Genomic DNA, 41,145 nt, shown 5'->3' with positions numbered 1-41,145 from the left:
CCCCCCCCCCCCCCCCCCCCCCCCCCCCCCCCGCCGCCCCGCCCCCGCCCCGCGCCCCCCCCCCCCCCCCCCCCCGAAGCTGATGGATCGTCAGACGGCATGGATGCCAAGAGCTTCAGCATCTTCAGCTTCGCGGCTGACGCCGCTCCCACACCGAATGCTGCTCGCGCAGCACTGGCATCGGTCTGGTTGTCGGGTGGCGAGTGGACAGCATCGGCCTTACAGCGAGACTTCCCCTGCATCGCGCTGGCGTTCATCGAATTCTGACCGCGCCTGATCCATCTGCGGCTGGTGCGCCCAGGCCCATTGCAGCAAGGCATCCACCGGCTGCAGCAGGGATTCCCCCAATCCGGTCAAAGCGTAGTCCACCTGCGGCGGCACGGTCGGGTAGACGCTGCGGCTGACCAGACCATCCCGCTCAAGCCCGCGCAAGGTACGCGCCAGCATGCGTGGCGACACGCCGCTCAGCTCCCGCCGCAGCTGATTGAAGCGGCGCGGTTGGCCGCGCAAGGCGATTACCGCCAACAGACTCCATTTCTCGCCGACACGATCCAGCAGCAACCGCATCTGTTGGCAGTAGGCAGCAGCGTCATCTGCCGCCGGACCAGTATCACCGGTGTCAGTTACTGTCATCGGCGTGCCTCCTTGTGGCCTAGAACCGCGCACCCATCAATAGAGCATGTCGACGCGGGTGGGCGCCAGCCCAGCAACGCGGCCCCAATAACCAAGGAGTTACCGATGTCCAACCTGATCCTCCGCAATGAGCCGCTGGGCCGTCCGTGGCCGGGCACCGACCCCTTCCTGTTCTGCGCCCATCACCTGGACCGGTATCCGCCAGCCACCGCCGAGCAAGGCGTGGACATGCGCCAGCTCGGCGGCCGTGAGCTCGGCCATGACTTCAGCGGCAAGGACGGCTTCAGCATGTACCACGGGGTCAACGTGCCGGGCTTCCCCGCGCACCCGCACCGTGGCTTCGAGACCATCACCATCGTGCCGCAGGGGCTGGTGGACCACGCCGATTCGCTGGGTGCGACCGCGCGCTACGGCGATGGCGACGTGCAATGGCTTACCGCCGGTGCTGGCACCCAGCATTCGGAGATGTTTCCGCTGCGCTCGCTCGAACACGCCAACCCGTTGGATCTGTACCAGATATGGCTGAACCTGCCGCCGCAAAGCAAGATGGCCGATCCTGAGTTCGTGATGCTGTGGGGCGAGAACATTCCCAACTACCGCATCGATGGCGTCGAGGTGAAGGTGATTGCCGGCCGTTATGTCCCGCAGGAAGCCGGCCATGCCGAGCTGGTGCCGCTGGCACCTGGGCGCAGTTCCTGGGCCGCCAATCCGCACGCCGATGTCGCGGTCTGGCAGATCACCCTGCAGCCGGATGCTGCGGTGACCTTGCCACCCGCGAGCGGGCAAGGCACGCGACGCACGCTGTACTTCCACGACGGGAAGCAACTGCACTTGGATGGTGATGAGATCACTGGGCCACGCTTGCTCGAAGTGGCCGCCGGCAGTGCCTTGCCGCTGCACAACAGTGGCGATGACGTGGTGCAGATCCTGTTGTTGCAGGGCGTGCCAATTGGTGCGCCGGTGGCGGCGTATGGCCCGTTCGTGATGAATACCGCCGAGGAGATCGAACAGGCACGGCGGGATTTTGGCCGCACCCAGTTCGGTGGCTGGCCGTGGTCCAGCCATGGCCCGGTGCACGCGGCTGGGCAGGGACGGTTTGCCAGGCATCCGGGCAGTGATGGGATTGAGTTGCCGCCTGCGAAGTGAGGGGTTCGGGCGAACGCGCTGCTTGCAACGCCGTGTAGGACGGACAAGCGCAAGCGATGGCAAAGCCACTGCAACAGCCCCCCCTCCCAACCCTCCCCTTCACCTTCGGAGAAAGGGAGGGCTTTGAATGCAGAACGGGCGCCTTTCGGCGCCCGTTCTGCTTGCAGCTGTTGCGTGGATCAGGCGGCGACGACGCGCACCATTTCCAGGCACTTGTTGGAGTAGCCCCACTCGTTGTCGTACCAGCTGACCAGCTTGACGAAGGTGCCGTCCAGGGCGATGCCGGCTTCGGCATCGAACACGGAGGTGTGGGTCTCGCCACGGAAGTCGGTGGCAACCACCTTGTCTTCGGTGTAACCGAGGATGCCCTTCAGCGCGCCTTCGCTCTGTGCCTTCACTTCGGCGCAGATTTCAGCGTAGGTGGCTTCCTTCTCCAGCTCGACGGTCAGGTCGACCACCGACACGTCCGAGGTCGGCACGCGGAAGCTCATGCCGGTCAGCTTCTTGTTCAATTCCGGGATCACCACGCCCACGGCCTTGGCAGCACCGGTGGAGGACGGAATGATGTTCTCCAGGATGCCGCGGCCGCCGCGCCAATCCTTGTTGGACGGGCCGTCAACGGTCTTCTGGGTAGCGGTGGCAGCGTGCACGGTGGTCATCAGGCCACGCTTGATGCCCCACTTGTCGTTGATGACCTTGGCCAGCGGGGCCAGGCAGTTGGTGGTGCACGAGGCGTTGGAGACGATGCTCTGGCCAGCGTAGGTCTTGTGGTTCACGCCGAACACGAACATCGGCGTGTCGTCCTTGGACGGGGCCGACAGGATCACCTTCTTGGCGCCTGCGTCGAGGTGCTTCTGCGCGGTTTCCTTGGTCAGGAACAGGCCGGTGGACTCGATCACCACGTCCACGCCCACTTCGTCCCACTTCAGGTTGGCCGGGTCGCGCTCCTGGGTGAGGCGGATCTTCTTGCCGTTGACCAGCAGGTCGCTGCCCGACACTTCCACGTCGGCCTTGAAACGGCCATGCACGGAGTCGTACTTGAGCATGTAGGCCAGGTAGTCCGGCTCCAGCAGATCATTGATGGCCACGATCTCGATGTCGTTGCCGAAGTTCAACACTGCCGAACGCAGCACATTGCGCCCGATGCGACCGAAACCGTTGATGCCGACCTTGATTGCCATGTTCACAAGCTCCTGCAGCCGCAAAAACGTTGCGGCGGGGTGGAAAGGGGACGCCATTCTAGCAGGACCCATGCCCGCTCCGTGGCCATCGCCCGTCCCCCCGCAGCTGAGCGCCAGCTGAGCGCAAACCCCTGTTTGATCAGGATCAAAGCGGTACCCGAGCGCTGACCGGACACTGGCGCCACCTCCACCAAGTAACGGAATTACACATGCGCAAGACCTCCGCCCTGCTGCTCTCCGCCATGGCCGCCGCCGTGTCCCTGGCTGCCGCCGCCCCCGCGATGGCCCAGTCCAAGGGTGATTGGACCCTGGGCGTCGGCGTCCACGCGGTCGACCCGAAGTCCGATGCCGGTGATCTGAACGGCGCCGCGCTGGGCCTGGGCAAGCTGTCCACCAAGGTCGACAGCGACGTCAAGCCGACCGTCACCTTTGAATACTTCGTCGCCGACAACATCGGTATCGAAGTGCTGGCAGCGCTGCCGTTCAAGCACGACGTCAGCATCGACGGCGTCGGCAAGGTCGGCGAAACCAAGCAGCTGCCGCCGGTGGTCTCGCTGCAGTACCACTTCACCAACAGCAGCAAGGTCACCCCGTTCGTCGGCCTGGGCGTGAACTACACCAAGTTCTTCAGCACCGACAGCAAGGGCGCGCTGGCTGGCACCAAGCTGAAGCTGGAGGACTCGTGGGGCCTGGCCGCCCATGCGGGCCTGGACTTCGCCGTCAGCGACAAGGGCGCACTGCGCGTTGACATGCGCTGGGCCGACATCGACACCAAGGTGAAGGTCAACGGCAACAAGCTGGGCACCGCCAAGATCGATCCGCTGGTGTACGGCGTGGCATACGTCTTCAAGTTCTGAGACTAGCCGCAGTTTAAGCAACCCCCAGCGAACGCGCCCCCGGTCACAACCGCGGGCGTGTTTCGCCATCTGGCGCACGTAGCCGATGGCAGCGCAGCCGTTAGAATGGCGGCATGAACAAGCTCCACCGTCTCCTGATGCCGGCAATGGGCATCGCCATCGCTGTCTCCGCAACCCTCCCCGGCCAGGCACTGGCATGGGGCGCGCAAGGTCACCGCCTGGTCGCGCGTATTGCTGAAACCCATCTTGACCCGCAGGCCCAGGCCGAAGTCGACCGGCTGCTGGCAAGCGAGCCCGGGGCAACCCTCAGCAGCATCGCGCCCTGGGCCGACCAGCTGCGCGCCAATGATCCCGACCTGGGCCGGAAGTCCGCCGGCTGGCATTACATCAACATGGCCGAGGACGGCTGCATCTACCAGCAGCCAAAGCACTGTGCCGATGGCAATTGTGTGGTGGAGGCGCTGAAGGCGCAGTCGGCAATCCTCGCCGACCGCAGCCGCAGCGACGGCGAACGCCTGCAAGCACTGAAGTTCGTGGTGCATCTGGTCGGTGACCTGCACCAGCCGCTGCACGCCGGCTACGGCCACGATCGCGGCGGCAACACCTACCAGCTGCAGTTCAACGGCCGCGGTACCAACCTGCATTCGGTCTGGGACAGCGGCATGTTCTACACGCTGCAGTTGAACGACGATCAGTTCCTGCAACGTCTGCAGGCGCTGCCAGCACCGGCACGAACACGCGCACCAGACCTGCAGCGCGATCCCGCCTTGTGGGCCGAGCAGACCTGCCACATCGCCACCCGCAAAGGCCTGTACCCGAACGGCCACAAGATCGACGAGCGCTACACCGCCGTATGGGAGCCGGTTGCCGAAGCACAGCTTCGTCTGGGCGGTGAACAGCTGGCTGCCTTGTTGAACCAGCTGCTCGATACTCCCTGAGCAATCAACGCGCCTGCACCACGTGCAGGCGCATGTTCAGTGCAAGGCGTCCTCGCGCCGCACCATTGCCCTGCCCTCGATCACCTCGAAGGTGAAGGCATAGGCCAGGGTTACCGGCACTACCTCGATACGTAAGGCGTTACTGCAGTCTCCATTCGACGGCGCCTGCACACCCGCAGCGTAATGACAGACGGCAGCCGGCTCGAACGACCAACCGGAAGTGGCTGCCAGCGCCGCCTGCAGCAGGCCTGCGTTGGCCGCGTCACTTCCCGCGCCACACACCGAATGCGCCAACAGCGGCGCGCTGCGTTCCACTCGCCCCTGCGCATCAAGGATGACGTTCACGCATACCGTGGTGGCATCCAGCGAACGTCTTGCGTACTCCGACGGCAACACCGGATCATCGGCACTTACGGCAACCGGCATGCGGAAGCTTTCCGTGGCGGCCAACTGATAGGGCTGTATCTCGCCTGCACCGCCGGACGACTCGGGCGTCAGCATCTGCCGGTGCTGGTTGAGGTTGAAACTGCTACTCGCCTGCTCCTTTGCTGGCTGCGTCGCGCAGCCTGCGAGCACCAATACCATCAGCATAACCGCATGCCCGCGCACCTCAGCTCCTGCTCTGGGTTTCGGTGTAGTGCATTTCGTCTTCGTCCATATCAAACGAGATCGGCACCCGGATGAGCCCGGCGACCGGCTTGCCGTCCTTCATCGCCGGCGTGAAACGCCACTGCCTTGCAGCGGCAATCGACACTTCCTCGAACACCCCCTTGGGATGCGCCTCGGTGACGACCACGTCGGTCGCCCGACCTTCGGCATCCACCGCGATACGCAGCACCACCTTGCCACTGGTGCCACTGTCGATCGCAACGCGCGGATAGCTGGGCGGCGGCATCCGCCCGGCATTCGGCAAGGCAACCTGTTCGGTCTTGCCGGATGCTGCCGATACGATGGCCGGATCTCCAGCCGCCAGGGCGATTGATCGCAGCTCCAGTACCCAGGTCGAGCGCCCGTCGGCGGTGGATACTTCGATGCCTGCGGCCACATCGGGCTTGATCAGCAAGGTCGGCGACGAAATCAGGTCCCCGTTCGCCTTCAGCGTGCCTTTCAGCGTGAGCATGCCATCGGCGGCCGGCTGCAGGGTGAACTCCGCTGCCCACTGCACGCCCTTGTCCGAGCTGGCACTGAAAGAGAACGGCGTGCCTGCCGACTGCTGCAGCTCAAAGCGCTGCCTGGTGCCTTCCAGCGTCGCCTCCACGAAGGTGGCATACACCGTGCCCTTCCCGGTCGTCGTCGAGGTCGATGAAGAAGACGATGTGGACGTCGATGAGGACGTGGACACTGCCTTGCCCGGCTGCGCGGCCCAGGCGGTATAGCCGAAAGCGGACGACAAGCCCAGCGACAGCACCAACATGGCACACCACTGCTTCCTGCCTGGTACGGGACGCTTCAACATGGCAATACGCTCCTTCAATGGATGATGGTTCTGCCAGTGACACCCCACCGGCAACGGGGACGCGGCCAGCCCGGTCTTGAGCATGGCCTCGCCATAACTGCGGCGTGCGCCCGACACCTGGGCAATCACACGTTCGTCGCAGGACAACTCCTGGTCTTCGCGGCAGCAACGCAAACCGAACAACAGCAGCGGGTTGAACCAGTACAGGCACTGCAACAACGCCAGCAGTGCGTTGATCGCGATGTCGCCGCGTTGCAGATGCACGCGCTCATGCAGCAGCACCAGTTGCTGCTCGATCGGCAGATAGCGTTGCTCGAAGCCAGCTGGCAGCACGATCCGCGGCCGCAACAAACCCATCGCTGCAGGCAAGCCCGCCACTGCCTGCGCCTGCCACAGGCCGTCATCGCGTTGGCTGAGCCGCCCAAGCCCCTGCTGGAATTTCCGCTGCTGGCGATACAGGCGCAGCGCCATCAGCAACACCCCGGCGAGCCATGCGCAGCAGAGCCACAACGGCCAATGCGCTATCACGGCGGGACCCGCAACCACCGCCTGCCCAACCTGCACAGCCACTTCACTGACCCGCATCGGCACGGGCGCCACCTGTGGAGCAGGCAGCAGCACCGCCAACAGCGCCACCGGCAACAGCAGCCACAGCAGATAAGCAGCACTTGCCCCCAGCCAGTGCCGCAGCGGCCGGCGCAGAACGAGTGCCAGTGCAACCGCCGCACTGCTGGCCAGGGTGGTCTTCAGCAGCAGCGCAAGGATCTCAGTGCTGCTCATCGTCGAGCCCCTCCAGCAGTTTGCGCAGCTCGGCCACGTCCTCGCGGCTGAGCCGCTGGTGCTGGCTGAAATGGGCGACCAGCGGCGCAACCCGACCATCAAACAGGCGCTCGATCAGGCTGCTGCTTTCCTCCAGCAACCAGGCATCGCGCTGCACCAGCGGCGTATACAGAAAACGCCGCCCCTCCTTGGTTGCACTGATCGCCGCCTTGTTGAGCAGGCGGTTGAGCAGGGTCTTGACCGTGGCTTCGGCCCAGTCATTGCCGCCGGGCAGTCGCGCGATGACCTCGTCTGCAGACAGCGGGTGCTGCCCCCAGAGGACTTCCATGACCACGGCCTCGGCCTCGCTGATACGGATCATCGTTTACGCCTGTAATTTTTAGCGATTACACGAGTAAACGAAAGCCATGTCAAGCCCTCACCAAGTGATTCAGGGCAGTCATGCTGTAATGCCAGCACCCCCGCAGATACCGGACACCATGCCCCATCACGTGACCGACCTCGACGCCGCCGTGGACTGGCTGCTGAGCAACATCCAAGGCCCACTGCGCATCGGCGCCCCGCTGGCGTTGGGCAAACCCCATCGTTTGCTCAATGCCTTGTATGCGCGTATCGAACACGACCCGGCGCGGCCGCTGCAGTTGTATACCGCCTTGTCGTTGAACCCGCCGAAGGCGAAGGGCGACGGACTGGAAGCGCGTTTCATGCGCCCATTCGTCGAGCGTCACTTCGGCAGCGATTTCCCTCGTCTTGCTTACTCCGACGCCATCGCCCGCGATGCGTTGCCTGCACATGTGCAGGTGGAAGAGTTCTACATGCAATCCGGCGCGCTGCTGCGGTCGACGCAGGCACAGCGCTACTACACCAGCCTCAACTACACGCATGCCGCCGATGCAGTTGCGCAGCGCGCGCCGAATGCGATCGTGCAGAAGGTGGCCTATCGCGAAGGCAGCCACCAGCTATCGCTGTCGTGCAACAACGACATCACCCAGGACACGCTCGACGCCATCGCCGCGCGTGGCCTGCCCAAGCCCTTGCTGATCGCCGAGATTGATCCGCAACTGCCGTGGCTGGGTGGCACCGCCGCCGTTGATCCGGACTTCTTCGATCTGGTGATCACCCCGCCCGGTCCCTACCCGCGGCTGTTTGGCCTGCCGCGGCAGCCGGTCAGCGATGCCGACTACGCGATCGGCCTGTATGCCAGCACCCTGGTGCGCGATGGCGGCACCTTGCAGATCGGCATCGGCACGCTGGCCGACGCGCTCAGCCACGCGCTGGTGTTGCGGCACACCGACAACGCACGCTACCGGCAGATCCTGCACGCGCTGGATCCGCAGATCGCCGAGCACCCGCTGGTGCATGAAGCAGGTGGGCTGGGGCCGTTCGAAATCGGCCTGTACGGCTGCAGCGAGATGCTCAACGAAGGCTTCCGCAAGCTGGTGCAGACCGGCGTGATCTGGCGCAAGGTGCATGACGATCTTGGCCTGATGCAGCGCCTGGCCGACGGCACTGCCAGCAATGGTGACCGCGGCCGACTTGCACGCGAAGGTGAGTACCTGCACGGTGCCTTCTACCTGGGCTCGGCCGAATTCTACGACTGGCTGCGCAATCTCCCCGATGCCGAACGCGCTGCCATCGGCATGCGCCGCATCAGTGAGATCAACCAGCTCTACGGCGGCAACGAAGCATTGGAACGCCTGCAGCGCCGCGATGCGCGCTTCTTCAACTCCTGCATGATCGCCAGTGCGCTTGGCGCAGCGGCATCGGATGCATTGGAAGATGGCCGCGTGGTCTCCGGTGTCGGCGGCCAGTACAACTTCGTGGCGATGGCGCATGCCCTGCCCGATGCACGCAGCATCCTGATGTTCCGTGCGACCCGCGAAGATGGTGGCAAACCGCAATCCAATGTGCGCTGGAACTACGGCCACACCACCATCCCCCGCCATCTGCGCGATGTCTTCGTCAACGAGTACGGCATCGCCGACCTGCGCAACCTCACCGACGAAGACTGCGTGGTCGCGATGAGCAGCATCACCGATGCGGCATTCCAGCCGGCGCTATTGGATCAAGCCAAGGCCTCGAAGAAACTCGCCGCCAGCTTCAGCGCGCCAGCACAGTGGCAACAGAACCGCGCAGGGGTACTGCGCGCGAAACTCGCCCCGTTCCGTGCCGATGGCAGTCTGCCGGACTACCCGCTTGGCAGTGACTTTGATGCCGTTGAACAGGATCTGGTACGCGCCTTGGGCTGGCTGAAATCAGCGACTGCGACGCCGATGGGCAAGCTGCGCACCGTCGTTGCAGCCTTGCGCCAAGCGCCCGCCGAGAACGATGCGATGTACATGCAGCGGATGGGTCTGGAGCGGCCTGCCAATTTTGGCGAGCGGCTCAATGCGGGCTTGTTGCGGGTTGGTCTGGCGCGGAGTACCGGGAAAGCTTGATGGTGTGCGTCGCAATCTGATCGCACACCGGGAAGCCTGTTTTTTGTGGGAGCGGCGTAAGCCGCGAAGCTGACAATCGGCAAAGGCATCGATAGCCAAGGGTTCTCAGTTTCGCGGCTTACACCGCTCCCATAATGGTTGATGTACCGGGGAAGCCCTCGAGCATGGCTCGGCACTACAGATCTGCCCCCTCCCTTTCGCGCAGCGAAGGGGAGGGTTGGGGAGGGGTTGCCTTCCGCTGGGAAAGCCCCTGCCGAGCATGGCTCGGCACTACAGACCTGCTCCCTCCCTTTCGCACAGCGAAGGGGAGGGCTTGGGAGGGGTTGGCCTTTCGCGGGGAAAGCCCCTGCCGAGCATGGCTCGGCACTACAGACCTGCCCCCTCCCTTTCGCGCAGCGAAGGGGAGGGCTTGGGAGGGGTTGGCCTTTCGCGGGGAAAGCCCCCTGCCGAGCATGGCTCGGCACTACAGTTGGGGCGAAGCCAAAACAAAGGCCGGGTTTCCCCGGCCTCTGTTCAAGACGTACAACGGAAGGCTATCAGCCTGCGATCTGCGCCTTGGCAGCTGCCACAACCGCTTCGGTGGTGATGCCGAAGTGCTTGTACAGCTTGTCGGCCGGGGCCGATGCGCCGAAGGTGTCCAGACCGATGACTGCACCGTCCAGACCCACGTACTGGCGCCAGAAACCGGTGACGCCGGCTTCGACGGCAACACGCTTGCGCACGGCATTCGGCAGCACGGACTCGCGGTAAGCGGCGTCCTGGCGGTCGAACACGTCGGTGCACGGCATCGACACCACGCGGGTCTTGATGCCGGCAGCGTCCAGCTCGGCCTTGGCGGCCACAGCCAGACCTACTTCCGAACCGGTGCCGATCAGGATCACGTCCGGGGTACCGGCGGCGTCAGCCAACACGTAACCACCGCGCTCGATCTGCTGCACCTGCTCGGCCGTACGCGGCTGCGGGGCCAGGTTCTGGCGGCTGAAGATCAGGCAGCTCGGGCCGTCCTTGCGGACGATGGCAGCCTTCCAGCTGACCGCCGATTCGGCCGCATCGCAGGGACGCCACACATCGTTGTTGGGGATGTAGCGCAGCGAGGACACGTGCTCCACCGGCTGGTGGGTCGGGCCGTCTTCGCCCAGACCGATCGAGTCATGGGTGAACACGTGGATGACGTGCGCCGGGATCAGCGCGCTCATGCGCAGCGCGTTGCGGGCGTAGTCACTGAACACCAGGAAGGTGGCGTCGAACGGCAGGAAACCGCCGTGCAGGGCCAGGCCATTGGCAATCGCGCTCATGCCGAACTCACGCACGCCGTAGTGCACGTAATTGGCATGCGGGTCTTCGCCGACCACGGTCTGCGCACCCTTCCACAGGGTCAGGTTGGAACCAGCCAGGTCAGCCGAGCCGCCGATGATTTCCGGCAGCAGCGGTGCAAAAGCCTGGATGGCGTTCTGCGAGGCCTTGCGCGAGGCGATGTTCGGCGCTTCGGCCTGCACCTGGGCGATGTAGGCATCGGCCTGGGCAATGAAGTCAGCCGGCAGTTCGCCGTGCGAACGGCGGGTCAGTTCGTCGGCGTCGGCCGGGAACTGTGCGGCGTACTTGTCGAACAGCTGTTCCCACTCGGCCTGGCGCAGGGTGCCGGTGCCGCCAGCGCGCCAGCCGGCATAGATTTCTTCCGGGATCTCGAACGGGCCGTAGGCCCAGTTCAGCGCCTTGCGGGTAGCTTCCAGTTCGTCCTTGCCCAGCGGTGCGCCGTGGCTGGATTCCTGGCCAGCCTTGTTCGGCGAGCCAAAACCAATGGTGGTCTTGCAGCAGATCAGGGTCGGCTTGTCGAACTGCGACAGCGCCTGCTCGATGCCGGCCTTGATGCTTTCCGGATCGTGGCCGTCGACGCCACGCACCACATTCCAGCCGTAGGACTCGAAGCGTGCCGGGGTGTCGTCGGTGAACCAGCCTTCCACTTCACCGTCGATGGAGATGTTGTTGTCGTCCCAGAAGCAGACCAGCTTGCTCAGGCCCCAGGTGCCAGCCAGCGATGCGGCTTCGTGCGAGATGCCTTCCATCAGGCAGCCGTCGCCCATGAACACCCAGGTGCGGTGGTCGACGACTTCGAATTCCGGGCGGTTGTAGCGCTGCGACAGCAGCTTCTCAGCCAGCGCGAAGCCCACGGCATTGGCCAGGCCCTGACCGAGCGGGCCGGTGGTGGTTTCCACGCCCGGGGTTTCATGACGCTCCGGGTGACCGGCAGTGCGGCTGCCCAACTGGCGGAAGGCCTTCAGTTCCTCGATCGGCAGGTCGTAGCCGCTCAGGTGCAGCAGCGCATAGTGCAGCATCGAGCCGTGGCCGTTGGACAGCACGAAACGGTCGCGGTTGAACCACTTCGGGTTGTTCGGGTTGTGACGGAGATAGTCGTTCCAGAGTACTTCGGCGATATCGGCCATGCCCATCGGCATGCCGGGATGACCGGACTTGGCGGCTTCTACCGCATCAGCGGCAAGGAAACGGATGGCGTTCGCCAACTGGCGGCGGGTGGGCTGCGTCATGGGTCGTCAGAATCAGGAGGCTCCCGCGGAACTGCGGGCGGCCTATTGTCCCACAAGCTACCGCCGGGATCAGTCCGGAAAGGCTGACGATAGTTTGCATTCGTTTCGCCTGAGAGGAATACGTCCCAAGCAAAACGGCCACCCTGAACCGGGTGGCCGTGGTTACCGCAAACCCGCCGGAACTCAATCCTGCGGATGATGCCGGCCGACGCTTTCGTCACTCTCTCCGCGCGCCACCAGGGTGGTCAGGGCCAGGTCACCGGTCACGTTCAGCGCGGTACGGCACATGTCCAGGAAGTGGTTCACACCCAGAATCAGGCCGATACCGGCAGGATTGACGCCGACCATGGCACAGATCAGCGCCACCACCGGCAGCGAGCCGGACGGCACTCCGGCAGTACCGATACCGCCAAGGATGCAGACCACCATCACCATGAACTGCTGGCCGATGCTCAGGTCCACGCCGAAGAACTGCGCCAGGAAGATCACCGTCACGCCCTCGAACAGCGCGGTGCCGTTCTGGTTGGCGGTGGCGCCGACGGTCAGCACGAAGCGCGAGACCTTGTGCGGGAAGCCCATCTGGTCGGCCACGCGCAGCGCGGTCGGCAGGGTCGCATTGGACGACGCGGTGGAGAACGCCATCACCGTGGCTTCCTGGGTCTGCCGGAAGAACTGGATGGGCGAGCGCCCGGCCAGCTTTACCGCGATGCCGTAGCTGACAAACATATGGGTCGCCAACGCCAGCACCACCACGCCCACATAGGCGCCCAGCTTGATCAACAGGTCGAAGCCGAAGATGGCCGCCAGGTTGAACATGAAGCAGGCCACGGCATACGGCGCCAGGCGGATGACCAGGTTGATCAGGGTCATCGAGATCTCGAACAGGCCTTCGATGCCCTTGCGCAGCGTGGCCACCTTTTCGGCCGGCGACAGCACCATGCCGATGCCCAGCATCAACGCGAAGAACATCAGCGACAGGATCTTGCCGTTGTCCGAAGCCGCGTCGAGCACGTTGTTGGGAACGATCGACAGCAGCATGTCCAGGCCCTTGGGCGCGGAGCCTGCACCGGCCACGATCGCCTGGCTGCGCTCGGCGTTCTCGGCCAGCAGCTTGGCGGCTACCCCCGGGTCAACACCGGCGCCGGGCTGGAACAGATTGACCAGCACCAGGCCGATCAGGACCGCCACACCGGACAGCACGATCGTGTAGGCCAGCGACTTCCAGCCAATGCGTCCCAGCGAGCGGATATCGCCCATCTCCGACACGCCCATCACCAGCGCCGAGAAGATCAGCGGCACGATCAGCATGAAGATAAGGCTCAGGAACAGCCCGGAAACCGGCGTGGTCAGATAGGTGGTCACCGCGTGCACCCAAGCCGCGTCAGGGCTGACGAGGTGCACGAACAGGCCCAGCAGCAGACCGAAGCCGAAGCCGATCCCTATCTTCCAGTGGAACGGCATTTTGGCGGTGGTCTTGGCGGCATTGGCCATAAGTGGGTTTCCCTCCAGAGAATGGATCAGCTTAACAGACGATGTACAACCGCCCTTTTCAGCCTTGTCCTGGATAGAGAGGGTCCAACAACGGTTTTTCCACCACCGCGGTTTGCCGCCAGCGCGGCCCAGCCTTGAATACCTCACGCAACTGGGCACGCGCAGCGCTCACATCGCCCTCGCCGCCCCAGCGCGCGCGCTGCATGCGCAGCAGCGCTTCGCGTTGCGCAGGGTCGTCCAGCTTCTCGATCACCGCGTCCAGCCCATCCACACCGCCCATCGCGGCAAGGATGTGTGCCACCTCGTCCAGGCTGCCGGCATCCAGGGCACGGCGCAGGTCCGTCGTGCTGTAACGCGAGACCGAGCCTGCAACCAGAGTCACATGTTCACCACGGACAACCGCCACGTTGCGGCGGCGCGACAGCCCCCAGATCAGCGTGGCCAGCCACAACAAGGCAAAACCGGCCGCCAGCGCTGGCCACAACCAGTTGTTCGCCACGTCCTGCGACGCCGCCAAGGCATTGCCTGCAGCCAGAGCGGCAGAACCGTTCGCTGCCGGTTGCACCAATGGCGGTGCGACCATGCCGGTGTTGCTGCCTTGGGCAATCTGCAACGACAGTGCCGGCAGCGAAGTGGTGCGTGCCTGCCCGGCGGCCACATCCCACCATTGCATCTGGATCCCCGGCACGGCCAGCGCGCCACTCTGCTGCGGCACGATCGAATAACGCCGCGTCAGCTTCAGCTGTGGACTGGAGCCCTCGAAGGTTTCATCGAACTGCGGTGGCTCGGCGAACACCTGCGCGTTGTCGCCCAGCGACGGCACCGGCAACTCCGGGAACTGTGCCTTGGTCGCACCGCTGGCGATTGCCTCCACTTCGATCGCAATCGCCTCACCGGTACGCCCGCTGTTGGGCGCGGCGGTATAGCGCAGTTGCAGGTTCTTCAGCGGCAGCCACGGTTGCGGTGCATCGGCGGGCGTGGCCCGCACCTGCAAGGTCTGGTCGGGACCACGGGCGCTGAGCTGGCCATTGTCGCGGCCGAAGAAATCGTCAAAGAAGCCACCTGCGCCCTGCCCGCTGAAACGGGCGCCGGCCACCTGCAAGGGGCCGCTGCGTTCTGGAATCAACAGGAAACGGCGCTCGACCACGTTGTAACGGCGTCCACCGACTTCGCGCACGGAAGTGCGGTCATCGCCAACGCGCTGCAGCGACGCCGCAGCCGGGGTATCCAGCACCAGTTCGCCAGACGCCAGCTGGGTGGCGAAGTACAGCCGCACCACCACACCCACACTCTGCTGCACGTAGGGCTGCTTGTCATCGACCTCGGTCTCGATGAAAGCCACTGCATTGCCGTCACGACTGGCGACCGGCGCCTCGTCAACCTTCACCAGCAAGGGCGTGGTGCTGCCGCCGCCCACACGCAGCGCCGGGATGTCGAGCATGCCGGTACGGCGCGGTGTCAGCGCCACCGCGTACTGGGCGTAGTTGCGCGAGCCGCCGCCCCCCATCTGCAGCTGGCGGCTGCTGCTCTGCGCACCGATCACGAAGTCTGCTTCCAACGGCGCGTAGTCCGGGCTGCCGGACTGGTCGGTTTCGATGGTCAGCGTGACCGACTCATTCTGCTTGATGCTGTCGCGGTCCAACCAGGCACGTGTCTGCGCCTGCAACAGACCAGTGACAGCCAACAGGCCGAGCAACAGCCACAGCTGCATGGCGCTGCCGGTGTGATTCTTTCTCATCGTTTTTCCCGCATACGCCGCTCGTATTCGAGCTGGAATTTCGCTTTCAACAAATTACCCGGCTCATCCGGCACCCGCTGCATCCAGGCCTCCACGGCCTGCTGCTGCTCACGCTGCGCAGGTGTCATTGCTGCCTGCGCGGCCGCGTTCTGCTGCTCACCTTCGCGCGCCTGTTGCTGACGCATGGCCTCGGCCATGCGCTGGCTCTGCGCTTGATCGGCCTGCTCCTGCCTGCCTGCATCTTCGCTCTGTGGCGGCTGCTGATCCTTGCCGGATGACGATTTGCCGTCCGCCTGCGGATCGCGCCCAGGGGACTGCTGGCCCTGTTGCGGCTGACCCTGCTGCCCTTGCTGTCGACCTTGTTGATTCTGCTGCGAAGGATTCTGCTGCCCGTTCTGTGGCGGACTCTGCTGCCCGGGCTGGTCCTTTCCTTGCTGCGGCTTCGACGGGTTCTGCTGATTGCCTTGCTGGCCCTGCTGCGATTTCCGCTTGCGCGCGGCATCCACCGCGGCACGGTTGGCCACCGCGTCCTGCATCCCGGGATGCGCCTTCAGTGCGCGATCATAAGCAGTGATCGCCTCGTCGTACTTGCCTTGGCGGGCAAGCGCATTGCCAAGGTTGTACCAGCCCTGCTCGTTGTCGATGCCTTCGAATTTCTTCTGCGCGGTGGCGAAATCACCAAGCCGGTACGCTTCCACACCTTCACCCAGACGCTGGTGCTGGCGCTGGTCGGCGCGCTGCCACCAGCCGCCTTGCTCGGCCGCATGTGCAGGCTGCAGCACCGGCAGCATCAGGCATAGCGCAAGTACCGGCAGCACCCGGCGTGGACGACGGAACGCGAACACCGCCAGCAACAACAGCGGCGGCAACAACCAGTAGCCCTCGTCCTGCCACTGCTTGCCAGCACTGGCCTGTTGCTGGCGATCCTGCGCAGCTGCAAGCGGCTCCAGCACCCCCAGCGCCTGCAGGTCGGCCGAGGTGTTGGCAATGCGCTGATAAGCGCCGCCGCCAGCTGCTGCCAAAGCACGCAGCGAAGTTTCGTCCAGATGCGCCTGTTCAATCGCGCCACGCTGATCGCGATAGGAGGCGCCCTGCAGGCTGCCCAGTCCCAGCGCCGAGACCCGATAACCGGCAGCACGCAGCTTGGCCGCCTCGGCCAGTGCTGCCGCATCAACGTGATCGCTCAGCAACAGGATCTCGCCGTTGCGCGCGCCGGACCGCTTCAACAGATCGCCAGCCCAGCGCAATGCCTTCTCCGGACGCTGGCCATCGGCTGGCATCACTTCCGGCGCCAAGGCGTCCAGGAACAGGGCGACATTGGCCGCGTCATCGGTCAGCGGTGCCACCGTGAATGGCTCATAGGCGAAAGCGACCAAGGCCACTTCGCCGCCCTTGCGCTCACGCAGCAGACTGCCCAGCTTCGCCCGTGCCTGCAGCAAGCGCGACGGCGGCAGGTCGGTAGCGCGGATGCTGCTGGACAGGTCAAGCACGATCACCAGCGGTGTCTTCGATTCCCATAGTGGTTGTTCCAGCTGACGCCAGCTCGGGCCGGCAAGCGCGAGCACCGCCAACGTCAAGCCAAGCGCCAACACCGCGCTACCCCACCATCCGCGCTTGCCGCCATCAGCAAGCAAGTGGGCCAGCAGGTGCGGGTCCACGGCCTCGTGCCAGCGCGCACTGCGATGGCGCCGCCACCAGCTACCCAGCAAGGCTGCCGGCACCAGCAACAAAGCCCACAGCCACTCCGGGCGCAGAAAGTGCAGATCCTGCCAATTGATCATGACCGCAGCCCCCGCCAGGCCAATGCCACCACACCCAGCAACAAGGACAACGCCAATGGCCATGGATAGCGCTCGATGCGTGGCCGCACTGCCGGGCCAGCGTCCTTCACCGGTTCCAGTCGGTCCAGTTCGGCATAGATGTTGACCAGCTCATCGGTATCGCGGGCGCGGAAGAAACGACCGCCGGTTTCACCAGCCACCTTGGTCAAAGTGGCTTCGTCCACCTGGTCATCAGCGCCGGGCAACTGCACGCCAAACAAGGACATGCCACCGCTACCGCCGAAGGCGATGGTGTAGACGCGCACCCCTTCGGCCTTGGCCAGCTCCGCCGCCTTCAACGGCTCCAGCACGCCGGCGGTATTCACGCCGTCGGTCAATACGATCAGTACGCGCTGCCCCTGCGGTTGTTCGCGCAGGCGCTTCACCGACAGCGCAATCGCGTCGCCCAACGCCGTCTCACGCCCGGCCAGGCCAACCACGCTGTCGCGCAGTTGATCACGCACTGTAGCGCGATCGGTGGTCAGCGGCGTCAATGCATAGGCGCGCTGACCAAACACCAGCAGGCCAATGCGGTCGCCTTCGCGACGCTCGAGAAAGTCGGCCAGCACTGCCTTGGCAGCAGTCAACCGGTCCACCACCTGCCCGCCAAGCTGCATGTCCGGCTCGCTCATGCTGCCGGACAGGTCCACCGCCAACATCATCTGCCGGGCCTGCCGCGGCGGCTCGATCGGCTCACCCAGCTGCTGCGGGCGCGCCAATGCGGCACACAGGCACAACCAGGCCAACCACAGCAGCAACGTCTGCAGAAACGCACCGGCGCGCGAGGGCGCCCGGCCCTGCAGACGCGCCGGCTCATAAGGCACACGTAACGCCGCCCCGTTCTGTTCACGCAACGGCCACAACAACATCAGCAGCGGCAATGGCAGCACCAGCCATGCCCAAGGCCACGCAAACGCCGGCAACAGGCTCAACCAGTTTGCAATCGTGTCCTGCATCAGCGGCGCCCGGCCATCAATTGCAGAAAACGGCTGCGGGCCAGCTGGCAGACACGATCGACCTGCGCGACCTCAAGCGCTGGGCGGAAGCCGCCGTCCAGCAGCAGACGTCCATCGCCGCTGCTGAAATCAGCGCCCTTGGCCCCATCGAGAAAACGCAGCCACGCCTCGCCCTGCAACTGCACGGCCTGCGGATCAAGCCGTCGCGCCGCACGGCGCAGCAGCTCCGAGGCTGCGGCCAGCTTGGCAGGCCCCTGCTGCGCCGCCTGTACCTGCCGGTCAAACAGCGTCATCCAACGCTGCAATCGGCGCCGGCGAAAGAGATGGATGGAAAGCACGATCAGAGCAATCACCACGATCGCGCCAATCAGCAGCCACCAGCCCGGCGCCAGCGGCCACCAACCCGGTGCTGCCGGCAAGTGCACATCACGCAGCTGCAGTTGGGCGGCCATCAGCCCACGCTCCGGTTTGGTGCGGCGCCCAGCCAGGCATCGCTGGCGTCGTCGGTTACCAAGGTGCTGACGCGGATGCGCCGACCCGGCAGCTGCCGACACAGGTCTTCGACCGGGCCAATCAGCGCGTCATGCCAGGCATCGCGTACAGCGGACGAGGTCAGATCCAGTTGCAGGCGGCCGGATCGCGTTGCCAGCGGCAGTACACAACTCGGCGGTGAGATTTCCAGGGGATCAAGCAACAACACCAACTCCACTTCAACATGCATCGACAGTGCCGACCAGGTTGCTGCAGGCACTGCCTGTGCGCTGGCTGGATCAGCCAGCACCACCGCGCGCGCGCCGGGATGCAATACCCGCGCAGCCTGCTCCAAGGCCAGCTGCAATCCGCCATCATCGGCAGGCCGTTCGCCATACCAGCGCACCAAGGCATCCAGCGCCCGCAAGACGCCGCGCGTACCACCCGCCGGTGGCACCAGGGCCTGCTGCGCGGAGCCGCGCAGCGCCGCAATCCTGTCCCCGTCGCGCAACGCCGACCATGCCGCCACCGCACCAGCACGTGCCGCCTGCACCGACTTGAAACGTACCCGTGTACCGAAGTACAGGGCCGCAGCGGTATCAGCAATCAACAAGGTGACCCGCTCACGCTCGGTCTGGAAGGTCTTGGTATGCGTTGCATCCGTGCGCGCGGTCAGCTTCCAGTCGATATGCCGTGCATCGTCGCCAGGCACGTACTCACGTGACTCGGCATATTCCATACCGCGACCACGCAGCATCGATGCGGCACGTCCACTTACCGCGTAGTGCCCCCGGCGGGCCTTGCGGCCGCCATTGGCAGCGCCACGCAACGCAATCAGCTCAGCCAACTGCGGGCGGATGCCGTCTTCGACAGCCGCAACCGTCTGCGTTTGTCTGGCTACGGGCGCACTCATCGCTGACCCGCCAGCAAACGAGGCCTCATGATCATTCCATCAACGCCGCAAGTCATCACACCCTGCCTCAAGGCAGAGGCACGCAATCAAGCAACGCCGCCACCAGGCGCTCACCATCCCAGCCCTCGGCCGCGGCCTCGTAGCTTGGCAGCACACGATGGCGGAGCACGTCGGCTGCCACGGCGCGGATGTCATCAGGGGTGACGTAGTCACGGCCGGCCAACCATGCGCGGGCACGCGCGCAACGTTCCAGTGCGATCGAACCGCGCGGGCTTGCGCCCCAGGCAATGCGCTTGGCCAGCTGCGCGTCATACGCACTGGCGTCACGCGAGGCCAACACCAGCGCGATCAGATAGCGCTCAAGCTGCGGCGCCATATGCAGCTCCAGCACCTCGCGACGGGCCTGTTCAATCTTCTGCAGCGAGATCTTTTCTATCGTCACCTGCTGCGGCCGCATCGCGCGCAATGCGCGCTCGCGCGCGAGCCGCAGGATCTCGGTTTCGGCGCTGGCATCCGGGTAGCCAATGCGCACATGCATCAGAAAACGGTCCAGCTGCGCCTCCGGCAGCGGGAAGGTCCCCTCCTGCTCGATCGGGTTCTGCGTGGCCATCACCAGAAACACGTCAGGCAACGGATAGGTGTTGCGGCCTACCGTCACCTGGCGCTCGCCCATTGCTTCGAGCAGGGCCGACTGCACCTTGGCCGGGGCACGGTTGATTTCGTCGGCGAGCAGGATCGGGTGGAAGATTGGCCCGGCCTGGAACTCGAAGCGGCCTTCCTGCGAACGCCAGATATCGGTACCGGTGAGGTCGGCGGGCAGCAGGTCCGGGGTGAACTGGATGCGCGCGAAGCTGGCATCGATGCGCGAAGCCAGGGCGCGGATGGCGGTGGTTTTGGCCAGGCCGGGTGCACCTTCGACCAGCAGGTGACCGTCCGCCAACAGCGCGGTCAGCAGCCGGTCGACCAGCAACGACTGGCCAACGATTTCGCTGGACAGGGCGTCGCGCAATGCAGTGAATTCCTGATGCAGGCCGTTGTCACGGACCACGGCATCGTCTTGGTTGGGCAGCTGTGGGGGCAGGTTCATAGGCGCAGTTTGACCGATCTGCGGTGAAATGGTTCCAAACCTCAGCCTGCAAACGGAAAAGGGCCGCTATAGCGGCCCTTTTCCTTAGATGTAACAAGTGCTTACTGGGCAGCCTTGGCTACGCGCAGGATCTTCGGGGTCACGAACACCAGCAGCTCAGCCTTGTCCTTGCTGCGACCGCGCTTCTTGAACAGATTGCCCAGGAACGGGATATCGCCCAGGAACGGCACCTTGCTGATGCTGGTGCGGTCATTGAACTCATACACGCCGCCGATCACAACGGTTTGACCGTCGTCCACCAATACCGCGGTGTTGATTTCGCGGCGGTTGATGATCGGCACAACACCAAAGTTGTCCACTTCCAGATATTCGTCGACTTCGTCCTTCTTCACATTCATGTTGAGGAAGACACGATTGTCCTGGGTGATGGTCGGCGTGACCTTCAGCTCCAGCAGTACTTCCTTGAACTGGACATTCGGCGTTGCCGCAGTACCACCGGTACCACCGGTAATGGTGACGTAGCCGATTTCCTTACCCTGCTTGATGACGCCTTCGCGCTGGTTGGCGGTGACGATACGCGGGTTGGAAATGACTTCACCGCGACCTTCTTCCTGCAACGCGGAAAGCTCCAGGTCCAGGTTGAAATTGGCGCCCAGCAAGGTATAGGCGATGCTCGGAGCTCCACTCGCCTTCGCGCTGGTGAAGGTGCCGGCAGGAAGACTGACATTCAGCCCGCGATTGGCATTGCCGGTACCACTGGTGCCACTGCCTATGGTCCCGACGTTGCTGCCATTGTTGTAGCTGCGGGTACCACCGATGCCGAATTTCGCACCCAGGTCACGAGCGAAAGTGTCAGTGGCGATCACGATACGACCTTCAATCAGTACCTGATCCACCGGTCGATCAATCACTCCGATCAGCTCACGCATCTGCGCGACCTTCTTCGGAATATCACTGATCATCAACGTGTTGGTACGCTCATCAGCCACCAGGCGACCACGCGGCGACAGGAAGCCGTTCTCCTGCGAGCTGTTGTTGCCGCCGCCACCGCTGCCATTATTACTGTTGCCAATTCCCTTGGCCTCGGTCAGCGCTTTGAAGATCGCCTCGGCACTGTGGTAATTGATCTGTACGTAGTCGGTGATCAGGTCAACGCGATTATCGATGGCGATACGCGCGTCTTCCTTGTCCTGTTCGAACTTGGCCAGCTCCGGCTGCGGCGCAACCCAGACCACGCCACCGTCACGGCGTTTGTCCAGGCCCTTGGCGCGCAGCACGATGTCCAGCGCCTGATCCCATGGCACATTGACCAGACGCAGGGTCACATTGCCCTGCACCGTGTCGGATGCGACCACATTGAGATTGGACTCTTCGGCGATCAACTGCAGCACCGTGCGCACCGGCACGTCCTGGAAGTTGAAGGTCACCGGACGGCCGCTGTAGCCACGTGCAGCCACCGTAGCGGCCGCCTGCGCAACCGTCTTGGAGGTAACTGCGCCGGTTGCCACGTCAGCCTGGCGCGGAGTGATCTCCACCACATACTCGTTGCCGGTCTGATAGGCCAGCGAGTCGAACGCGCCGCTGGTGCTGAGCACCAGCTGCGAACCCTGCCCGGACGGCTTGGCGTCAATACGCTGCACCGGCGTGGCGAAATCAACGACGTTGAGCGGGCGTTGCAGCTCGGCCGGCAACACGGCGTTGCCAACATCGATCACGACGTTGTTGCCTTGGTTGCGCAGGTCCGGGCTTGCACCCTGGCCGTCGAACTGCATGATCAACCGCCCGGCACCATCGTCGCCGCGCTTGAAGTCGATCTTGGTTACGGAAACCGCCTTCACCGCCTGCTGCGAGGCTGCGGCTGCGCCGCCAACACCCGTAACCGGCTGTGCTGCGTAAGAAGAGCCGCACACCGCTGCCAACGCCACTCCCAAGGCGCAGACGCGGACCAGTGCATGGCGCCGGATGGGACGCAGGCTCAGGGCTTTGGTAAAAGTCATCGTGCTATCCCCTAATCAATCAACGATCGTCCAGTGCAAGCGAAGCTGGGCGTTCCAGCCAGCCACCTGCACCGTCCGGCACTAGTTCAATCAACTCGATCCCGTCTTCGCGTACGCCAGTCACACGGCCATCGCTCTGACCCATGTACACCCCAGGACGTACACGGTAGGTGACCTTGTCCGGCCCCATCACCAGTGCCACGGCACCCGCGCCGCTGCCGATCGTGCCAACCATGTCCAGGCTGTCCAGCGGGAACCCTTCGAGCGGTTCCTTGCGACGGTTCGGATCCGGCCGCAACTGGCTGTTGCCATCATCGGACACCCAGGCGTCACTGAACGGATCGCGCAGGCCTTGAGCCGAATATTCAAAGGTCTCGAACTGCTGCATCACCGGCAGAGCCTCCAACGGCTCGGCTGGACGTGCACGCACGTCGGCAGTCCATTTTTCAAGATTGGGCGCGTCACCAGGCGTGCTGGTGATGCCGCGGGCGCAACCGCCCAGCAGCACTACGCAGGCCACACCCAACGCCAGGGAGGAAACATTACGCATGATCACTTCCCTCCCTTTTTCTTGGCATCGGCAGCGGCCTTTTGCTGATCAGCCAACTCGGTGTCATCCAGGTACCGATAGGTCTTGACCGTACCGGACAACTCCAGCGCGCCACCGGGCGTGATCACGCCCTGTCCGCCCTTGGGCTGCAGATTGATGTCATGCATGGTCAGGATGACCACGCGAGGCAATGAGGCCACGCCACTGACGAACGCACCGAACTGGTGGTAACTGCCCACCAGGCGCAGTGCGATCGGCTTCTCGGCATAGAACTCTTTCAAGGTCTCGTCACCGGGCTTGAAAAGCTCGTTGTTCAAACCGCTGGACAACGCGGTCTGCGAGACGTCGATGATCAGATCCGGCATCTCCGTCTTGCTGGGCAACTGGCGCAGCATCTGCTGCAAGACCTGCTCCATCTGTGCCAGCTGCTGCTTCAAAGGCTCCAGATTGACCGCACGCTTCTGTTCGGTCTCGAAGTCCTGGCGCAAGGATGCTTCCCTGTTCACCAGTTCCTCCAGCTCCCCTCTCTGCCCACTGATGATCAACAGGTAAGACAGGCCGAAGATCAGCAAGGACAGCAACACGCAGAACACGGCCTTCGCGTTGCGCGGCCAGGCACCGATATTGTTGAAATCCAGCTCTTTGGCGTTGAATTTCTTGCTCACGAACGGGCCTCCTTCTGCGCCGGCGCTGCTGGCGCTGTCTCGCCCTTTGGCTTCTCCACCCCGCTGGCAGGCGCAGCCGGCGCTGCCGGCGACGCAGCAGCGGGAGCACCAGGTGCAGCAGCAGCCGGAGCCGGAGCCACCGCTGCGGCATCTGCTGCGATCGGCGCGGTGCCTGCTTCGGCCTGGCCATCGCTCGGTGCCGGCAGCTGCACCCTCAGCGTGAACACGTACGGAAGGGACTTGATGTCGACAACCGCACCGCCTTTCTGCTGCGTATCCTGCGCACGCGCCTCGATGATGGTCAGTTCCGGATTCCTCATCCAGCCCGAGGTCTCGAGATTGCGCATATAGGCACTGACGCGGGCGTTGGACTGCGTACGGCCTTCCAGCGTCAGGGTCTCGCCCTCCTGCTTCAGTGCGGTGAGCACCACGCCATCGGGAATGGTGCGCACCAACGAATCAAACAGGTGCACCATCTGCGAACGCTTGCCTTGCAGCTCCTCGATCACCGCCTTGCGGTCGAGCAGACGCTTTTTCTGCTCGTCCAGGCGATCGATTTCCTTGTTCTGCTCCTTGACCTTGGCGATCTCGGTCTCAAGGTAGGCATTACGTTCGTTCTGCCCGCTGATCTGCTGGCTGAAGTAAAACCACAGCAAGCCCGACAGCACCACGCCACTGAGCGCGGCAAAGCCCAGCATCCCGTAGAACTCACGTTGACGCTGTTTGCGGCGCTCCTCGCGCCACGGCAATAGATTGATCCGTGCCATCAGTCAAACCCCCTCATGGCCAGACCTGTCGCGATCATCAACGCCGGCGCATCCTGGTTCAGTGCATGCGCCTGGACCTTCGGCCCCAAGGTCATCTGCGCCAAGGGATTGGCCACCGAGGTCGCCACGCCCAGCTGTTCTTCGACCATGGTCGGCAAACCGATCAGGGCGGCACAGCCGCCGGCCAGCACGATGTGGTCAACGCGGTTGAACTCGCTGCCAGCGTAGAAGAACTGCAACAGGCGGCTGATCTGCTGCACCGTCGCTTCTTTGAACGGTTCCAGCACTTCAACCTCGTAGCTCTCCGGCAAGCCGCCCTGGCGCTTGGCCAAGCCCGCTTCCTCGTAGCTGAGCCCGTAGCGGCGCATCACCTCATCGGTGAGCTGTTTGCCGCCGAACACCTGTTCGCGGCTGTACAGACTGCGCCCACCACGCAAGACGTTGAGCGTGGTCATGGTTGCGCCGATGTCGACCAGCGCCACCACGCCGTCACTGGGTACAGCCAGCTCGCTGGCGACCAATGCAAACGCGTTCTCAATCGCGAACGCCTCCACATCCATCACCTTGGCGGTCAGCCCACCCAGCTCCAGCGCGGATTGACGCAGTTCCACGTTCTCCGAGCGCGACGCGGCCAGCAGTACCTGCACCATTTCTGGATTGTTCGGCACTGGACCCAGCACTTCGAAATCAAGGTTCACTTCGTCGATCGGGTACGGGATGTAATTCACCGCCTCCAGTTCGACCTGTGCCTCCATCTCGCTCTCGTCCAGGTCTGCCGGCATCGGGATCACCTTGGTGATCACCGCAGAGCCGGCAACAGCGGCGGCCGCCCCCTTGGCCTTGCTGCCTGAACGCGCGACAGCACGACGAATCGCTTCGCCGACTGCTTCGACTTCGACAATGTTTTTCTCCACCACCGCGTTCGGCGGAAGAGGTTCCACGGCGTAATGTTCCACGCGGAAACGGTTACCGCTGCGGGAAAGCTGAAGCAGCTTTACCGCAGTCGAACTGATGTCGACACCAATGATTGGCGCCTGACTCTTTGGGATAAGCCCCACGGATTCTCCCCTGCCGACGGGCACTTGGACGCAAGTCTTGCGTCGGCGCATTAATAACGTTTTTTCAGCAAATGGCAACCATCCGGAATGCGAGACGCGATCTGCATCACGTCGCCCAGCTGTATCCCCATTTGCTCTCCCCAGGACGCGGCCCCAGCCGCTCCCCTGCGTAATCTATACTCTGCGGCTACAAAAACCGCAATCGGGACTTCTGGATGCCACGTTTTCGTCGCTGGCTGCGTTGGCTGCTGGCCCTCTTTGTCGCCTTTTCCCTGGTCGGCGCAATCGCCATCGGCTCGCTCTATTACGTTGTCTCGTCCAAGCTCCCGGACGTGCAGGCGCTGCGCAATGTTGAATTGCAGGAGCCCATGTATGTCTATGATAACGAAGGGAAATTGATGGCGGTATTCGGCGAGACCCGCCGTTACCCGGTACAGATGAAGGACGTCCCGGAGCGCCTGAAGCAGGCTTTCCTGGCCACCGAGGATGCTCGTTTCTACCAACACGACGGCATCGACTACAAGGGTATTGCCCGCGCCGTATGGCTGATCGCGCGTACCGGCTCCAAGGACGGTGTACCCGGCGGATCGACGATTACCCAGCAGGTTGCGCGGCAATTCTTCCTCAGCAGCGAGGTCAGCTACACCCGCAAGTTCGCCGAAATCCTGCTTGCCCGCAAAATCGAGAGTGAGCTGAGCAAGGACGAGATCTTCGAGCTGTACCTCAACAAGAGCTTCTTCGGTAACCGTGCCTATGGCATCGGCGCCGCCGCCGAGTACTACTACGGCAAGAAGCTGGGCGAGCTCGACCTGGACGAAATGGCCTCGCTGGCCGGCATCCCCAAGTTTCCCTCCAGCGGCAACCCGCTGAGCAACCCCGAACGCGCACGCCAGCGCCGCGACAACTATGTACTGCAGCGCATGGCCGACCTGGGCTACGTCAGCCAGGCCGAGGCTGATGCGGCCAAGGCCGTGCCCATGCACGCCAGCCCGCATGAGCCGCCGGTGCAGGTGTATGCGCCGTACGTGGCCGAGCTGGTGCGCCAGGAAATGATCGCCAAGTACGGCAGCGACGTGCTCAACAAGGGTTACCACGTCACCACCACCATCAATGGCCAGTTGCAGGAAGCCGCCAACACGGCGGTGCGCGATGGCCTGCACACCTACGACCATCGCCATGGCTGGCATGGCGTCGAGCAGCATTTCGACGTCGCTGCCGATGCCGACAACACCGCACTGGCCCGGCATATCAGCAGCATCCCGACGCAGTCGGGCCTGCAAGCCGCAGTGGTTTCGGCCACCCATGCCGACGGCAGCATCACCGTAGTCCTGGCCGACCGCAGCGAACTGGTGCTGCCGGTAGCGTCCAGCCGCTGGACCAACCGCAGCCCGGCCAAGCTGGTCACCCGCGGCGACATGATCCGCGTACGCGCCGGTGCCAAGGAAGGCGAGTGGCTGATCGACCAGATTCCGCGCGGTCAAGCCGCGCTGGTCTCGGTGGATGCCGAAAGCGGGGCATTGCGCGCCCTGGTCGGCGGTTTCAGCTTTGCCGGCAACAAGTTCAACCGCGCCACCCAGGCGCGCCGCCAGCCCGGCTCCAGCTTCAAGCCGTTCGTCTATGCCGCTGCTTTCGACAAGGGTTTCAACCCTGCCTCGATCGTGCTGGATGCGCCGGTGGTATTCCGCGACCGCCGCGGCAAGACCTGGCAGCCGCAGAACGATGGCGGCGGTTTCCGCGGCCCGATGCGCCTGCGCGAGGCGCTGGTGCAGTCACGCAACCTGGTCTCGGTGCGCCTGCTCGACAGCATGGGCGTGGACTACGCGCGCAAATACATCAGCGAATTCGGCTTCCAGGAAGCCGAGCTACCGCCGAACCTGTCGATGTCGCTTGGCACCGCCTCGCTGACCCCCTTGTCGGTGGCGCGCGGTTACGCCGTGTTCGCCAATGGCGGCTCGCGTGTGGACACCTGGATCGTTGACGAGATCAAGGACCGCGACGGCAACGTGATCTTCAAGGAAAACCCGGCCATGGCCTGCCGCGGCTGTGGTGGCACCTCCACTGCGGGCGCAGCACCCGTCAGCCAGGTCGTGGACGGCTTCAACTTCGGCGCCGAGGCAACCCCCGCTCCGGTTGCCGCCAAGCCCACCGAGGCCAAGCCCGAGACCATCGAGCCAGCCAAGCCGGTAAATCCGAATGCCCGCACCGCACCGCGCGCCATCGACGAACGTACCGCTTACCAGCTGGTATCGATGATGCGTGATGTGGTCCAGCGCGGCACCGGCACCGCGGCCAAGGTATTGGGCCGCGAAGATGTGGGCGGCAAGACCGGCTCGACCAATGATCACCGCGACGCCTGGTTCTCCGGCTTCGGCGGCCCACTGGCGACCACCGTGTGGGTCGGCCGTGACGACTTCCGCTCGCTGGGCTACCGCGAGTACGGCGGCAAGGCAGCCCTGCCAATCTGGATCGACTACATGCGCGTTGCGCTGAAAGACGCTCCCATCGCCAAGAACGACCCGCCGTCAGGCATGGTCCAGGCGACGCTGAATGGCGCCGTTGAGTGGGTCAAGACCGAAGATCTGGATCGGGTGCAGGACTTCGACTTCGGCCAGCAGAGTCACACCACCGACGACGCTGCCTTCGATATCTTCTGATCCACCCAACAGGCGGCGGGACGCACGCCCCGCCGCCTGCCTACAATCGGGCCAGCAACCACGAGACTGGAAGCCGATGCCGTCATCGCCACCGCAATCCCCCCTCCGCAACACCCGCGAGCGGCAACTGATCGCGCAGGAGGCGGCTCGCTTGATCGCCGAAAGCGGCATTCATGATCTTGAGCACGCGCGCCGCAAAGCCGCGGCAAAACTTGGCATCGCCGGCGAAGCCTTGTGGCCACGCCTGAGCGAGATCGAGCAGGCATTGCGCGAGCATCAGCTGCTGTTCGCCTCCAGCAGCCAACCCGGCGCGCTGCACGAGCGTCGCGAATCAGCATTGCAGGCCATGCAGTTCCTGCAGTCCTTCCAACCACGCCTGACCGGCGCAGTGCTGAGCGGGCTGGCCACCGGCGACAGCCCGGTCATCCTTCACCTGCATTGCGATGACCCTGATGCCGTGCAGCGCTTTCTGCACGAACAGCGCATTCCTGTCGAAGCGCGCACCTGGTCACTACGCTTGGCAGGACAGTCGTCCAAACAGCACTATCCAGGCTGCGAGTTCGCTGCCGATGGCATCGCCTTCGAGCTGGTGGTGCTGCCTGAAGACGCATTGCGGCAGCCGCCGGTTTCGGCCGACGACGGCAAGCCCCTGCCGCGCGCGACATTAGCGCAACTGAGGCAACTGCTGGCGCAAGAGCAGAGGTAGTGCCGAGCCATGCTCGGCAGAGGTATTCCCGGTGAGGTCCCTGCCGAGCATGGCTCGGCACTACCGGACATCCATCTGCACTTGCTTGAGTGACACACAACAAAAAAACCCCGCCGGAGCGGGGTTTTTTGTCGTGATGGAGGCGGCGCATCGCTGCGCCACTGCCATTACTTGTAGTCGCGCACGTCGTGGCCGGTGTAGACCTGGCGCGGACGGCCGATCTTCATTTCCGGATCAACCTGCTGTTCCAGCCAATGCGACACCCAACCAGCGGTGCGGCCCAGCGCGAACATGACCGTGAACATCTCGGTCGGGATGTTCAGCGCCTTGTAGATGATGCCGCTGTAGAAGTCGACGTTCGGGTACAGCTTGCGGGCAACGAAGTACTCGTCCTGCAGCGCAGCCTGCTCCAGCTTGACGGCAACGTCGAGCAGCGGATCCTGCACGCCGAGCTGACCCAGCACCTGCTTGGTCATCTCACCGATGACCTTGGCGCGCGGATCGAAGTTCTTGTAGACGCGGTGACCGAAGCCCATCAGGCGGAAGCCCGAGGTCTTGTCCTTGGCCTTGAGCACGGCGGACTCGACATTGTCAGCCGAACCGATCTCTTCCAGCATCTTCAGCACAGCTTCGTTGGCACCGCCGTGTGCCGGGCCCCACAGCGCGGTGACGCCAGCGGCGACCGATGCGTACGGGTTGGCGCCGGTGGAACCAACCAGACGCACGGTCGAGGTCGAGGCGTTCTGCTCGTGGTCGGCATGCAGGATGAACAGCAGGTCCAGCGCCTTGACCACGTCCTTGTTCAGATCGTACTTGCCATCAGCCGACTCGAAGGTCTGCTTCAGGAAGCGGCTGACGTAGTCCAGCGAGGTGTCCGGCTTGTTGGCCGGCAGGCCAGCGCCGTGGCGGTAGATCAGGGCCGACAGGGTCGGCACCTTGGCGATCAGACGCACGGCTGCCTGGCGGCGCTGTTCAGCGTCTTCCAGGTCCAGCGACGCGTGGTACTTGGCCGACAGCTGCGCGATCGAGGCAGCCAGGATCGCCATCGGATGCGCGTCCTTGGCGAAGCTACCGATCAAGGTGTTGATGGATTCATCAACGCCGGCTTCAGCGGTCAGTTCGGCTTCGAAAGCCTTCAGCTGGTCGGCGCTCGGACGATCGCCATTGATCAGCAGGTAGGCCACTTCGACGAAGCTGGACTTGGCAGCCAGCTGCTCGATCGGATAGCCGCGATACAACAGCACGCCGTTGTCGCCATCGATGTAGGTGATGGCCGACTTGCAGCTGGCGGTGGCGGTGTAGCCCGAGTCGTAGGTGAAGAGACCGGTTTCCTTGGTCAGCTTCGAGATATCGACACAGTTATTGCCCAGTACGGGTTTGACGACAGGCAGAACGACCGACTTTTCGCCGGCGTTGAGCGTGACCTGATCAAGATCGGACACAGTGTGCGCTCCTCAAGTGGAAGGCGCCTGTCCTGACGAAAGGGGTGCGGGCAGGCGCGTGAAGGAATTCCGCAGTTTTCCACTGCGGTTCCGACGATTATCGCACAGCAGCATTTGCAGTTTGCGAAGACAAAAGTCTTATAGCCGGAGTTTCCGCGCGACACAGCGTCGCACTGGCACAACCGCCCGATTCCGCAAGGGTTCAGCCGTACGACACGCAAGACAAAACAACGGCCGCGCAGGGCGCGGCCGTTGTCTGTGCAGCAACAACAGTTCGATTAGCGCGCGTAGCGCTTCTGGAACTTGTCGATGCGGCCGCTGGTATCGATAACCTTGTGCTTGCCCGTGTAGAACGGGTGCGAAGCCGAGGAAATTTCAACCTTGACGAGCGGATACTCTTCGCCGTCTTCCCACTTGACCGTTTCCTTGGAGGACATGGTCGAACGGGTCAGGAACTTGAAATCAGAGGTCACGTCGTGGAAAACGACGTTGTGGTAATCAGGATGGATATCGGCCTTCATGGGCTCGCACCGTGTGGGCTGGTGGTCAAGACGGCCATTATAAGCACGACTTGCCGCAACAGGCAAGTCGTGCTTACTGAAGCATTCCCCGGGGCCATTACTGGCCCAGCAGCGCCCCACGCACCTGGGCCTCGAAGCGAGCCTGGTCGTAGCCGATCAGTAGCGCCGTATTGTCCGCCACACCGGTCTGGCGGTTCCAGTCGACGATGGTGGCACCACGGGTACGGGTGCCGGTCAGTTCGATCGACAGCGGCCGTTGCTCAACCACCTTGCCGCCCTCCGGCTGCAGCGCCCAGGCCATCGCCAGCGCATCGGCGGCATACCAGCGCTCGCCGCGGCTGTCTTCCGACCACAGCCGGGTCTGGCGTGAGATCAGTTCGTAGAAACGCGCCTTGTCGGTATCTGCAGCGAGCCACTGTTCGACGTCGCGGTGCAGCAGACCGTGGGCGATGGTGGCCTCCCAGTCCGCGACTTCGATGAACGGGAACGAGGTGAAGACGATATGTGCCGATTCCGGATCGAAGGCGATATTGAACTCGGCGGCCGGGGTGATGTTGCCGTGGCCAGTGATCGCGCCGCCCATCACCACGAAGCGCTTCACGCGCTGCGGCAGACTGGGATCAAGCTTCAGCGCGAGCGCGATATTGGTCAGCGGACCCAGTGCGACCAGCAGCAATTCACCTGCATATTGGTGCGACAGGCGCAGGATCGCCAAGGCCGCGTGTTCGGCCTCCACCTTGCGTGCAGCCAACGGCAGATCGACGTCGCCAAAACCGTCGCGGCCATGCACGTGCGCAGCGTCTTCGGCCGGATATACCAGCGGATCGGCGGTACCCGCGAACACCGGCACGTCTTCACGGCCAGCCACTTCGCACAGCTTCAGCGCGTTGCGCACGGTGTATTCGAGGCCGACATTGCCCGCTGCCACTGTCAGCGCGACCACGTCGTGGCGCTCATCGGCAAAGGCCATCAGCAGTGCCAGCGCATCGTCCACGCCCGGATCAGTATCAATCAGCAACGGTATCTTCTTGCTCATCTTCTGCTTCACTTCTGGTTGGCCATGGAGTCTGTCACGGCCTCCATGACAGTGGAAGCACGCAATCAGGCCGATGCGTAGCGCACTGCACCGCCAATCCAGCGGTTGACGATGCGATCAGCCAATTCCGGCGCATCGCTGAGCAGGCGTTCGGCCAGATCGTGCACAGTCGGCAACAGGCCCGCATCACGGGCCAGATCAGCAACGCGGAATGCGGCCAGGCCGGTCTGGCGGGTGCCCAGCAGTTCGCCGGGACCGCGCAGCTCCAAGTCCTTCTCGGCGATCAGGAAGCCGTCGGACGTCAGCCGCATGGTTTCCAGGCGCTCACGTGCCATCGCCGACAGCGGCGCCTGGTACATCAGCACGCAGCTGGACGCCGTCGCACCACGACCGACGCGGCCGCGTAGCTGGTGCAGCTGGGCCAGGCCCAGGCGTTCAGCGTTCTCGATGATCATCAACGAGGCGTTGGGCACATCGACACCGACTTCAATCACCGTGGTGGCGACCAGCAGATCGGTCTCGGCCTGTTTGAAGGCGCGCATTGCCGCCTGTTTCTCCGCCGCCTTCATGCGGCCGTGGACCAGGCCGATGCGCAGTTCAGGTAGTTGCGCCGACAGCGTCTCGAAGGTGGTCTGCGCGGCCTGCGCATCCATGCGTGCATTGCCGGGGCCGGCATCTTCCTCGCTCTCTTCGATCAGCGTGCAGACCCAATACACCTGCCGGCCCTGCTGGCAGGCAATGCGGATGCGTTCCACCAGTTCCGGGCGACGCTCGGCGCTGATGGCGATGGTCTGCACCGGGGTACGCCCGGGCGGTAGTTCGTCGATGGCCGATACATCGAGGTCCGAATACGCGGCCATCGCCAAGGTGCGCGGAATCGGCGTGGCGGTCATCACCAGCTGATGCGGCACCACACCGGCGCTTGCGCCCTTGTCGCGCAGGGCAAGCCGCTGGTGCACACCAAAACGGTGCTGCTCGTCGACGATGGCCAGCGCCAGATCATTGAACACCACGCTATCCTGCATCAGCGCATGGGTGCCAACCACCACTTGTGCATGACCGCTGGACACATCTTCCAGCACCTTGGCGCGGGCCTTGCCGGTGACCTTGCCGGCCAACCAGGCCACCCGCACATCCAGCGGTTCCAGCCAACTGCGCAGATTGTTCAGGTGCTGCTCGGCCAGCAGCTCGGTCGGCGCGGCCAGCGCCACCTGTTTGCCGCGCTCCACTGCAAGCATCGCCGCCAACGCGGCGACCACGGTCTTGCCCGAGCCGACGTCGCCCTGCACCAACCGCAGCATTGGATGGGCGCGGGCCAGGTCCTTGCGGATCTCGTCGAATACGCGCTGCTGCGCGCCGGTCAGCTTGAACGGCAAGGAATCGCGCAGGGCTTTGACCAGGCCGTCGCGGCCACGCAGCGACGGCGCGCGATGTTGCTGCAGGGCGATGCGCTGGCGGCGCAGGCTGAGGTGGTGGGCCAGCAGTTCCTCCAGCGCCAAGCGGCGCTGCGCCGGGTGCGTACCCGCACCCAACGCGCCAATATCGGCATCGGCCGGCGGCCGGTGCATGGTCAGCATCGCTTCGCGCAAGGACGGCAGGCCCATGCCGGCGAGCAAGGCCGGCGGCAGCAGTTCCAAGGCGGCCGCATCAGGCAAACGATCCAGTGCTTGGCCGATCAACTTGCGCAAGCTGGCCGGGCCAATGCCCTCCACTGCCGGGTACACCGGGTCCAACACCGCGCCCAGCGCAGCGTCTTCGCCATCACCGAGCACGTGATAACTGGGATGCACGATCTCCAGCCCATTCTGACCCGCGCGCGGTGTGCCATAGGCGCGCAGACGGCGACCGACGGCGAACTGCGATACCTGCGCGGCGCGGAAGTGAAAGAAGCGCAGCACCAGGGTGGCGCCGGAATCGTCGCTGATCGCCACCCGCAACACCGGCCGGTAACGGAAGCCACGTTCCACTGCCTCTACCCTGCCCTCCACCTGCGCGGCCATGCCGGCCTTCAAGGCGCGGATCGGCAACAACGTGGTGCGGTCCTCGTAGCGCAGCGGCAGGTGCAGCCACAGGTCCTGCAAGCTGGTCAGGCCACGCGCTTCCAGCTTGGCTGCCACCCGTGGCCCGACCCCGGCCAGGCGGCTCAGTGGTTCGGTGGAAAGATCGAGGGTGGCGAGGTCACGGCGTGCAGACATTGCATAAGGATGCCGTCATGCGCTGCAAACAGAAACCCCGGCGTGGTTGGACGCCGGGGTTTCCTACTCCCCAAGTGTTGGTTTACTGCTGCTTTGTCGATTGGCGCCTTGGTGCTGACTGCTGGGTTTACCGGGGCTGCAGCCCCTCACCCCAACCCCTCTCCCGCGGGGAGAGGGGCTTCAAGCGTTAGAACTTCACGGTCATTTCCAGGCCGTAGGTGCGGGGGTCGGTGATGGTTGCGCCGACTACGCCCAGGGGATCGCGTCCGTAGGTGTTCAGGCCGCGGACGTACTGCTTGTCGAACACGTTGTTGGCGTACACCGCCCAGTTCCAGTGCTTCAGCGGCGAGGTCCAGCCGATGCGCACGTCGGTGCGCTGCTGTGATTCGCCGATGTTGAGCACCTTGCTGATGCCGCAGTCACCCTGCAGGTCGGAACCTGCGTTGCAGCGCTGCGCGCCACGGTAGGCGTGGCGCAGCGAGAAGCGCAGCTGGCCGTTGCCGCCAAGGTCGGCCACGTAAACCGCACCCGCCGAGGCGGTGAAGCGCGGTTCACCGGTCGGCGCACCGTCAAGATCCACACCTTCCGGTGTCATGTAATTCTTGTACTTGGAATCGATCCATTCGGCCGCCGCATCCAGGGTCAGACCATCGGTGACCTTCCAGCGCATGTCGAAGTCCACGCCAGTGGCCTGCAGGTCACTGGTGTCGAATACGTAGACAGGGATATCGACCGGATTGTTCGGATCCGGATCGATCAGGCGGATCGCCTGCCGGTTGTCGTACTGGTAGTGGAAGACAGAGACGTTGTAGGAGAAGCGATCGAAGCTCTGCTTCAGGCCGACTTCCAGGTTCCACACATCCTCGTTCTCGAACGCCGGACCGATCTGCAGCGCATTGAAACCACCGGCCTTGTAGCCCTTGGCCAGTGAGCCGAACACCATGGTGTCGTCGTTGAGGTGGTAATCGACGACGAAGCGCGGGCTCCAGTCACTCCAGCTCTTCTTGTCGCGCACCAGCTTGCCCTTGTTAACCATGGCTGGCGGATCAATGAAGGCCATGTCGAAGGTCAGCAGCTCGCGGGTGATCGGAATGCCCATGCCCGCCAGTGCCTGGAAGAAGCCCAGCGCCTCCAACGTGCCGAGCTTGGCTTCGAGGCCGGGCGCATTGCGCGGGGTGTTGAGCCAGGTGAAGTCCTTCTCGTCGCGGGTGTAACGCAGGCCGAAGGTCAGGTTGAGGCGATCGGTGGCCTTCCAGATCACATCACCGAAGGCGGCGTACGAGGTGGTGCCCAACGTGTTGCTGAAGCGCTCATTCCATTTCTCGCCGACCAGCGAAATCGGGATGCCGTTCATCTGCGCCAGCATCGAAGTGAAATTGAACAGGCTGCCATCGGGAATGCCGAGCTGATAGGCCACGCCCATGTTGCGGATGATGTTGTCCACCGCCTCGGTATTGGTGTTGACCTCGCTGGTCTGGCGCGCATCCTCGTTGAAGTAGCTGGCGCCGGCCACCCAATCGAAGCGTTCATTGCTGCCGGAGAACTTGAACTCCTGGTAGAAGGTCTCGTTGTTCTCGGTGTTCTTCGAGTCCACATACAGATCGAAGCGGTTGGTGCCGTCTTCCTCGGTGTGGTTGGTGGAGTCGTACTTGCGCCAGGAGCTGGTGGAGGTGAAATTGCCCCAGGACAGCGCGTGGTCGACGATCAGGCTGACGCCGTCGAAGGTGCGCCATTCGGCATTGTCGGCATCGCTGTAGGTCTTGATCTTGCGCGGGTCCAGATAGTCGTCCGGGTCCACCGGTACTGGCGGCCGCGCTGGATAGGCGGGCAACGGCACGATGCCGGTGGTGACGCGGCCGTTCTGGTCCAGGCTTTCGTGGTCCCAGGTGATGTAGGCGGTGGTGTTGTCACCGAAGCGGCTCTGCCAGGCCGCGCGGGTGGCCCAGACGTTCTCGCCACCCAGGTCCTTGCCGGTGGCGCCGTCCTGGAACCAGCCATCACTGGTGTTGATCAGTGCATTGAAGCGCAGCGCCGAGTTGTCACCGGTGGGGATGTTCCACATCGCATCGGCGTACTTCTTGCCGTAGTTGCCGACGCGCACGGTGGCGCGCGCCTCGGTCTGCGCCTGCGGGCGCCGGGTCACCAGCGAGATCGCACCGGCAGCGGTGTTGCGGCCGAACAAGGTGCCCTGCGGGCCCTTCAGCACTTCGATACGTTCCACATCGACGAAGGGCAGCAGCACACCACCACCACGCCCGCCGTAGACGCCGTCAACGAAGATGCCTACCGCCGGATCGGTACCGATGCCGAAGTCGTCGGTCTCCACGCCGCGCAGCCGGAACGATGGCTGGGTCGGCTGCACCGCGCTGATCACCAGTCCCGGCACCAGCGAGTCGATGTCGCCAAGATTCTCGGCGGCCACGTCGTTGAGCAGGTTCTGATCGACTACCTGCAATGCGATCGGCACATCCTGTATTTCCTGCTGCCGGCTCTGCGCGGTGACTGTGATGCGATCAAGCGTGGTGGCAGCATCCTCCGTCGCCGACTGTGCCATTGCCGGGGCAACTGTCCCCACTACCATCAGCCCGGCCAAGGCCCGCTGCAGTCCGACTACCAGATTCCGTTGCTTCACTCGCATCGCGTTCTCTCCCACGCAGTGAGGTGTATGCCGGCGTCAGACCGCCGGCGGGCCGGTGTTGCCGGGCTGGCCTTCGCCAGCCGTGTCGCAGTTTGTTTCCAGCGCGTTGATCCATTCCCGGATCAAGGTCACGCCTTCGCGGTGCACCACCGCCCGCCCAACCTCGGGCATCATCACCGCAGGGTCATCACTGTCCATGCGGTAGGCGATGATCGAGGCATCCGCATCGCCCGGCTGGATGTCGTAGCGGCGGTTGCCAGTGCCCTTGCCCGCTGCGATCGGCTGCTTGCACATGCCCAGCTTCAGGTGATCCCGAGTGGGTGCGTCCAGCCACAGGCCGGAGGTGATGGCCGGGCCGGTGCGGCTATGGCAATGGCCACAATTCACGTCCAGATAAGCACGTGCACGCGCCTCCAGCGGCGCGGCGGGATCAGTGGCATCGGCCGCGCGTGGCAGCTGTGCCGGTGCAGGCAGGTCTTTCAGATAGCCGAGTTTGACCAGATGCGCGAGCTGGTTGTCGTGGCCGCTGAGATAGTCGAAATCGCGATTGAGGTTGCGCGCCTTGGGGCCGATCGGCAGCAGCTTGCGCGAGCGGTTGTCGGTGATATGGCAACCACCGCACTGGTTCTGGTCCGGCACCTGGTAGGCAAGGGCTTCGCGCGAGCCATCGGCGGCAACCAGCTCCAGATCCACGCTGGCGCCGGTGCGTTGCAAGGTCGCCTCGGTCTGCTGCGGGTTCCAGACATAGGGCAAGGCCACCCAGCCTTCCTTGCGGTGGACCAGCAGCCGGGTCTCGATCAGACGCACCTTGGACAGGTCCAGGCTCTCCTCATGCAACGAGGACTGCGATGGCGGCGTACGCGCCACCGACGTTCCATCAGCAGCACCTGTGGCCGGCAGCGGATAGTAGAACGTCTTGCTGAGGATGGTGCCGACCGGGAAGTCGAAGGCGTGCTCCGGCTGGTAACCAGCGGCCTGGCCCTTGGGCATCCACACCGTGCGCAGCTTGTGCGCGTAATCGCTGAACAGCGGTGTGTTCAAGTCATACGGTACGACGCCTTCATTGAGTGTCAGTTTGCCATCGCGGATGCGCAGCACATGCCACTCATCCAGCGTCGCCGGCTGGCCCTGCTCGAAGAAATGCACCGCAGCCGGTTTGCCGCAGCCCACCAGCATCAGCAGGACACTCACCAGCACGATCACCCGCACCATCAGATTGCGCATGCCCAGGCCTCAACCACGCTTCAGATCGATGGCCGGCAAGCGCGGCAGATCGCATTCAAATGGTTTCGCATCCTTGCTCGGGTTCTTGTAACCGCCGGGACCATCGGCATTGATCACGCCGCTGACATTGCGCAGGCAGATCTGCGGACCGACTTTGACCCCATCGACCATGCGCTCCTTGTTGTAATAGCCATCCCACAGCACATCCGGAAAGTTGCCGGTCAAGCCATACATCGCCACTTTCAAGGCCTTCAGATCCAATCCGTCGGGTGAATCACCGCCGCCGGACAAGGTGTTGTTGTGGATGTAGATGCGTTCCGGATACGGATCGAAATTGGGCGAGGCGCTGCTGTCCTTGTAGCCGGTGGAATACACGCTGGAGACGATGATGTTGGTGGTGGCGTTGTCGCGCACCTCGTTGTCGAACACCTCGATGTCATCGTTGGAGTTGATGACGATGCCCGAACCGGCAGGCACGCTGGCCACCGGCGTGCCCTTGGCGCCGAAATTCTCATGGTTATTGGCGATGACCTTGTTGTTGAACACACGGATATTGCCGCCCTGCTGCGACAGGCCCGGCATGTTGAACACCAGGATGCCGCCGGTGTTGCCGGTGGCAACGTTGTCGTAGACGTCGGCGTTGCGGGTGTTCTCGACCTCGATGCCGGCCACGTTCTGCTCGGCACGGCTGTTGCGCACGATCACCCCGTCGGACTGGCCGACGTAGATCCCGGCGTCGGAGGCAGCGATGGAAATGGTGTTCTCGATCAGTACGTTTTTTGTCAGTACCGGGTAGATGCCATAGGCGCCGTTCTTGGTGCTGGGGCCGCCGGTCCACTGCACCTTTACCCCACGGATGGTGATGTTCTCCGACTCGCTGATCTTCAGCCCGTCGCCCTTGGAGTCCTCGATGGTGAGGTTCTCGATGGTGAAGTTGTCGCCATTGACCAGCAGCCCCTCGGCACCGGCCTTCTGCCCCTTGAAGCTGAGCACGGTCTGGTCCATGCCCGCGCCGCGGATGGTCACGCCGTCGGCGCGCAGGCTCAGGCTGCGCTCGAACTGGTGGCGGCCGGCCGGGATGTCGATTACGTCGCCAGGTTTGGCGTCGAGCAGGCGTTCCTGCAGCGTGGCCGCAAATGCCCCGTCGGCCGCAGCCACGCTTGGTGCCTGTTCGGCCTGCTTCTGGCAGCCGACGACCATGACGGCCAAGGTGGCGGAAACCGCCCAGGTAATGCTGCGCTGCATGACTTGCTCCCATACGGTGGCAGATGTTGGGCGCAGTCTGGCCTTCAGGCAGTGTTCACGCGAAGGGCAAGAACGGCATACTTGGGGGGGCAAAGCGGACAAGCTGGAGGGGCTTGAATGCATCGCAGGATCGGCGGCGGCGACCGCCTGAGCATCGCCAACGTTCCAACCAACATGCTCTGTGGCCTGTTGCTGCTGGCCGAGCAACGCGGCGTCAGCAGCGACAACTGGTTCAACGGGCTGCAGTTGAGCGCGGCGCAGCTGAACGATCCCAGTGCCCGCATTTCCTACCGGCAGGCAATCGAGGTGATACGCCGCGCCCTGCCAACCTTCCCCATCGACGGGGTCGGCCTGGCCATGGGCGGCAACCAGAACGGCGGCAACTTCGGCCTGCTCGGCCTGGCAATGAAAACGGCACGCACGTTTGGCGACGCGGTGCAGATAGGGCTGGATTACCAGCGCAATCTCGGCCCGCTGATGAGCCTGGCCCTGGAAGACGGCGGCAGCGACAGCCTGGCCATCGTCGCTAGCGCGCCGGATGAAGCCAACGACCTGCTGCAGTTCCTCTGCGAGGAGATGTTCTCCAGCATCGTGATGCTGGGCCGCGAACTGGCAGGCAACGAGTTCAGCCCACTGCGGCTGGAACTTGGCTACCCGGCACCGGCCTGCATCGGCCAGTACCAGGCCTTGTTCCGCTGTGAACTGCGCTTCAACCAGCCACGCCACGCCTTGGTATTGGACCAACGCTGGATGCAGCTGCCGTTTGCCAGCTACAACCCGGTGACCTCGCAGCAGGCGTTATCGATGTGCCACGCGCAACTGGCAACGCTGGCCTCGCGCGGCGAAACCACTGCTGCAGTCGAGCGCCAGCTGCGGCCACGGCTGCGTGACAACCCGCAGATGAGCGAAATCGCACTGGCCCTGCACCTGAGCGAGCGCACCCTGCGCAGGCAATTGGCCGACGAGGAAACCAGCTTCAGCGAGGTCCACGACCGCGTGCGCACCGAGCGCGCATTGGAACTGCTGCAGGACCCGGAGCTCGCTGTTGCCACGATCGGCAACCAGCTGGGCTTCAATGACGCGCGCGAGTTCCGCCGCGCCTTCAAGCGCTGGACCGGGCAGACCCCGAGCGGAACCCGTTTGCCGCCAAACTGAAATGCAGATGCCCGGTTTCCCGGGCATCTGCTTCACCACCGAATCCGCGCTGCGGATCAGTCGATGATCATGATCGCGTCGACTTCGAACGCGGCGCCCTTTGGCAGGCCCGACACTTCGATGGTCGAACGGGCCGGGAACGGGGCCTGGAAGTACTCCTGCATGACCGCATTGACCTTGGCGAACTCGCCCAGGTCGGTCAGGTACAGGCCAAGGCGCACCATCTTGTCCAGCGAACCACCGGCTTCCTCGGCCACGGCCTTGAGGTTGTCGAAGGCGCGACGGGCCTGCGCGGTGACGTCGCCAGCGACGATTTCACCGGTCGCCGGGTCCAGCGGAATCTGGCCGGAGAAATACACGGTGTTGCCGGCGCGCACCGCCTGCGAGTACGGGCCGATGGCGGCCGGGGCGTTGGCGGTGTTGATGATCTGGCGGGACATGGACAGCTCCAGTCTGGAAAAAGGTTGGCCATTGTAGCGTCGCCAGCTTGGCGGGCAGCTGACCGGGCTGGGCTGGCCTTGATCAAAATATCACCAGCAACTCGAAAGCCCAGCAGCACAAGGCCTGCCGAGGTTTATCCACAGCTTGTAGGCACCACAGGGCACAGCCTTTGTGGATAGCCGCATGCAGGTAGAGCCGAGCCATGCTCGGCTGGGGCTTTCCACGCAAACCCGATGTGATCTTGTGGGAGCGGCGTCAGCCGCGAAGCTACCGATCCACCCGACTGGCAGACATGAGCATCGATTCATTGCTGCCAGTTTCGCGGCGGGCGCCGCGACCCCCAATGCCAGGGGCGGTTCGGGTGGGCCCCCGCCCCAAATGGCTCGGGGCGAACGGGGCGGGA

33 protein-coding genes are annotated in these 41,145 nt (G+C 64.0%); 7 read left to right on the top strand and 26 right to left on the bottom strand.

The features are described 5' to 3' along the window. Window positions 1-219: 219 nt before the first annotated feature. The gene (locus ACVOMF_RS09470) at window positions 220-633 is read right to left on the bottom strand and encodes a winged helix-turn-helix transcriptional regulator (protein ID WP_481509058.1); all 414 of its coding nucleotides are present in this window, start codon (window positions 631-633) and stop codon (window positions 220-222) included. Window positions 634-738: 105 nt separating this feature from the next. Between ACVOMF_RS09470 and ACVOMF_RS09465 the strand changes: the two genes are divergently transcribed. After that, window positions 739-1,779 carry a pirin family protein gene (locus ACVOMF_RS09465; protein ID WP_481509057.1) on the top strand — a complete coding sequence of 347 codons (1,041 nt, stop codon included), beginning with the start codon at window positions 739-741 and terminating at the stop codon, window positions 1,777-1,779. Window positions 1,780-1,958: 179 nt separating this feature from the next. Here the strand turns inward: ACVOMF_RS09465 and gap are convergent, their stop codons facing one another. Beyond that, on the bottom strand, window positions 1,959-2,960 hold the full coding sequence (gene gap, locus ACVOMF_RS09460; RefSeq protein ID WP_282268943.1) for a type I glyceraldehyde-3-phosphate dehydrogenase: 1,002 nt from the start codon (window positions 2,958-2,960) through the stop codon (window positions 1,959-1,961). Between the two features lie 209 nt (window positions 2,961-3,169). On the opposite strand from gap, the gene ACVOMF_RS09455 reads away from it, so the two are divergent. Beyond that, on the top strand, window positions 3,170-3,817 hold the full coding sequence (locus ACVOMF_RS09455; RefSeq protein WP_481509056.1) for an OmpW/AlkL family protein: 648 nt from the start codon (window positions 3,170-3,172) through the stop codon (window positions 3,815-3,817). Window positions 3,818-3,930: 113 nt separating this feature from the next. Continuing rightward, window positions 3,931-4,755 (top strand): S1/P1 nuclease, encoded by an 825-nt coding sequence (locus ACVOMF_RS09450; protein WP_481509055.1) that lies wholly within the window; start codon window positions 3,931-3,933, stop codon window positions 4,753-4,755. A 36-nt stretch (window positions 4,756-4,791) separates the two neighbouring features. Here ACVOMF_RS09450 and ACVOMF_RS09445 read toward each other — a convergent pair whose 3' ends face one another. From ACVOMF_RS09445 to ACVOMF_RS09435, 3 genes are read right to left on the bottom strand one after another with little or no spacing between them, the layout of a single operon-like run. Continuing rightward, the gene (locus ACVOMF_RS09445; protein ID WP_481509054.1) at window positions 4,792-5,340 is read right to left on the bottom strand and encodes a hypothetical protein; all 549 of its coding nucleotides are present in this window, start codon (window positions 5,338-5,340) and stop codon (window positions 4,792-4,794) included. A 25-nt stretch (window positions 5,341-5,365) separates the two neighbouring features. Next, window positions 5,366-6,991 carry a TonB family protein gene (locus ACVOMF_RS09440; protein ID WP_481509053.1) on the bottom strand — a complete coding sequence of 542 codons (1,626 nt, stop codon included), beginning with the start codon at window positions 6,989-6,991 and terminating at the stop codon, window positions 5,366-5,368. Then, window positions 6,978-7,352 carry a BlaI/MecI/CopY family transcriptional regulator gene (locus tag ACVOMF_RS09435; RefSeq protein ID WP_282268950.1) on the bottom strand — a complete coding sequence of 125 codons (375 nt, stop codon included), beginning with the start codon at window positions 7,350-7,352 and terminating at the stop codon, window positions 6,978-6,980. Before ACVOMF_RS09435 ends, ACVOMF_RS09440 begins: the two co-directional genes overlap by 14 nt. Before the next feature lie 118 nt (window positions 7,353-7,470). Here ACVOMF_RS09435 and ACVOMF_RS09430 point away from each other — a divergent pair, with 118 nt between their 5' ends. After that, entirely contained in the window at window positions 7,471-9,429 is a 1,959-nt protein-coding gene (locus ACVOMF_RS09430) for an acetyl-CoA hydrolase/transferase C-terminal domain-containing protein (RefSeq protein ID WP_481509052.1), read from the top strand. A gap of 536 nt (window positions 9,430-9,965) precedes the next feature. Here ACVOMF_RS09430 and tkt read toward each other — a convergent pair. The 13 genes from tkt to ACVOMF_RS09365 form a co-directional block, all read right to left on the bottom strand. Beyond that, window positions 9,966-11,972, bottom strand: a complete 2,007-nt coding sequence (gene tkt, locus ACVOMF_RS09425) for a transketolase (protein ID WP_481509051.1) — start codon at window positions 11,970-11,972, stop codon at window positions 9,966-9,968. A 183-nt stretch (window positions 11,973-12,155) separates the two neighbouring features. Next, entirely contained in the window at window positions 12,156-13,463 is a 1,308-nt protein-coding gene (locus ACVOMF_RS09420; protein ID WP_481509050.1) for a dicarboxylate/amino acid:cation symporter, read from the bottom strand. A gap of 58 nt (window positions 13,464-13,521) precedes the next feature. Then, window positions 13,522-15,201, bottom strand: a complete 1,680-nt coding sequence (locus tag ACVOMF_RS09415; RefSeq protein ID WP_481509049.1) for a BatD family protein — start codon at window positions 15,199-15,201, stop codon at window positions 13,522-13,524. Next, window positions 15,198-16,982, bottom strand: coding sequence for a vWA domain-containing protein (locus tag ACVOMF_RS09410; protein WP_481509048.1), 1,785 nt, complete (start codon window positions 16,980-16,982; stop codon window positions 15,198-15,200). The genes ACVOMF_RS09415 and ACVOMF_RS09410 overlap by 4 nt, the downstream gene beginning before the upstream one ends. Beyond that, window positions 16,979-17,977 carry a vWA domain-containing protein gene (locus ACVOMF_RS09405; protein ID WP_481509047.1) on the bottom strand — a complete coding sequence of 333 codons (999 nt, stop codon included), beginning with the start codon at window positions 17,975-17,977 and terminating at the stop codon, window positions 16,979-16,981. Before ACVOMF_RS09405 ends, ACVOMF_RS09410 begins: the two co-directional genes overlap by 4 nt. Further along, on the bottom strand, window positions 17,977-18,429 hold the full coding sequence (locus tag ACVOMF_RS09400; protein ID WP_481509046.1) for a DUF4381 domain-containing protein: 453 nt from the start codon (window positions 18,427-18,429) through the stop codon (window positions 17,977-17,979). The genes ACVOMF_RS09405 and ACVOMF_RS09400 overlap by 1 nt, the downstream gene beginning before the upstream one ends. Then, entirely contained in the window at window positions 18,429-19,361 is a 933-nt protein-coding gene (locus ACVOMF_RS09395) for a DUF58 domain-containing protein (protein WP_481509045.1), read from the bottom strand. Before ACVOMF_RS09395 ends, ACVOMF_RS09400 begins: the two co-directional genes overlap by 1 nt. A gap of 67 nt (window positions 19,362-19,428) precedes the next feature. Continuing rightward, window positions 19,429-20,448: an AAA family ATPase gene (locus tag ACVOMF_RS09390; RefSeq protein WP_481509044.1), complete on the bottom strand. Its 1,020-nt coding sequence runs from the start codon at window positions 20,446-20,448 to the stop codon at window positions 19,429-19,431. Between the two features lie 101 nt (window positions 20,449-20,549). After that, complete coding sequence (locus ACVOMF_RS09385) at window positions 20,550-22,445, bottom strand: type IV pilus secretin PilQ (protein WP_481509043.1); 1,896 nt, start codon at window positions 22,443-22,445, stop codon at window positions 20,550-20,552. Between the two features lie 19 nt (window positions 22,446-22,464). Next, on the bottom strand, window positions 22,465-22,995 hold the full coding sequence (locus ACVOMF_RS09380; protein ID WP_481509042.1) for a pilus assembly protein PilP: 531 nt from the start codon (window positions 22,993-22,995) through the stop codon (window positions 22,465-22,467). Window positions 22,996-22,997: 2 nt separating this feature from the next. Then, window positions 22,998-23,660 (bottom strand): type IV pilus inner membrane component PilO, encoded by a 663-nt coding sequence (locus ACVOMF_RS09375; protein WP_481509041.1) that lies wholly within the window; start codon window positions 23,658-23,660, stop codon window positions 22,998-23,000. Further along, window positions 23,657-24,427, bottom strand: coding sequence for a PilN domain-containing protein (locus tag ACVOMF_RS09370; protein WP_481509040.1), 771 nt, complete (start codon window positions 24,425-24,427; stop codon window positions 23,657-23,659). Before ACVOMF_RS09370 ends, ACVOMF_RS09375 begins: the two co-directional genes overlap by 4 nt. Further along, window positions 24,427-25,485: a pilus assembly protein PilM gene (locus tag ACVOMF_RS09365; protein ID WP_343229781.1), complete on the bottom strand. Its 1,059-nt coding sequence runs from the start codon at window positions 25,483-25,485 to the stop codon at window positions 24,427-24,429. Before ACVOMF_RS09365 ends, ACVOMF_RS09370 begins: the two co-directional genes overlap by 1 nt. 215 nt (window positions 25,486-25,700) lie before the next feature. On the opposite strand from ACVOMF_RS09365, the gene ACVOMF_RS09360 reads away from it, so the two are divergent. Together ACVOMF_RS09360 and ACVOMF_RS09355 are read left to right on the top strand one after the other, a co-directional pair. Further along, window positions 25,701-28,139 (top strand): penicillin-binding protein 1A, encoded by a 2,439-nt coding sequence (locus ACVOMF_RS09360; protein WP_481509039.1) that lies wholly within the window; start codon window positions 25,701-25,703, stop codon window positions 28,137-28,139. Between the two features lie 76 nt (window positions 28,140-28,215). Beyond that, a complete protein-coding gene (locus ACVOMF_RS09355; protein WP_481509038.1) occupies window positions 28,216-28,845 on the top strand; it encodes a hypothetical protein in 630 nt (209 codons plus the stop codon). Window positions 28,846-29,012: 167 nt separating this feature from the next. Here ACVOMF_RS09355 and ACVOMF_RS09350 read toward each other — a convergent pair whose 3' ends face one another. From ACVOMF_RS09350 to ACVOMF_RS09320, 7 genes are all read right to left on the bottom strand, one after another. Then, window positions 29,013-30,287 carry a citrate synthase gene (locus ACVOMF_RS09350; RefSeq protein ID WP_481509037.1) on the bottom strand — a complete coding sequence of 425 codons (1,275 nt, stop codon included), beginning with the start codon at window positions 30,285-30,287 and terminating at the stop codon, window positions 29,013-29,015. A gap of 278 nt (window positions 30,288-30,565) precedes the next feature. After that, window positions 30,566-30,808: a type B 50S ribosomal protein L31 gene (locus tag ACVOMF_RS09345; RefSeq protein ID WP_054657059.1), complete on the bottom strand. Its 243-nt coding sequence runs from the start codon at window positions 30,806-30,808 to the stop codon at window positions 30,566-30,568. Between the two features lie 97 nt (window positions 30,809-30,905). Beyond that, on the bottom strand, window positions 30,906-31,844 hold the full coding sequence (locus ACVOMF_RS09340) for a nucleoside hydrolase (protein ID WP_481509036.1): 939 nt from the start codon (window positions 31,842-31,844) through the stop codon (window positions 30,906-30,908). A 65-nt stretch (window positions 31,845-31,909) separates the two neighbouring features. Next, a complete protein-coding gene (gene recG, locus ACVOMF_RS09335; protein ID WP_481509035.1) occupies window positions 31,910-34,039 on the bottom strand; it encodes an ATP-dependent DNA helicase RecG in 2,130 nt (709 codons plus the stop codon). Between the two features lie 187 nt (window positions 34,040-34,226). Then, on the bottom strand, window positions 34,227-36,677 hold the full coding sequence (locus ACVOMF_RS09330; RefSeq protein ID WP_481509034.1) for a TonB-dependent receptor: 2,451 nt from the start codon (window positions 36,675-36,677) through the stop codon (window positions 34,227-34,229). Between the two features lie 36 nt (window positions 36,678-36,713). Next, on the bottom strand, window positions 36,714-37,901 hold the full coding sequence (locus tag ACVOMF_RS09325; RefSeq protein WP_481509033.1) for an SO2930 family diheme c-type cytochrome: 1,188 nt from the start codon (window positions 37,899-37,901) through the stop codon (window positions 36,714-36,716). Window positions 37,902-37,910: 9 nt separating this feature from the next. Next, window positions 37,911-39,146, bottom strand: coding sequence for a parallel beta-helix domain-containing protein (locus ACVOMF_RS09320; protein WP_481509032.1), 1,236 nt, complete (start codon window positions 39,144-39,146; stop codon window positions 37,911-37,913). A 117-nt stretch (window positions 39,147-39,263) separates the two neighbouring features. Between ACVOMF_RS09320 and ACVOMF_RS09315 the strand changes: the two genes are divergently transcribed. Continuing rightward, entirely contained in the window at window positions 39,264-40,301 is a 1,038-nt protein-coding gene (locus ACVOMF_RS09315) for an AraC family transcriptional regulator (RefSeq protein ID WP_481509031.1), read from the top strand. A 56-nt stretch (window positions 40,302-40,357) separates the two neighbouring features. On the opposite strand, the gene ACVOMF_RS09310 is transcribed toward ACVOMF_RS09315, so the two are convergent. Further along, window positions 40,358-40,741, bottom strand: coding sequence for a RidA family protein (locus tag ACVOMF_RS09310; protein ID WP_057629049.1), 384 nt, complete (start codon window positions 40,739-40,741; stop codon window positions 40,358-40,360). Window positions 40,742-41,145: the final 404 nt, after the last annotated feature.

This window comes from Stenotrophomonas sp. STEN022, from assembly GCF_056760155.1.
This window is presented reverse-complemented; position numbering and strand designations above follow the sequence as displayed.

Bases quoted from the DNA above. Each gene is read 5' to 3' on its own strand.
- ACVOMF_RS09405 (WP_481509047.1), bottom strand. From the start codon at position 17,977: ATGCAGGACACGATTGCAAACTGGTTGAGCCTGTTGCCGGCGTTTGCG.
- ACVOMF_RS09345 (WP_054657059.1), bottom strand. From the start codon at position 30,808: ATGAAGGCCGATATCCATCCTGATTACCACAACGTCGTTTTCCACGAC.
- ACVOMF_RS09320 (WP_481509032.1), bottom strand. From the start codon at position 39,146: ATGCAGCGCAGCATTACCTGGGCGGTTTCCGCCACCTTGGCCGTCATG.
- ACVOMF_RS09400 (WP_481509046.1), bottom strand. From the start codon at position 18,429: ATGGCCGCCCAACTGCAGCTGCGTGATGTGCACTTGCCGGCAGCACCG.
- ACVOMF_RS09340 (WP_481509036.1), bottom strand. From the start codon at position 31,844: ATGAGCAAGAAGATACCGTTGCTGATTGATACTGATCCGGGCGTGGAC.
- ACVOMF_RS09435 (WP_282268950.1), bottom strand. From the start codon at position 7,352: ATGATCCGTATCAGCGAGGCCGAGGCCGTGGTCATGGAAGTCCTCTGG.
- ACVOMF_RS09310 (WP_057629049.1), bottom strand. From the start codon at position 40,741: ATGTCCCGCCAGATCATCAACACCGCCAACGCCCCGGCCGCCATCGGC.
- ACVOMF_RS09455 (WP_481509056.1), top strand. From the start codon at position 3,170: ATGCGCAAGACCTCCGCCCTGCTGCTCTCCGCCATGGCCGCCGCCGTG.
- ACVOMF_RS09380 (WP_481509042.1), bottom strand. From the start codon at position 22,995: ATGCGTAATGTTTCCTCCCTGGCGTTGGGTGTGGCCTGCGTAGTGCTG.
- ACVOMF_RS09385 (WP_481509043.1), bottom strand. From the start codon at position 22,445: ATGACTTTTACCAAAGCCCTGAGCCTGCGTCCCATCCGGCGCCATGCA.
- ACVOMF_RS09325 (WP_481509033.1), bottom strand. From the start codon at position 37,901: ATGCGCAATCTGATGGTGCGGGTGATCGTGCTGGTGAGTGTCCTGCTG.
- gap (WP_282268943.1), bottom strand. From the start codon at position 2,960: ATGGCAATCAAGGTCGGCATCAACGGTTTCGGTCGCATCGGGCGCAAT.
- ACVOMF_RS09370 (WP_481509040.1), bottom strand. From the start codon at position 24,427: ATGGCACGGATCAATCTATTGCCGTGGCGCGAGGAGCGCCGCAAACAG.
- ACVOMF_RS09430 (WP_481509052.1), top strand. From the start codon at position 7,471: ATGCCCCATCACGTGACCGACCTCGACGCCGCCGTGGACTGGCTGCTG.
- recG (WP_481509035.1), bottom strand. From the start codon at position 34,039: ATGTCTGCACGCCGTGACCTCGCCACCCTCGATCTTTCCACCGAACCA.
- ACVOMF_RS09470 (WP_481509058.1), bottom strand. From the start codon at position 633: ATGACAGTAACTGACACCGGTGATACTGGTCCGGCGGCAGATGACGCT.
- ACVOMF_RS09415 (WP_481509049.1), bottom strand. From the start codon at position 15,201: ATGAGAAAGAATCACACCGGCAGCGCCATGCAGCTGTGGCTGTTGCTC.
- ACVOMF_RS09420 (WP_481509050.1), bottom strand. From the start codon at position 13,463: ATGGCCAATGCCGCCAAGACCACCGCCAAAATGCCGTTCCACTGGAAG.
- ACVOMF_RS09315 (WP_481509031.1), top strand. From the start codon at position 39,264: ATGCATCGCAGGATCGGCGGCGGCGACCGCCTGAGCATCGCCAACGTT.
- ACVOMF_RS09390 (WP_481509044.1), bottom strand. From the start codon at position 20,448: ATGAACCTGCCCCCACAGCTGCCCAACCAAGACGATGCCGTGGTCCGT.
- ACVOMF_RS09465 (WP_481509057.1), top strand. From the start codon at position 739: ATGTCCAACCTGATCCTCCGCAATGAGCCGCTGGGCCGTCCGTGGCCG.
- ACVOMF_RS09440 (WP_481509053.1), bottom strand. From the start codon at position 6,991: ATGAGCAGCACTGAGATCCTTGCGCTGCTGCTGAAGACCACCCTGGCC.
- tkt (WP_481509051.1), bottom strand. From the start codon at position 11,972: ATGACGCAGCCCACCCGCCGCCAGTTGGCGAACGCCATCCGTTTCCTT.
- ACVOMF_RS09360 (WP_481509039.1), top strand. From the start codon at position 25,701: ATGCCACGTTTTCGTCGCTGGCTGCGTTGGCTGCTGGCCCTCTTTGTC.
- ACVOMF_RS09450 (WP_481509055.1), top strand. From the start codon at position 3,931: ATGAACAAGCTCCACCGTCTCCTGATGCCGGCAATGGGCATCGCCATC.
- ACVOMF_RS09330 (WP_481509034.1), bottom strand. From the start codon at position 36,677: ATGCGAGTGAAGCAACGGAATCTGGTAGTCGGACTGCAGCGGGCCTTG.
- ACVOMF_RS09445 (WP_481509054.1), bottom strand. From the start codon at position 5,340: ATGGTATTGGTGCTCGCAGGCTGCGCGACGCAGCCAGCAAAGGAGCAG.
- ACVOMF_RS09355 (WP_481509038.1), top strand. From the start codon at position 28,216: ATGCCGTCATCGCCACCGCAATCCCCCCTCCGCAACACCCGCGAGCGG.
- ACVOMF_RS09395 (WP_481509045.1), bottom strand. From the start codon at position 19,361: ATGAGTGCGCCCGTAGCCAGACAAACGCAGACGGTTGCGGCTGTCGAA.
- ACVOMF_RS09410 (WP_481509048.1), bottom strand. From the start codon at position 16,982: ATGATCAATTGGCAGGATCTGCACTTTCTGCGCCCGGAGTGGCTGTGG.